General features: G+C 43.9%; 56 protein-coding genes and 1 pseudogene (2 of these 57 cut by a window edge). 28 read left to right on the top strand and 29 right to left on the bottom strand.

Annotated elements, in window-relative coordinates:
* The 4 genes from AB2J24_RS06090 to sppA all read right to left on the bottom strand — a co-directional run.
* A protein-coding gene (locus AB2J24_RS06090) for a class I SAM-dependent methyltransferase (RefSeq protein WP_367384812.1) crosses the window boundary here: on the bottom strand, window positions 1–447 show its beginning. Its footprint begins 681 nt before the window's first position; 447 of the gene's 1,128 nt are visible here — the first part of the coding sequence; it begins with the start codon at window positions 445–447; its stop codon lies off the left edge, out of view.
* Between the two features lie 42 nt (window positions 448–489).
* A complete protein-coding gene (locus AB2J24_RS06085; protein WP_162654512.1) occupies window positions 490–825 on the bottom strand; it encodes a LapA family protein in 336 nt (111 codons plus the stop codon).
* Between the two features lie 155 nt (window positions 826–980).
* The gene (locus AB2J24_RS06080) at window positions 981–1,259 is read right to left on the bottom strand and encodes an integration host factor subunit beta (RefSeq protein ID WP_162654511.1); all 279 of its coding nucleotides are present in this window, start codon (window positions 1,257–1,259) and stop codon (window positions 981–983) included.
* Between the two features lie 48 nt (window positions 1,260–1,307).
* Window positions 1,308–2,249, bottom strand: coding sequence for a signal peptide peptidase SppA (gene sppA / locus AB2J24_RS06075; RefSeq protein ID WP_367384811.1), 942 nt, complete (start codon window positions 2,247–2,249; stop codon window positions 1,308–1,310).
* Between the two features lie 152 nt (window positions 2,250–2,401).
* On the opposite strand from sppA, the gene AB2J24_RS06070 reads away from it, so the two are divergent.
* The 6 genes from AB2J24_RS06070 to ptsN all read left to right on the top strand — a co-directional run bounded on the left by AB2J24_RS06070 (window position 2,402) and on the right by ptsN (window position 7,478).
* Window positions 2,402–3,037, top strand: coding sequence for a hypothetical protein (locus AB2J24_RS06070; protein WP_367384809.1), 636 nt, complete (start codon window positions 2,402–2,404; stop codon window positions 3,035–3,037).
* An 8-nt stretch (window positions 3,038–3,045) separates the two neighbouring features.
* Window positions 3,046–3,594 (top strand): LptA/OstA family protein, encoded by a 549-nt coding sequence (locus AB2J24_RS06065; protein WP_367384808.1) that lies wholly within the window; start codon window positions 3,046–3,048, stop codon window positions 3,592–3,594.
* 48 nt (window positions 3,595–3,642) lie between these two features.
* Window positions 3,643–4,443, top strand: coding sequence for an LPS export ABC transporter ATP-binding protein (gene lptB, locus AB2J24_RS06060; protein WP_367384807.1), 801 nt, complete (start codon window positions 3,643–3,645; stop codon window positions 4,441–4,443).
* Window positions 4,444–4,604: 161 nt separating this feature from the next.
* The gene (gene rpoN, locus AB2J24_RS06055; RefSeq protein ID WP_367384806.1) at window positions 4,605–6,146 is read left to right on the top strand and encodes an RNA polymerase factor sigma-54; all 1,542 of its coding nucleotides are present in this window, start codon (window positions 4,605–4,607) and stop codon (window positions 6,144–6,146) included.
* Between the two features lie 254 nt (window positions 6,147–6,400).
* A complete protein-coding gene (gene hpf / locus AB2J24_RS06050) occupies window positions 6,401–6,976 on the top strand; it encodes a ribosome hibernation-promoting factor, HPF/YfiA family (RefSeq protein WP_162654505.1) in 576 nt (191 codons plus the stop codon).
* A 37-nt stretch (window positions 6,977–7,013) separates the two neighbouring features.
* Window positions 7,014–7,478: a PTS IIA-like nitrogen regulatory protein PtsN gene (ptsN, locus tag AB2J24_RS06045; RefSeq protein WP_162654504.1), complete on the top strand. Its 465-nt coding sequence runs from the start codon at window positions 7,014–7,016 to the stop codon at window positions 7,476–7,478.
* A gap of 57 nt (window positions 7,479–7,535) precedes the next feature.
* Here the strand turns inward: ptsN and AB2J24_RS06040 are convergent, their stop codons facing one another.
* The 4 genes from AB2J24_RS06040 to AB2J24_RS06025 form a co-directional block, all read right to left on the bottom strand.
* A complete protein-coding gene (locus tag AB2J24_RS06040) occupies window positions 7,536–7,793 on the bottom strand; it encodes a DUF1150 family protein (protein ID WP_162654503.1) in 258 nt (85 codons plus the stop codon).
* Between the two features lie 96 nt (window positions 7,794–7,889).
* Window positions 7,890–8,318, bottom strand: coding sequence for an Hsp20 family protein (locus AB2J24_RS06035; RefSeq protein WP_162654502.1), 429 nt, complete (start codon window positions 8,316–8,318; stop codon window positions 7,890–7,892).
* Window positions 8,319–8,443: 125 nt separating this feature from the next.
* Window positions 8,444–9,340 (bottom strand): ribokinase, encoded by an 897-nt coding sequence (locus AB2J24_RS06030; protein WP_367384805.1) that lies wholly within the window; start codon window positions 9,338–9,340, stop codon window positions 8,444–8,446.
* A 24-nt stretch (window positions 9,341–9,364) separates the two neighbouring features.
* Window positions 9,365–10,600 (bottom strand): DNA recombination protein RmuC, encoded by a 1,236-nt coding sequence (locus AB2J24_RS06025; protein ID WP_367384804.1) that lies wholly within the window; start codon window positions 10,598–10,600, stop codon window positions 9,365–9,367.
* Between the two features lie 113 nt (window positions 10,601–10,713).
* Here AB2J24_RS06025 and def point away from each other — a divergent pair, with 113 nt between their 5' ends.
* The 3 genes from def to truA are packed head-to-tail and all read left to right on the top strand — an operon-like array spanning window position 10,714 to window position 12,965.
* Window positions 10,714–11,235, top strand: coding sequence for a peptide deformylase (gene def, locus AB2J24_RS06020; protein ID WP_367384803.1), 522 nt, complete (start codon window positions 10,714–10,716; stop codon window positions 11,233–11,235).
* A 29-nt stretch (window positions 11,236–11,264) separates the two neighbouring features.
* Complete coding sequence (gene fmt, locus AB2J24_RS06015; protein ID WP_367384802.1) at window positions 11,265–12,200, top strand: methionyl-tRNA formyltransferase; 936 nt, start codon at window positions 11,265–11,267, stop codon at window positions 12,198–12,200.
* A 12-nt stretch (window positions 12,201–12,212) separates the two neighbouring features.
* Window positions 12,213–12,965, top strand: coding sequence for a tRNA pseudouridine(38-40) synthase TruA (gene truA / locus AB2J24_RS06010; RefSeq protein ID WP_367384801.1), 753 nt, complete (start codon window positions 12,213–12,215; stop codon window positions 12,963–12,965).
* Here the strand turns inward: truA and AB2J24_RS06005 are convergent.
* Window positions 12,962–16,345, bottom strand: coding sequence for an acyl-[ACP]--phospholipid O-acyltransferase (locus AB2J24_RS06005; protein WP_367384800.1), 3,384 nt, complete (start codon window positions 16,343–16,345; stop codon window positions 12,962–12,964). The two genes, truA and AB2J24_RS06005, sit on opposite strands and share 4 nt — an antisense overlap.
* 173 nt (window positions 16,346–16,518) lie before the next feature.
* On the opposite strand from AB2J24_RS06005, the gene AB2J24_RS06000 reads away from it, so the two are divergent.
* Window positions 16,519–17,118, top strand: a complete 600-nt coding sequence (locus AB2J24_RS06000; protein WP_367384799.1) for a TetR/AcrR family transcriptional regulator — start codon at window positions 16,519–16,521, stop codon at window positions 17,116–17,118.
* 266 nt (window positions 17,119–17,384) lie between these two features.
* Window positions 17,385–17,852: a chemotaxis protein CheW gene (locus AB2J24_RS05995; RefSeq protein WP_162654495.1), complete on the top strand. Its 468-nt coding sequence runs from the start codon at window positions 17,385–17,387 to the stop codon at window positions 17,850–17,852.
* Window positions 17,853–17,910: 58 nt separating this feature from the next.
* On the opposite strand, the gene AB2J24_RS05990 is transcribed toward AB2J24_RS05995, so the two are convergent.
* Genes AB2J24_RS05990 through dapD form a run of 3 tightly spaced genes read right to left on the bottom strand, consistent with a single transcriptional unit; the run spans window position 17,911 to window position 20,571 of the window.
* Window positions 17,911–18,504, bottom strand: coding sequence for a hypothetical protein (locus tag AB2J24_RS05990; protein ID WP_367384797.1), 594 nt, complete (start codon window positions 18,502–18,504; stop codon window positions 17,911–17,913).
* Complete coding sequence (gene dapE, locus AB2J24_RS05985; RefSeq protein WP_367384796.1) at window positions 18,505–19,686, bottom strand: succinyl-diaminopimelate desuccinylase; 1,182 nt, start codon at window positions 19,684–19,686, stop codon at window positions 18,505–18,507.
* Between the two features lie 30 nt (window positions 19,687–19,716).
* Window positions 19,717–20,571, bottom strand: coding sequence for a 2,3,4,5-tetrahydropyridine-2,6-dicarboxylate N-succinyltransferase (gene dapD / locus AB2J24_RS05980; RefSeq protein ID WP_162654492.1), 855 nt, complete (start codon window positions 20,569–20,571; stop codon window positions 19,717–19,719).
* A gap of 176 nt (window positions 20,572–20,747) precedes the next feature.
* Here dapD and AB2J24_RS05975 point away from each other — a divergent pair, with 176 nt between their 5' ends.
* Window positions 20,748–21,590, top strand: a complete 843-nt coding sequence (locus AB2J24_RS05975; protein ID WP_162654491.1) for an LOG family protein — start codon at window positions 20,748–20,750, stop codon at window positions 21,588–21,590.
* 81 nt (window positions 21,591–21,671) lie between these two features.
* On the opposite strand, the gene AB2J24_RS05970 is transcribed toward AB2J24_RS05975, so the two are convergent.
* From AB2J24_RS05970 to AB2J24_RS05955, 4 genes are all read right to left on the bottom strand, one after another.
* The gene (locus tag AB2J24_RS05970; RefSeq protein ID WP_367384795.1) at window positions 21,672–22,196 is read right to left on the bottom strand and encodes an EF-hand domain-containing protein; all 525 of its coding nucleotides are present in this window, start codon (window positions 22,194–22,196) and stop codon (window positions 21,672–21,674) included.
* A gap of 153 nt (window positions 22,197–22,349) precedes the next feature.
* The gene (gene upp, locus AB2J24_RS05965; RefSeq protein ID WP_162654490.1) at window positions 22,350–22,979 is read right to left on the bottom strand and encodes a uracil phosphoribosyltransferase; all 630 of its coding nucleotides are present in this window, start codon (window positions 22,977–22,979) and stop codon (window positions 22,350–22,352) included.
* A gap of 34 nt (window positions 22,980–23,013) precedes the next feature.
* On the bottom strand, window positions 23,014–23,991 hold the full coding sequence (locus tag AB2J24_RS05960; protein ID WP_420883624.1) for an adenosine deaminase: 978 nt from the start codon (window positions 23,989–23,991) through the stop codon (window positions 23,014–23,016).
* A complete protein-coding gene (locus AB2J24_RS05955; protein WP_367384794.1) occupies window positions 23,991–25,172 on the bottom strand; it encodes a phosphopentomutase in 1,182 nt (393 codons plus the stop codon). The genes AB2J24_RS05960 and AB2J24_RS05955 overlap by 1 nt, the downstream gene beginning before the upstream one ends.
* A 125-nt stretch (window positions 25,173–25,297) precedes the next feature.
* On the opposite strand from AB2J24_RS05955, the gene AB2J24_RS05950 reads away from it, so the two are divergent.
* Window positions 25,298–26,263: a phosphate/phosphite/phosphonate ABC transporter substrate-binding protein gene (locus tag AB2J24_RS05950; protein ID WP_367384793.1), complete on the top strand. Its 966-nt coding sequence runs from the start codon at window positions 25,298–25,300 to the stop codon at window positions 26,261–26,263.
* A 3-nt stretch (window positions 26,264–26,266) separates the two neighbouring features.
* Here the strand turns inward: AB2J24_RS05950 and AB2J24_RS05945 are convergent, their stop codons facing one another.
* From AB2J24_RS05945 to AB2J24_RS05935, 3 genes are all read right to left on the bottom strand, one after another.
* Complete coding sequence (locus AB2J24_RS05945) at window positions 26,267–26,893, bottom strand: TadE/TadG family type IV pilus assembly protein (RefSeq protein WP_367384792.1); 627 nt, start codon at window positions 26,891–26,893, stop codon at window positions 26,267–26,269.
* Entirely contained in the window at window positions 26,893–27,498 is a 606-nt protein-coding gene (locus AB2J24_RS05940; protein WP_367384791.1) for a TadE/TadG family type IV pilus assembly protein, read from the bottom strand. The genes AB2J24_RS05945 and AB2J24_RS05940 overlap by 1 nt, the downstream gene beginning before the upstream one ends.
* Window positions 27,499–27,635: 137 nt before the next feature.
* Window positions 27,636–27,968 (bottom strand): pilus assembly protein N-terminal domain-containing protein, encoded by a 333-nt coding sequence (locus tag AB2J24_RS05935; protein WP_420883630.1) that lies wholly within the window; start codon window positions 27,966–27,968, stop codon window positions 27,636–27,638.
* A gap of 361 nt (window positions 27,969–28,329) precedes the next feature.
* Between AB2J24_RS05935 and AB2J24_RS05930 the strand changes: the two genes are divergently transcribed.
* The 11 genes from AB2J24_RS05930 to AB2J24_RS05880 all read left to right on the top strand — a co-directional run bounded on the left by AB2J24_RS05930 (window position 28,330) and on the right by AB2J24_RS05880 (window position 39,287).
* Window positions 28,330–28,512 (top strand): Flp family type IVb pilin, encoded by a 183-nt coding sequence (locus tag AB2J24_RS05930; RefSeq protein WP_367384790.1) that lies wholly within the window; start codon window positions 28,330–28,332, stop codon window positions 28,510–28,512.
* Between the two features lie 161 nt (window positions 28,513–28,673).
* Window positions 28,674–29,183 (top strand): A24 family peptidase, encoded by a 510-nt coding sequence (locus AB2J24_RS05925; protein ID WP_367384789.1) that lies wholly within the window; start codon window positions 28,674–28,676, stop codon window positions 29,181–29,183.
* A gap of 175 nt (window positions 29,184–29,358) precedes the next feature.
* A complete protein-coding gene (cpaB, locus tag AB2J24_RS05920; RefSeq protein ID WP_162654482.1) occupies window positions 29,359–30,171 on the top strand; it encodes a Flp pilus assembly protein CpaB in 813 nt (270 codons plus the stop codon).
* A 34-nt stretch (window positions 30,172–30,205) separates the two neighbouring features.
* Window positions 30,206–31,762, top strand: coding sequence for a type II and III secretion system protein family protein (locus AB2J24_RS05915; RefSeq protein WP_367384788.1), 1,557 nt, complete (start codon window positions 30,206–30,208; stop codon window positions 31,760–31,762).
* Between the two features lie 72 nt (window positions 31,763–31,834).
* Complete coding sequence (locus AB2J24_RS05910; RefSeq protein WP_367384787.1) at window positions 31,835–32,470, top strand: CpaD family pilus assembly protein; 636 nt, start codon at window positions 31,835–31,837, stop codon at window positions 32,468–32,470.
* Window positions 32,471–32,503: 33 nt separating this feature from the next.
* Window positions 32,504–33,793, top strand: coding sequence for an AAA family ATPase (locus AB2J24_RS05905; protein ID WP_420883629.1), 1,290 nt, complete (start codon window positions 32,504–32,506; stop codon window positions 33,791–33,793).
* Between the two features lie 33 nt (window positions 33,794–33,826).
* A complete protein-coding gene (locus AB2J24_RS05900; protein WP_162654478.1) occupies window positions 33,827–35,284 on the top strand; it encodes a CpaF family protein in 1,458 nt (485 codons plus the stop codon).
* A gap of 46 nt (window positions 35,285–35,330) precedes the next feature.
* Window positions 35,331–36,344, top strand: a complete 1,014-nt coding sequence (locus AB2J24_RS05895) for a type II secretion system F family protein (protein WP_367384785.1) — start codon at window positions 35,331–35,333, stop codon at window positions 36,342–36,344.
* A gap of 17 nt (window positions 36,345–36,361) precedes the next feature.
* The gene (locus AB2J24_RS05890; RefSeq protein ID WP_367384784.1) at window positions 36,362–37,342 is read left to right on the top strand and encodes a type II secretion system F family protein; all 981 of its coding nucleotides are present in this window, start codon (window positions 36,362–36,364) and stop codon (window positions 37,340–37,342) included.
* Between the two features lie 90 nt (window positions 37,343–37,432).
* A complete protein-coding gene (gene guaA / locus AB2J24_RS05885) occupies window positions 37,433–39,001 on the top strand; it encodes a glutamine-hydrolyzing GMP synthase (RefSeq protein ID WP_367384783.1) in 1,569 nt (522 codons plus the stop codon).
* A gap of 76 nt (window positions 39,002–39,077) precedes the next feature.
* Window positions 39,078–39,287, top strand: a complete 210-nt coding sequence (locus AB2J24_RS05880; RefSeq protein WP_367384782.1) for a PhnA domain-containing protein — start codon at window positions 39,078–39,080, stop codon at window positions 39,285–39,287.
* A 14-nt stretch (window positions 39,288–39,301) separates the two neighbouring features.
* Here the strand turns inward: AB2J24_RS05880 and xseA are convergent, their stop codons facing one another.
* Together xseA and gyrB are read right to left on the bottom strand one after the other, a co-directional pair.
* On the bottom strand, window positions 39,302–40,885 hold the full coding sequence (xseA, locus tag AB2J24_RS05875) for an exodeoxyribonuclease VII large subunit (protein WP_367384781.1): 1,584 nt from the start codon (window positions 40,883–40,885) through the stop codon (window positions 39,302–39,304).
* 43 nt (window positions 40,886–40,928) lie between these two features.
* Window positions 40,929–43,361 carry a DNA topoisomerase (ATP-hydrolyzing) subunit B gene (gene gyrB / locus AB2J24_RS05870; protein ID WP_367384780.1) on the bottom strand — a complete coding sequence of 811 codons (2,433 nt, stop codon included), beginning with the start codon at window positions 43,359–43,361 and terminating at the stop codon, window positions 40,929–40,931.
* 206 nt (window positions 43,362–43,567) lie between these two features.
* Here gyrB and AB2J24_RS05865 point away from each other — a divergent pair, with 206 nt between their 5' ends.
* Window positions 43,568–44,953, top strand: coding sequence for a cytochrome P450 (locus AB2J24_RS05865; protein ID WP_420883628.1), 1,386 nt, complete (start codon window positions 43,568–43,570; stop codon window positions 44,951–44,953).
* A gap of 111 nt (window positions 44,954–45,064) precedes the next feature.
* Window positions 45,065–47,221: a malate synthase G gene (locus AB2J24_RS05860; protein ID WP_367384778.1), complete on the top strand. Its 2,157-nt coding sequence runs from the start codon at window positions 45,065–45,067 to the stop codon at window positions 47,219–47,221.
* A gap of 88 nt (window positions 47,222–47,309) precedes the next feature.
* Here the strand turns inward: AB2J24_RS05860 and AB2J24_RS05855 are convergent, their stop codons facing one another.
* The 7 genes and pseudogenes from AB2J24_RS05855 to AB2J24_RS05830 all read right to left on the bottom strand — a co-directional run bounded on the left by AB2J24_RS05855 (window position 47,310) and on the right by AB2J24_RS05830 (window position 54,785).
* Window positions 47,310–47,966, bottom strand: a complete 657-nt coding sequence (locus AB2J24_RS05855; RefSeq protein WP_162654406.1) for a L,D-transpeptidase — start codon at window positions 47,964–47,966, stop codon at window positions 47,310–47,312.
* Between the two features lie 180 nt (window positions 47,967–48,146).
* On the bottom strand, window positions 48,147–48,497 hold the full coding sequence (locus AB2J24_RS05850; protein WP_244627975.1) for a PilZ domain-containing protein: 351 nt from the start codon (window positions 48,495–48,497) through the stop codon (window positions 48,147–48,149).
* Window positions 48,498–48,712: 215 nt separating this feature from the next.
* Entirely contained in the window at window positions 48,713–50,845 is a 2,133-nt protein-coding gene (gene scpA, locus AB2J24_RS05845) for a methylmalonyl-CoA mutase (protein ID WP_367384777.1), read from the bottom strand.
* Window positions 50,845–51,450 (bottom strand): biotin/lipoyl-containing protein, encoded by a 606-nt coding sequence (locus AB2J24_RS19885; RefSeq protein ID WP_420883627.1) that lies wholly within the window; start codon window positions 51,448–51,450, stop codon window positions 50,845–50,847. The genes scpA and AB2J24_RS19885 overlap by 1 nt, the downstream gene beginning before the upstream one ends.
* A gap of 38 nt (window positions 51,451–51,488) precedes the next feature.
* Window positions 51,489–52,872: pseudogene (locus AB2J24_RS05840) on the bottom strand (acetyl-CoA carboxylase biotin carboxylase subunit); the annotation flags it as partial.
* A complete protein-coding gene (locus tag AB2J24_RS05835) occupies window positions 52,869–53,243 on the bottom strand; it encodes a hypothetical protein (RefSeq protein ID WP_367384775.1) in 375 nt (124 codons plus the stop codon). The pseudogene AB2J24_RS05840 and the gene AB2J24_RS05835, both read right to left, overlap by 4 nt.
* Window positions 53,244–53,252: 9 nt before the next feature.
* Window positions 53,253–54,785, bottom strand: a complete 1,533-nt coding sequence (locus tag AB2J24_RS05830) for an acyl-CoA carboxylase subunit beta (protein WP_367384774.1) — start codon at window positions 54,783–54,785, stop codon at window positions 53,253–53,255.
* Between the two features lie 116 nt (window positions 54,786–54,901).
* On the opposite strand from AB2J24_RS05830, the gene AB2J24_RS05825 reads away from it, so the two are divergent.
* Window positions 54,902–56,317 carry a helix-turn-helix domain-containing protein gene (locus AB2J24_RS05825; protein ID WP_367384773.1) on the top strand — a complete coding sequence of 472 codons (1,416 nt, stop codon included), beginning with the start codon at window positions 54,902–54,904 and terminating at the stop codon, window positions 56,315–56,317.
* Here AB2J24_RS05825 and AB2J24_RS05820 read toward each other — a convergent pair.
* Complete coding sequence (locus AB2J24_RS05820) at window positions 56,314–57,111, bottom strand: tetratricopeptide repeat protein (protein WP_367384772.1); 798 nt, start codon at window positions 57,109–57,111, stop codon at window positions 56,314–56,316. The genes AB2J24_RS05825 and AB2J24_RS05820 overlap by 4 nt on opposite strands.
* A 168-nt stretch (window positions 57,112–57,279) precedes the next feature.
* Between AB2J24_RS05820 and AB2J24_RS05815 the strand changes: the two genes are divergently transcribed.
* Window positions 57,280–57,671: the beginning of a leucyl aminopeptidase family protein gene (locus AB2J24_RS05815; protein ID WP_367384771.1), read on the top strand. The gene runs 994 nt beyond the window's last position; the window shows 392 of its 1,386 coding nt (coding positions 1–392); it begins with the start codon at window positions 57,280–57,282; its stop codon lies beyond the right edge, outside the window.

The following is a 57,671-nucleotide window of genomic DNA, read 5'->3' as shown; positions in this document are numbered from 1 at the left end:
TTTTGGAAAATGCCAGCGTCCCATGCCATCTTCTTCGGTATCGCCGGTAAAAATTGCATCAACATTTTGCCATTGGTGTTCGGGTAATTGTGGGCGCCATAGCGCTTGAGCTTCCGGTCGCGTAATTTTGTAGGGTCCATATTGCTCAAGCTTTTGACCGTTGCCGCTGTCAATCAGACGATAATGTTCATCGCCTTTGGTGCCCAGAATAACGGGAATGCGCTCGTCAGGACGTTTGCCGGTTCTGGCAGGGCGTTTGATAATTGCAGCCGGTTCACTTTTCTTGGTGTTCGGACGAGTTCCCGTGGATTGATTTTCGAACGAAGTATCGCGATGTTTAGAGCTTTTGCTAAAACTCTTACCGGCACGGGATCTCGGTTGCTGATTGGCGCGTTGATTTGCGGGCCGCTTACGCTTCTTGGCGTTCTCATTAAATTTTTCGGGCAAATGCGGTTCCCATCGCCTTGTTCGCTTGATTGTCTTTAAATATCAAACAGGTGAAATGAGCTGTTGTGCAAGATTATCTGCTTTTTCTTTCTGACGGTCAGCTTCAGTATGCCATTTTTCAGACTCCGCAGAAATTTGCCTTGCGCGACTTCGATGTTTGCCTTGTTTAAACCAAGTCATAACTGAGCCCAAAATCATACCAGCCATTAGGGCGATGAGTATGAACATAAAAAATGGCGCACTTACGGATAACAAGGTGTCTGCCGGTTCGAATGGGTTTAGCGCCAGAGTTACCATCTGCCGATTTGCAATGGATAGCAAAATGAGAACAATTGCTACAGGGATGAAAAAAACAACCCAGATAATTTTTTTGAGCATAGTAAAATTCCAAAGACCAACGTTAACGCTATTATTAGGAAATAAACGTCTTTTGAAGTTTTGCAAACACAATCAGGTGCAAAATCGTCAAAATTTTGTCGAACATCGATGAAATTGGCTTAATCGGGCACCAATTGAAAACAGGTCGCGCAGTTTTAAGGGTTCAACCGTTCGCGTAATTCTTTACCTGTTTTGAAAAATGGCACCCATTTTTCTTCCACAGCAACAGTTTCCCCAGTCCGAGGGTTACGCCCGGATCTAGCAGGACGGTGCTTTACAGAGAAAGCGCCAAATCCGCGGAGCTCTACTCGGTTACCTTCAGCAAGTGCTTTGCTGATTTCATCTAATACAGCATTGACGATATTCTCAACATCTCGGTGGTAGAGATGCGGATTTCGTGTAGCTAGAGTTTGAACTAATTCAGACTTAATCATCGATTTTCCCATAGAATGACGTGTTACCAAGCATTCTGAGTGCTTTTATTAATCGCTAATTTGCCAAAACGAAAGCAAACCGTCAAGAAACAACTTCTTTTCACTGAGCAGCTCGCCGAGCGAGTATTGTTCAACTCCAAGATATCGTTGAACAATATTTGGCAGTGCTAATGATAAAAAATTTGGTGACGAGATGTCCGGTGCAGGCCAATCTACAATTTTAAGCTCTTTTTTGATGTTTTTCTCGCTTAAATAGGTGCGAATCTCTGCCGTTCCGCCCAACGAATCAACCAAACCGTTTTTGGCAGCTTGTCGGCCTGTGAAAATACTGCCGTCGGATAATTTCAAAGTGTCTTGACGTGATAGTTTGCGATTTTCGGCGACGATATCGATAAACCAGTCATAACTATCGACGACCATATTATTGATCATCGCAACAGCTTCTTCACTTGCTGGATGAAATGGGGATGGCTCCGCTTTTAGTGGCGCAGATTTAATCTCCTCCATGGAGACACCGATTTTATCGAGTAATTTGGATACTTGAGGATATTGAAAGATAACACCAATCGAACCAACTATAGACGCTTCCCCTGCAACAATATGATGGCTTGCGGCAGCGATCATATAGCCTGCTGAGGCTGCCATGGTTCTAACATCAGCGACGACAGGTTTTTTGTCTGAGACGCGTTTGATTGCCTTATAAATCCGCTCTCCGCCATATGTTGTGCCCCCTGGTGATGAAATTGTCACAATTAGGGCCTTAGCGTTAGAATCATCTCCAATAGCATCCAGGCGAGCGATCAATTCATCATCATCCTGTATGACACCAATAATTTCGACCCGAGCGATATGGTCACCGGTAATTAAACTATTATCGTTGGAGATCGTGAGAGATACGATACCAATAATAACAGCTAGGATCGTTAGCAGTCGCCACCATCGTAGTTTGCGACGTAAGCGATGGCGCTCAAAAACATCTTGCTGGTCCATGAGGTGATTTCCGGAAAATGAAACAAAATATATAACTTATATAGGCCGCAATTTAGGATTAACTTTGACCAATTGCAATGATATCAGTGATATAAGTTTTCATAAAATCTGCTGTAAGTGTGGAGTAGGGAAATATATGGGCCGAAAAGTACATGAATAGTCAAGCGTTCAAAGTTGATGCTGAATATGCCAAAGCTGTTTCGCATTCCAGATTGGTTGCATTTCTACGCAAATTTTTACCTATTGGTAGCGGTGTGATTATCGTTTTCTTTATTGGGCTTTCGATAATTCGTACATCACTGCCGGATGGTTTGGTTATTGAAAGTGCTGGATTGGAAGATGGAAAACTTGTTATGCGATCTCCAGTACTTGTGGGTCAAACAAGCACTGATTTGCCTTATAAAATGTCGGCAAAACGGGCTATACAGGCGATTGGTCAAACATCACTTATCACGCTTGAAGATATTGCGGCTCAAGTTCCTCTAAATAGTGAAAATGATTCTTTTATTGAGGCGGCTCAAGGTGTGTTTGATCAGGAAAAAGAATTCTTAACATTTACACAGCCCTTTATTGTTACAACAACATCTGGTTTAGAAGCTAAATTTATTAATGGCGAGTATAATGTAGCCACCGGCGCATTCGAAAGTAAAAACCCAATTAATGTAAAGTTCGATGGTGGTTGGTTGACATCCAACACGATGCAAATCACTGAAGGTGGAGAAACCTTAAAATTTGATGGTGATGTTCGTATGAAAATAGAACCTCGGATGTTAAAGAAAGAAGAGTAAGGGAAAATATGAAATTTCATTCTCCATCCAATAGCCGATTGAAAGTAGTTGTTACTTGTCTAGTTAGTTTTCTATTCATCGGGTGGGCACAAGCACAAAATGTGAATAGCAATATCGGAGGTTTGGCACTTTCAAACGATCAGCCAATTCAGATTGAAAGCAATCAACTTGATGTCAACGACAGCAAGGCCGAGGCGACATTCACAGGCAATGTGAAGGTCGTGCAGGGTGAAACATTGTTACGTGCCAGCCGCATGGTGGTTCATTATACGCAAGGCTCTTCGGTCACCTCCGGCGCTGCGGATTTTGAGAAAATTAATGTCTTTGGGAAGGTCTTACTAAAATCAGGAACACAGACAGCTACCGCTGACAAGGGTACGATTGATATGCTTGCTGATACGCTGGTTCTATCCGGTAAAGAGGTGGTGTTAACAGAGGGCGATAATGTCTTTGTTGGTTGTAAACTTACTGTGCAAATGGCTTCTGGTAACGCACGGCTCGACAGCTGCGGTAAGCGTGTGATACTTCAGCTTGATCCAAAATCGCAGAAAAAGTGATGTTAGAACAATGTTGTTCGACATAGGGCCCGGGTGTTAAATACTTTAATGTTCTCATTTCGAAAAAAAACTGGTGTTGACCCTAAGGGGCAGTCAGAACAGGGCCAAACAGAGCAGGGAAAGTATCAAGGTACATTGATTGCTCGCGGCTTGAGCAAGTCTTATAAATCTCGCCGTGTCGTGGATAGTGTTTCGCTTGGTGTACGTCGCGGCGAAGCCGTAGGTCTTTTAGGGCCAAATGGTGCTGGTAAAACAACTTGTTTTTATATGATTACAGGGCTTGTGCCCGTTGATAGTGGCGCGATTGAAATTGATGGTCATGATGTGACAACACTTCCCATGTATCAACGTTCAAGGCTTGGTGTTGGGTATTTGCCGCAAGAGGCTTCCATTTTTCGCGGCCTGTCCGTCGAGCAGAATATTCGTGCTGTCTTAGAAATTATCGAGCCTAATCGGGAGATTCGCGAAGAGAAACTTGATTCCCTACTGGATGAGTTCTCTATTTCTCATTTGAGATCATCACCATCTATAGCCCTATCCGGTGGTGAACGCCGACGACTTGAAATCGCTCGTGCATTGGCATCGGATCCGACATTTATGCTGTTAGATGAGCCGTTTGCCGGAGTTGATCCAATCGCAGTAGCCGATATTCAGGATCTTGTTCGTCACTTAACACGCCGAGGAATTGGTGTTCTAATTACCGATCACAATGTGCGCGAGACGCTCAGTCTCATTGATCGAGCCTATATAATTCACGCTGGGCAAGTGTTGACCCATGGGCAACCCGACGAAATTGTGAACAACCCCGATGTTCGACGCTTATATCTGGGTGATAACTTTTCGTTCTAGATGAACTTTACATAACCCGTTTTACACAGAATATGGGGCGTGATGAGTTCCCGAGGGTTTTGACTCTAAGCAAAATTTATGCCAATCCTACGGAAGAGTGTAAATAATCGGTTTTATCGACTTAACCCATTATTTTTGAACTGTGTTTTTGGAGTTTGTGTATGTCATTGTCAGCACGTATGAACTTAAAACAAAGTCAATCGTTGACGATGACGCCGCAATTGATGCAGTCAATTCGCCTTTTGCAATATACTCCCTTGGAATTGTCTCAATTTATTGACGAGCAAATACAATCAAATCCCTTGTTGGTATTGGCGAATAAAGATGAAGACCCTCCCGTTCAAATGGATGATCAGGTTCAGTCTTTAGATGATAATTTAGTGGACCTAAATGAAGTTTCATTGATGGCGGATGGCGATATATCACAAGTTAAGAACATGGAGAATGTACTTGATGTGAATATGCGCAATGTATTTCCTGATGATGAAATAGCATCAAAATCCAATTCTGAACTACGTAATCGGGACGATTACAGCGTTGGCCCATCGGGTGAATTGCATGTATCTGGCGCGAGTATTGATCTTGACAGCTTTTCTGCCAGTGCACCTGGCATGAGAGAGGCTATGAGCGAGCAGATAGCACTCGAGTTTAAGAGCGAACGCGAACGACTTATTGCCGTTGAACTCATAGATTATCTTGATGATGCCGGTTATTTCGATGGGCATTTAAGTGAAATTGCAAGTCGGTTTGCTGTTGAGTTAACTCAGGTTGAGCATATCTTGGCTAGAGTTCAACAGTTCGATCCACCGGGCATTTTTGCGCGAAATCTAGGCGAATGTTTAAGCGTGCAACTGCGACGGCAGAAAAAATTTCATCCGGCAATGGAATCGCTCATTGAGAATCTTGAACTTCTGGCGCGCAAAGATTTTGTTTCCCTGTGTAAGATTTGTGATGTCGATGAGCAAAAAATTTTGGAGATGGTGGCTGATATCCAGTCGCTCGACCCTAAGCCGGGAACAAGTTTTGTAACTCAAGGTGTACAAACAGTGATTCCAGAAATTTTGTTGAAGATACTAGATGATGGTGCTTGGCAAGTTGAAATTAATTCACAGACACTACCTCACATCCTTGTTGATCAATCTTATTTTTCAACGATTACAAAAGGTGTCGATAAGACAAGCGCTGATTATAAGTTCATGAATGAATGTTTGCAGTCTGCGAATTGGCTTTCAAGAAGCCTTGATCAGCGTGCGCAAACAATCATTAAGGTCGCCACAGAGATTGTCAAACATCAGCAAGAATTTTTTGATAAGGGTGTGCAGCACCTTAAGCCATTGAATTTAAAAACAATTGCCGAAGCTGTAGGTATGCACGAGTCTACGATTTCACGCGTAACGTCCAACAAATATATAATGACACCACGTGGACTATTCGAATTAAAATACTTTTTTACAGTTTCAATTTGTGGTGTCGATGGACTGAATAATCATTCAGCCGAATCAATTCGTCAAAGAATTAAAGTTCTGATTGATGGAGAGGATGTGAAGAATGTTTTATCAGATGATAATATCGTCTTGCTTCTTAAGCGTGAAAATATTGAGATAGCACGACGTACGGTCGCAAAATATAGAGAATCTCTAAATATTGCATCTTCTGTGCAGAGGCGGCGTGAGAAAAAAATACTTATGCGAGTTGGAACATAGTTAGATTTAAATCAGTGAGTTACATGATGTATTATTTCAATTAACGGAAGTATTAAGCGCAAATTGTTCGATTGATTTTTAGTTAAAATTTGACAAATGGATCAATTAGTCATATGAGCTGCGCCGCGTTTGTTTTTTACAACAAGATCAAGAAATTATTATATCCACAGCCTGAATAAAAGTAACCAATTTGCTTGGAAGCCAAGCTTTATTGGCCTAAACTGTTTTGGCAAATAACATTGAAAGGATGCTGGATGACTATACGCGTTTCTGGAAAAAATATGGATATCGGTGAAGCTTTTCGTACTCGTATTGAGGACCATATAGCCGATGCTGTAACGAAATATTTTGCTGGTGGTTATTCTACTCAGGTCACTGTTGAGAAATCTGGTTCAGGATTTACGACAGACTGCAAAATTCATCTAGATACGGGAGTTATTCTGCAAGCAACGGGCGAAGCTGCGGATCCGCAGCTCTCTTTTGAAGCCGCGGCCGAGAAAGTTGAAAAACGCCTCAGACGTTATAAAAGAAAATTAAAAAGCCATCAGATTAATACGAATCCGAGTGCTTTTGCCGAAGTTGCCTATAGTGTAATGGGTACAAATGATGTTGTTGAAGAAGAAGTTGCAGAAGATTATGCGCCAGCAATTGTGGCGGAAAGTACAAAACAACTTGCAATAATGTCGGTTGCGGATGCTGTAATGTCATTAGATATGACTGATGATCCGGTTATGATTTTTAAAAATGCTGGTAGTGATGCCATTAATGTGGTTTATCGCCGAAATGACGGCAATATCGGTTGGGTTGATACCGGTGATGTTAAAAACTGATAAGCATTAGCTTATTTCAGTCAAGGGGTAGATAGTTATGTCGCTCGCAGATTTAATTGCGCAGAGTTCGATACTTCATGCGCTTAAAGCAAGTTCTAAAAAGCAAGTTCTTCAAGAGCTTGCTGCTTGTGCCGCGGAGGAAGTCGGACTTTCTGAACGTGAAATTTTTGATGTAATTTTGCAGCGTGAACGCTTGGGTTCTACTGGTGTTGGCAATGGTATTGCTATTCCACATGGAAAATTGCCAAAGTTAGATCGTATTTTATGCTTTTGTGCAAAACTTGAAACTGCTGTAGATTTTGAAGCATTGGATGATCAGCCAGTCGACCTGATTTTTCTACTTCTTGCACCAGAAGATGCCGGCGCAGATCATCTTAAAGCATTGTCACGTATTGCCCGTGTTCTCAGAGATAGTGATAAAGTCGAGAAAATTAGAGGTGCGCAATCAGATTCGGCCATTTATGCACTTTTGACACAAACATCAGCGTCAAACGCAGCCTAGTATTCGGCATCCAATTTTTCTTAGTGCCAAAGTTCATTTGAACGCTTAATCTTTCCCCTAATGCAATGTCACAGGGGAAAGTTCATCTTCTGCCGCTCGAAAGAACGTACGAGTGCGGTCATCACTAAGATAAATTGGTGTTCCATCGGCGGCAAACAAGGCCCATAGCTCTTGACCCGGCTCAAGTTCTTCTTCCATTGGGAAGCGTTCATTAACTTCTTCAGATGATATTTTACGAATATAGGCAACTTCACCAGCACCCATGAGTGCGAATTCATCAGCCGTTTCGATGTCATTTTCATAGATTGAAAGCATTTGTCTCTCCATGTTTGGGAGCTGTGATGCTTCATGATCACAACACGCGATTCCTCAAGCAAGTGTTAGAATCACCTTGCTTATTGAATGATAGGCTTAGTTTGATACAGAAATGTTAATTTTCTTTATCATTCGTTCCGGTTCTGGTCTGATAAGATCAACTGAGAGCATGCCGTTTTTTAATTCAGCGCCACCGATTTGCATACCATCGGCGAGAATAAAGACCCGCTGAAACTGCCGTGCAGCAATGCCGCGATAGAGAAAATCGCGCTCTTGATTATCAATTTGTTTACCACGAATATAGAGCTGGTTTTCCTCAGTTGTTACATCAAGCTCATCTTCAGAAAATCCGGCAACAGCGAGAGTAATGCGCAACTTTTCAGCCCGATCTGATGTGTCTGAGTGAATGCGCTCTATATTATAGGGTGGATAGCCTTCTGCGCCCTTCGCAACGCGTTCCAGCGTTTTTTCCATCGCTTCAAATCCAAGTAGCAATGGGCTAGAGAATGGTGCCATACGTGTCATTTTGTCCTCAATTCAAGCAACAAGTTCAAGGCCCGAATTCGGCACCTTGCCCTATATATGGAGGTCAAGAGAGATCTTTTCAAGGCGTTAAAAGTCAAACCAGAATCTGCAGATCTAACTGATCTCTAGAGAGCATCCAAATCATCTGCCATCGGTATAGCCGGTTGAGCACCAGCTTTAAGGCAGGCGAGAGACCCGGCGATTGCCGCACGTTCAAGGGCTGAGCCAAAATCAAGACCAGCATCTAATGCTTGAGTAAAATAACCACAAAATGTATCACCCGCGCCCACAGTATCAATTGGTTTGATGGTCAATCCGCGTGCAGAATATTCTTGTCCCTGGTCAATAGCGATAACGCCATCACCGCCGAGTGTAATAACTAGGCTGCGATTTGTTTTTTGATGGTAATTTCGCATTGCAATGATACGATCTTCGGCTGAAAGAGTACCTTTTCCGATCAGAAGATCAAATTCAGTTTCATTCGCCACGATAATGTCGGCAAGAGGGGCAATATCAATAACATCATCGCTCATGGGTGCAATATTGAAGACTGAGCGAATGCCTCGCGTTTTCGCACCTTCTAGTGCTGCCTTTACGGCATCGACACTGATCTCCATTTGCAAGAGGATACTATCATCTTTATTCATACTATTGAGCAGAGGCTCCACATCCGCGACACTTACTTTACCATTTGCGCCTGCGATCACAGCAATCATGTTCTCGGCATCGTTGCCGACCAAAATAAGGGCCGTTCCGGTTGGCCCTTCAACACTTTTCACAAATTTAAGATCTGTACCTGCTGATTTTAGTAATTCTAATGCCGGTTCTGCAAAATTATCTTGCCCAACCGCGCCTGCCATCTTCACGCTCGCACCTGCTCTTGTTGCGGCAAGTGCCTGGTTCGCGCCTTTGCCTCCCGGCGCGGTAGAAAAGCTGTCGCCATGCACCGTTTCGCCCGGCAGCGGTAATCGCTCGGCCGTTGCTATAAGATCCATATTTATTGATCCAAATACGCTAATCATGTAAACTCCTCGGGTTACGCCATGCTACGGTCTTAAGTTTAGCCGTCCTTTTTCTTGAGCGGGCTTTACGACTGACATTGGTTTTTGTTCGGGTTTTTCAATATTAACTGAATCAGTATCTTGAAAATCCATATCTTCAATTTTGGCACTACGTTTTGCAATTTTATCAGTTGATGTCAAAATCTGATCTATATCGCGCTGGCTTTGGCCAAAATGTGTTTGTAATTTACGCACGCGATCATCTAGGCGGCCTATGTCGTCCATTAGGCGGATCACCTCTCCTTGAATGAGATGGGCCTGCTCTCGCATCCGTGCGTCTTTCAGGACCGCTTGTATGACCTGTATCGACAGCATAAGAAGCGAAGGTGACACGATGACAACGCGGGAACGGTGTGCCTTTTGAATAACACCTTCAAAATTCTCATGAATTTCAGCAAAAATAGACTCAGATGGTACAAACATGAATGCGGTATCTTGGGTCTCGCCTGCAATGAGATATTTTTCAGAAATATCTTTGATGTGCTTCTCGATATCAGCACGAAATTGTCTGGAGGCCTCTGTCGTTGCGCGATCATCCGCAGCCTTCTTAATGGCATTCCATGCTTCTAATGGAAATTTCGCATCGATAACCAAATGCGGAGAATCATTTGGCATTTTTACGGTGCAGTCGGGGCGAGAACTGTTGGATAGCGTTGTCTGGAATTGGTAAGCCCCGATGGGAAGGCCATCTTTAATAATGGTTTCCATCCGCGATTGGCCAAATGCACCGCGCGTTTGCTTGTCTGATAAAATGGCTTGTAACCCAACCACATTTTGCGCAAGTGTCTGAATATTGTTTTGTGCTGTGTCGATAACGGCCAAACGTTCTTGCAACTTAGATAGGTTTTCATGGGTGGCTTTGGTTTGTTCAACAAGTGAATTGCCAAGTTTTTGGCTCATCCCATCGAGTCGATTGTTGATATTTTGATTAAGCTCGGACTGTCGGGAGCCAAATAGCTCGGCCATGGTCGTCATGCGACCCTGCATCTCTGCCTGCACTTTCAAAAGATCATTCATCTGAGATTGCGCGGCCATTGAGTTTTGCATTTCAAGATCGCGCGCTTTATGCCGATTGTTTGATGCTCGCCACAGCAGTATAAAAATTGCAACAAGCATTATGACAACAAGCGCAATAACACTCGCAAGAACTTGCCCAAAACTTATGTTAAGCCCGCCCAAGGTTACAATTGTCGTCGACAGGAAATCAGATAAATTGTTCATTCGAACTAGATTATATGATTCTTTCTTGCTTGTCAGATCAAAAGGTGAACGGGAGGCGCCGATCTCAAAATATATTATTGACCTTAGACCTTGAACCCCCTATTTCAACGCACATGAGTATTAAGCCAATTGTCCTACTTCCAGATTCAGTCTTGCGCGAGAAATCTGCACCTATTGAACGTTTCGATGATGATTTGAAGCGTTTAGCTGCGGATATGACGGAAACAATGTATGATGCGCCAGGTATCGGCCTGGCAGCAATACAGATCGGTATTCCACGCCAGATGCTAGTCGTTGATGTGTCTAAAGATGAAGATAACAAAACACCGCAAGTTTTCATCAATCCCGAGATCGTCAAAAACAGTGATGAAATGAGCGTTTATGAAGAAGGCTGCCTGTCAATTCCTGAATATTATGCCGAAGTAGAGCGCCCTGCCGCCATTACCGTCAACTATCTTGATCTTTCAGGTAAGGCACAAACAATAGAAGCCGATGGGCTTATGGCAACATGTCTGCAACATGAGATTGACCATCTTAATGGTGTGCTGTTCATTGACTATCTCTCCAAGCTTAAGCGTCAGATGGTGATCAAGAAGTTTACAAAGCTTGCCAAACAAAACGCGGCAGTGCTCTGACCATTTAATTCAAAACTTAGGAGGTTCAATTGCGTATAGTCTTTATGGGCACGCCTGAATTTTCAACTGCCACACTCAAAGCATTGATTGATGCTGGGCATGACATTGTTTGTGTTTACACCCAGCCACCTCGCCCGGCAGGCCGTCGTGGTCTCGAGCTAAAACCGTCGCCTGTTCATGCACTTGCGGATAAGCATAGTATAGAAGTCCGCACACCTATCAGTTTGAAATCAGAAGAAGAACAATCTCGATTTGATGCCTTGGATGCAGATGTCGCAATTGTTGTTGCTTATGGTCTTTTATTGCCAAAACCCATTTTAGATAGCCCGAAACATGGTTGTTTTAACGGTCATGCATCTTTGTTGCCGCGTTGGCGCGGCGCTGCACCCATTCAACGAGCTATTATGGCCGGTGATGATGTAACTGGCATGATGATTATGAAAATGGACGTTGGGCTTGATACCGGACCATACGCATTGTCTGAGAAAGTAGATATTACCGATGATACGACAGCAGGCAGCTTGCATGATCAATTGATGGATATCAGTGGGCCGCTTGCGGTCAAAGCCATGGAACTTTTGGAAACTAACGAAATAGAATTGATTGAGCAGAAAGAAGAGGGCATTACCTACGCTGCGAAAATTGATAAAGCTGAATGTCGCATTAATTTTGAGAAAAGTGCGAAAGACGTGCATCGTCATATTATGGGTCTTTCACCATTTCTAGGCGCTTGGTTTGAGCTTGGTGAAGGTAAGAAGGCAGTTCGTGTAAAGGTTCTGAGATCTAAAATAGTTGATTCTATTGATTCAAGTTTAGTCGGGCAAGTTATTGATGACAAACTGACGATTGCCTGCGCGGACGGTGCAATTCAACTGATAGAATTGCAAAAAGCAGGTGGCAAGAAGATGGACGCACAAAGCTTTTTACGCGGCGTTACAATAGATGCCGGCACCAAATTAACATGATATGTGACACTTATGCCTCGATATAAAATAACGATTGAATATGACGGGACTGACTACTTTGGTTGGCAACGGCAACCAAATTATCCATCTATTCAAGGGGCGATTGAGAAAGCAATTCTAGGTTTTCTGGGTGAGGATGCAGTGGTCTATGGTGCGGGGCGCACGGATGCCCGTGTTCATGCACGTGGTCAAGTTGCACATTTTGATCTTACCAAAGACAGAACACCATTGGCAGTGCAGGGTGCTATCAACGCCTTTCTAAGAGAGCATGGAGATCATAGTATCGCAATTATCGATGCTGAGGAGGTCGATAGTAAATTTCATGCGAGATTTTCTGCTAAGCGTCGACATTATCTATATCGATATCTATGCCGTCATGGACATCCAGGTTTGGAGAGAAATCGCGCATTTCATGTTTCAAAACAATTAGATGTGGCAAAAATGCATGAGGCAGCCCAGCGATTGGTTGGTGTTCATGATTTTACAACATTTCGGGCAACAAGCTGTCAGGCAAAAAGCCCTGTTCGGTTGCTTGAAAAATTGGATGTAGTCGCTGTTGAGGGTACAGAGTTCATTGAGCTTCATGCAACTGCACCTGCTTTCTTGCATAATCAAATCAGATCTTTTGCCGGCACATTAAAAAAGGTCGGCGAGGGCAAATGGACTGCCGATGATGTCACAAAAGCATTGGAAGCGAAAAAGCGGGTCGCCTGTGGTCCAGTAGCCCCGCCTTTTGCCTTGTATTTCATGTCGGTCGATTACTAAGCCGGTTCATTTAATCCAAGTTTTTGAGCCGCAACAAAATCAATTTTTCCACTACCAAGTAAAGGTACGCTATCAATTTTGATCTCCGCCGGGATCATTAAATCCATTGCATTTTGTGATCGCGCATACTCCATAAATGCTTTGCGATCAGCGCCCTCAAATTCAGTAATGAGTATGATGCGCTCACCCTTCTTAGCATCGGGTACTGAAACAACAACATTTAAGTGCTCAGGCCATACTTCTCCCGCAAGTTTTTCAATGGCGGCAAGAGAAACCATTTCACCGGCAATTTTAGCAAATCGTTTTGCACGGCCTTTGATTGTGACGAAACCAATGTCATCCATGGTTACAATGTCTCCAGTATCGTGCCATCCATCAGGTAGAGGCTGAAGTTGACCAGGTTTATCGTGTAGCAAATAACCTGCCATAACGTTGCCGCCTTTGATAAATAGCCGCCCGCCTTGATCGATGCCGGGTACTTTTTCGAGCCTATATTCTATGCCCGGCAACAAGCGTCCCACGCTACCCTGGCTGTTATGCATCGGTGTATTGAGCGCGATCACGGGAGCGGTTTCGGTAACACCATAACCTTCCAAAATTCGGACGCCAAATTTTTCCATGTAGGTTTTTTGTGTGCTTGCGCGAACAGGTTCCGCGCCAGAAAAACAATATCTCAGTGAGCGGAAATCATAGGAATTTGCGGTGCGCGCATAGCCAGATAGAAATGTATCTGTACCAAACATGATTGTGGCGTTTGAGCTGTAAACAAGTTCGGGAACAATGCGGTAGTGCAATGGTGAGGGGTACATGTAAACCGGAACACCTGAAACAAGAGGTAGGACAGTACCAGCGGTCAGCCCAAATGAATGGAAAACTGGCAGCACATTAAACAGTTTATCAGATGGATTAAAATCTATGCGTGCGGCAGCTTGCGCAACATTAGTCAGCATATTGCGATGGGTTAATACGACACCTTTGGGCACACCTTCTGACCCTGACGTAAAGAGGATCGCAGCCGGGTCATTTACCTCGCTTTTTGTTATGATTTTCGTGCGTGTGAGAAATCCGACAAGTTTTTCAAAAATTGAAATCTCTTTTCGTACTTCGTCCAGCCAGATAATATCTACATAAGGTTCAATTTCGGCGACTAAATCTTCCAATTTTGCATGTTTGATAAAGAGGCGTGAGCTAACAATGGTTTTCACTTCCGCCGCATTGCAGGCGGACAAAATATTACGTGCACCCGCAGTAAAGTTAATCATCGCTGGGATTTTTGCAGCGGACATCAGGCCAAATATTGTAACAGCTGCTCCATTTGCATTTGGTAACATAACACCGATATGTTTTTCGCCCGGCAGCATTTTGGATAAGCGCCGGCCTATAACAGATGTACCAGTTAAAAGTGTTCCATAACTCATATTGCCGGAAGTTGGGTCTTGCAGGGCTAGCCTTCGCAATCCTACTTTCTTTGCAGCAAGGATGAGTTTTTCAGGAACCGTTTGCTCTATAGGCGTGGTTTGAAAAACAAGATCAGACATGAGTTGATAAAGTGCTGCGCCTGCAGCCGTACGGCGTTCCTTGCCTTTTAAGCGTTCTGGTATTTCAAGTCTTGTTGGTTCAAGTATTGTCACCTTGACCTTTGGAAACAAGGCTTTCCTAATCTCGCGGACGCTAAGTTTGGAAAATAAGCTACGCTCAAGACCCTCAATACGAACGGGTAAGATCATTGAGTTGGTTTTATCCGCGACCATCGCAGCGCCATCATAAACTTTCATCAAACCGCCCGTAACGGTGATGCGCCCCTCAGGGAATATCACAAGAGGATTTCCATCTTCAACAGCGTTGATAAGTGTTCGCGTTGCCATCGGTTTTGAGGGATCAAGCGGCATAAAATTACAAAGTTTTAAAAATGGTTTTGCCCACCATTTCTGAGAGACTTTATGATCAACAGCAAATACAGGTTCTTGTTCCGTGAGTGATAGTGCTAACCCGCCATCGAGGTAACTCACATGATTAAGCGCAATAATTGGTGCGGGACCTGCTTTTTCCACATTCGCAAGGCCTATTATTTCCATACGATGAAATGACCGAAGAATGATTGAAATAAGATCACGCAGTGGATTGGTTGGTTGGTATTTAAGCATCAGGCCAGCGACAATGATATTGATGATAGCCAGGCCTAAAAGAAGTTCGGGAATTGTGGCACCAAATGCCTGCAGGGCAGCCACGATTCCAATACCAACCACAATGAACAAAGCATTGAGCACATTAACCGCAGCAACCACACGAGCGCGATTTTTTTCGGGTGCCCACATTTGGACAGCAGCAAATGTTGGAACGACGATCAAAGCGCCAGCAATCGCCAATCCTCCTAAAATGAACCCGATTTCGACAGTTGGTCCCGATGCAAAGAAATCTGACACGGAATTTACAGAAGGTAGCGGTGCAAGGTTCCATAAAATAATAGAAAGAGCGCCTAGAAGCATTGCGATCAACGCAGTACCAATTGGCGCAGGCAATAGAACGATGCGGCCAGCAGATAACCACGCCGAAAATGCCGATCCTAAGCCAATTGAAACTGCAAATATTGCCAGATAAGCTGTGACAGCAAGCTCATGGCCGCCCAGTAATTGTTTCACCATTGTGGGCATGAGCGACATGACGATTGCACCTATAAGCCAGAACCAGGATACCATCCAGCTTACGTGCAGTATTTTATTTTGTGCCCACAGTTCACTCAATAATCGACCTGTAGAACGGAATATATTAGTGTCGATACGAAGCTCGGGTTCCGCTGCACCTGTTTGTGGAATATATCGGCTAAAAATCCAACATATGATGGAAAAACCCATCATCATTGGGCCAAATATCCAGATGCTGGCATCTTCGCGGAAGGTGAAGCCTGCAACAATTGTACCTAGAAGAATCGCAAGAAATGTCCCAGCCTCGACCCATGCATTTGCCTTTGGGAGCTCGCTGGCCTCTATATGATCCGGTAGTATTCCATATTTGACGGGTCCAAATAGAGCAGAGACAAAGCCAAATAGAAATAAGGCAACCATCAAGAGCCAAATTGAAGAAAAGCCAATTCCGATAACTGCAACAATGGCAGCACCAATTTCGATTAACTTAAGGCGTTCTGCAACTTTACCCTTATCAAATTTATCTGCGATTTCACCACCTATGGAAGAAAATAACAAGAATGGCAGAATGAGAACTGCGCTGGCAATCGTGACCATGGAGGCTGCTTCTTCAGCTGCCAATTTAAAAAGAATAAGAAAAATAAGCGTGTTTTTGACAAGGTTGTCATTGAAGGCGGACAGAAATTGCGTCCAAAATAGCGGTGCAAAGCGCTTGGATGTCATCAGATTATTCGTCATAATGCAGACTTTCTTTTTATTTTATCTGATGCAAGCAAAATACGTACTTCATACTTGATTTTGCATTGCAAAACGGTTCATATTTAATATATGAACAATGTTCAAATTGGATATAGACGAAAAATGAACAATGTTCAACATAAAAATGAACAATGTTCAAAAAAGAGCTTATTATGAATCGCAACGAGAAACGAAATCTTCTGAAACAACGTATATTTGATGCAGCGTTTCGGAGAATTGAAAAAAATGGCCTTATTGGTCTGCGTGCACGTGATATTGCAATTGAGGCAGATTGTTCGCTTGGCAGTTTGTATAATGCCTATACAGACCTTGATGATCTTATTTTAAATGTAAATAGCCACATCCTGATGATGTTATCGGAAAGTATTGGGCAACAACCCGCGGAAAACTTAGATCCAGAAGAAAATTTGAGGCTCCTTGCTCAGCGTTATATGAACTTTGCGTATGATAATTATAATCTCTGGACATCGCTTTTTACACATACGATGCATGACAATACGCCTATTCCGGATTGGTATCTTGATCGAACAAATGAAACTTTCTCAAAAGTCATTGCACCTTTGTTAAGGCTTCGGCCCGATCTTGAACAGGAAGAAGTCTCGCAAATGGTAAGAACCTTGTTTTCAGCGGTTCACGGGATCATAGCAATTAATCTTCAAGAACGCTTTATGTCGATTTCCCGGGGTGCTTTGGAAGAGCAACTTCAAAATTTCGTCTCAATCTATGCAAAAGGCTTGACTGTTGAGGCGTGATTTTCATTCAGTTTCGCACCAGTATTAAAAATTATATCTGGCTATTAACAAATTAGAAACCGAGAGAAGGCATGATCGGAGTATCTGGGAAGCCCAAATTTGACGGCTCGAGCATGACGCCCATCCTAGAAGCTGTAAAACAGCATGCCTGTATTCCATATTCAGTTAGATAACAGCTTTGTGCGTATCCAAAGGTTAATGGTGGCAATTTAGAGTAAATGCATGAGCGACTTGGGGCTCGATTAGAGGATTTTGGAGATTTCACTATGAACGAACAAACAGATGTTAAAGAATCTGGCCAGATTGAAATTATATCGTTTCATCTAGGGGATCAGGTATTCTGCGTAAATATTATGGCGGTTCGCGAAATTCGCGGCTGGGCACCATCAACAATGTTGCCACATTCACCAAGTCACGTTCTTGGTGTTATCAACCTTCGTGGGTCAGTTATTCCTGTCATCGATATGGCTATTCGTCTTGGTTTATCGCCAATTAAACCAACAGAGCGTAGTGCGATTATTGTGACAAACATCGCTGATAAGCTTGTTGGTCTTTTGGTCGAAAATGTGTCTGATATGATCACTGTTAAAGAAGAAGATCTGCAGCCTGCACCAGATGTGTTGCCGGAAGCTGAGCGTTCGCTCACACGTGCGATCATTCCGGTTGATGATCAGATGATCTGTTACCTAGAGCTTGATTCACTCTTCCCAGATGTTGAAGAATTAGCTGCATAAGCAAAGAAAAATTAATATCACAGAAGCCCGCTGGATTTGAATTCGGTGGGCTTTTTTGTCATACAGTCGAATAAATGAAGCTTGAAATAAAAATGCTGCTGGCTACATTTACCAGTGTGAGTGCAAATGCGAACAATTTGTGATTTCCGAGCATGTGCCTAACGACGCGGAAATATAGTCCTACAATTGTTATATATATTACAAACTCAATGATCATCGCAGTATCATCACCCAGTGGTAGGATGTAATTCATCGTTGCTGGAATGAAAAAGACATATGTTGCAAACAAATTAAACCAGTTTGTAGCGATGATCATGGGTGCTGCAAGTTTTTCTGCCGATGCAAGAACCATAATTAAGTAGATTGAAATGGCGAATATACCCCATGCAACTGCATCAAAAACGCTCACGGTGATCAAAAAATCGACGTGAGTGGCGTCTTCCGCAATTTCACTTCGCCGCCAAACCAATGACCACATAAATAATTGTGCTGGCAAACACCAAAAATACGCCATGAATGAACGTGTAACATTCATGCCTGATTGCAAGATTATTCTGACACCTTCTTGATTATTCTGAATGATCAGCAAAATAGCATAAAGATAACGCGATGCTTCTGATATTGCTCGATTTTTAGAACCTATTTCGGACATTCAAGAAAACCAGGATTTTAAAAATTCATGATAGATTTCGGTGAGTTTTTCCACGTCCGCGACACGCGCGCGCTCATCAACCATATGCATGGTTTGCCCAACAAGACCAAATTCCACCACCGGGCAATAGTCTTTGATGAAACGCGCATCCGATGTGCCGCCCGTTGTTGATGATTGAGGTTTTGCGCCTAGCACTGCTGCAATGGCATTGCTGAGTGCCTTTGTGAGGCGATCATCTTTTGTGAGGAACACAGGGCTTACGCGATTTAGAAATTCTATCCTGTAATTAGTTGCGGCTTTATCTTTTCGTAGAGATAAATCATGTGCGGCGGCATCAAGTCGTTTGGCAACTTCCTTGCGAAGGCTGTCTTCAGTCCAAAGGTTGTTAAAACGGATGTTAAATTGAAAGGCAGCCTGCTGGGCGATAACATTATTTGCCTTGTTGCCAACATCAACAGTCGTCACTTCCAGATTGGTTGGCGGAAATTCATTGGTGCCTTCATCAAATGGGGTGCCCATTAATGCTGTCAACATCATGGTTGCGCCGCGAATTGGATTGTCAGCCAGATGGGGATAGGCTACATGACCTTGAATACCATCAACGGTAACGCGGGCAGATAATGACCCACGTCGGCCGATTTTGATCATATCGCCCAGTTGCTCAGGATTTGTTGGCTCGCCAACAATACAAGCATCCCAAACCTCACCCTTGTCGTGTGCATATTTGAGTAATTTGTCTGTGCCATTGATCGCAACGCCCTCTTCGTCACCTGTTATGAGAAGTGAGACAGAACCATCAAAGTCAGGATTTTCGTTCAGATAAATTGAAAAGGCAGCAATAAAGCAAGCAATACCGCCTTTCATATCTACAGCACCACGGCCATAAATTTCACCGTCGATAATGTCACCAGAAAACGGTGGTTTTGTCCAACTTGCTTTATCTCCCACGGGGACGACGTCTGTGTGTCCGGCAAACATAAAATGAGGAGAACTATTGCCATAGCGGGCGTAGAGGTTTTCAACATCATCCAAACCATCTTCGCTGAAAGTAATACGTTCAACTGTAAAACCTAAATCAGATAAGACCGTTTCCAACAACTCAAGTGCACCGCCTTCTGCCGGTGTGACAGAAGGGCAGCGGATTAAATCTTGCAGTAATGAAACAGCATCATATTTTGGCATGTTTTACCCAGACAGTATTTGAAGAGCGAATTAGTCTCTAAGGAGTTCGTTGATACCAGTTTTTGATCGTGTTTGTGCGTCGACTTGTTTTACGATCACCGCGCAATAAAGATTTGGTGCTGCTTGTCCGTTGCCCATAACTTTATCCGACGCCAGTGAACCCGCAACAACAACGGAATAAGGTGGAACTTCACCATAAGAAATCTCGCCCGTTGTGCGATTTACAATTTTTGTGGATTTACCAATAAAGACACCCATCCCCAGAACAGAACCTTCGCGGATGATGCATCCTTCAACAACCTCAGAGCGGGCACCAATGAAGCAATTATCTTCAATGATTGTTGGACCGGCCTGCATTGGTTCTAAAACACCACCAATGCCAACGCCGCCGGATAGGTGAACGTTCTTGCCAATTTGTGCACATGAGCCAACTGTTGCCCAAGCATCAACCATTGTACCCTCGTCAACATGCGCTCCAAGATTTACAAATGACGGCATCAATACTACGTTTGGCGCAATATAGGCAGATTTTCGTACAACTGCATTTGGAACAGCGCGAATACCAGCTGCTTGCCAGCGATTTTCGCCCCAATCTTTAAATTTGTTATCTACTTTGTCATACCAAGTTGTGCCTTGTGGTCCACCTTCTTGCGGCTCCATATCTTTAATACGGAAGCCCAAAAGGACAGCCTTCTTAAGCCATTGATTAACACGCCAGTCACCATTTTCTTGGCGTTCGGCTACTCGTGCTGCACCATTGTCCAAAAGTTCAAGCGCTTGTTCAATTGCCTCGCGTACGTCGCCTTTTGTTGAAGGTGAAATTGTATCTCGAGCGTCAAAAGCAGTTTCAATGGTTTTTTCAAGTTGGGTCAGGTCTTGTGTCATTTTATTCCTCAAACATGGCGTGTCACATCTTCACCTATCTTGCCCTTGCATGAAAGGTGTTTAATTTTCGTTGATGCAGTCCTATTGCAGCTTCAAGCCATGGTCAATGTCTGACAAACTATGATAAGTCCAAACAACAGAGAAGTTGATAATAAAATCAAATCGAAGGACATCACATGTGGGCTAAACGCATTAGAGAAATTTGGGATCCATTGCCAAGCAGTGGCGTTGATAAAAAACGCGCAAGCGAGGTGCCAGATACACCCCAGACTAGAGCGCCTGCATATCGACTTGCTTACGCGGATGAAGATTTCATGTGCCGTGAGGAAACGCGCCCCGTTCGATTGCAGTTGGAATTATTAAAGCCTGAAATCACATTGAGTGAGCATGGGATTTGCTCAACTGTCGTAATGTTTGGTGGAGCACGAATTCCTGAGCCGGGTAAGGATCCTTGGGCGGCGAAAAATGACATACAGAAGGAGAACCTCACCAAATCCTCGAAATATTATGATGAGGCGCGTAAGTTTGCCCGCGTTTGCTCGGAGGCTTCCAAAAAAACGGAATATACAGAGTATGTTGTCGTAACCGGTGGTGGTCCAGGTGTCATGGAAGCTGGTAATCGCGGAGCACATGAAGTTGACGCGCCTTCGATTGGTCTCAACATAGTTCTACCCCACGAACAAGCGCCGAATGAGTTTGTGACGCCTGACCTTTCGTTGAATTTTCACTATTTCGCGATTCGCAAAATGCATTTTCTATTGCGAGCAAAAGCCATCACTGTATTCCCAGGTGGCTTTGGCACGATGGACGAATTGTTTGAATCTCTTACACTTATTCAAACTGGCCGTATGGAGCGCATTCCAGTTATTCTATTCGGCAAAGAGTTTTGGAATACAATGTTTAATTTTCAAGCATTGGCCGATTTTGGAACCATCTCGCCGGATGATACCGACTTGTTTAAAATTGTCGAAACGGCAGATGAGGCTTGGAACATCATCGAAGAGCATTATAAAGATTAGAGACGCGTCTCTTCATTAAACAAAAAGGCCGGACCAACTACTTGTTTGGACCGGCCTTTTTTTCTTTAGAAAGTTGGAATATTAACCGTTCTTACGTTTCATATCGTCTGAATTAATCACACCATCTGAATTGCGGTCCATGCGTTTAAACATCTTGTCAGCATGACCAGTGAATTCTGTCAGTGTTATGCCACCAGAGTTATCAGCATCAAGGCGGTCAAAACTTGGACCTCTTTTACCTCCACGCTTACCTTTTCCTCCACGTTTGCCATCATTATCGTTGCTTTGTGCAGTTTCGGTGCGCTGTTGTTTGTTGGCTTCACGTTCGGCTTTGCGCATTTCTGCAATCATCTCAAACTCTTCTTGAGTGAGTGAATTATCATCGTCGGCATCGACTGATGCGAAGATATTTTCCTGATGTGTTTTAATTTCAGCTAATGAAATGTCGCCATCATTGTTAGCGTCTAATTTTTCCAACATGCGCTCAATATTTGGGCCATGACGACCGCCGCCACGTTTGTCACCATCTTTTGCAGCATATGCAAATGTTGATGCAGAAGCCAAGGCGATTGTTGCGGCGAGTGCTGTAATAAGTGTCTTTTTCATTTTAGTAATTCCTCTGTTTTGTTTTCCTGTTGCCCCCTTAATCTGGAAGCAACAGGACAGAAAAACCACTTACAATGCGTTCATGTGCATTAAAGTTTGGCAATGAAAATCAAGTCAAAAATTACAAAACTGCAATGTAGGGCCATTGGGTAGTTACTTTGTGCCGTATATACGGTCGCCTGCATCACCTAGACCTGGGATAATGTAACCCAGTTCATTGAGATGACTATCGATTGAAGCTGTGTAAACCGGTACATCAGGATGAGCTTTGTTGAAATTTTCAATACCTTCAGGTGCTGCGAGCAAGCAAAGGAAGCGAATATTTGTAGCGCCCCGCTCCTTGAGTTTATCAATCGCTGCGATAGATGAATTGCCTGTTGCAAGCATTGGATCAACAACAATACAAAGCCGTTCGTCCAGCAGATCAGGAGATTTGTAGAAATATTCGATGGCCTCAAGCGTGTCATGATCACGATAAACACCGATATGGGCAACACGAGCTGATGGCACCAAGTCGAGCATGCCTTCAAGCAAGCCATTTCCCGCTCGCAAGATTGAAGCAAAGACTAACTTTTTGCCTGCCAAAGTCGGTGCTTCCATTTCAGTCATTGGAGTTTCAATGGTTGCCGTAGTGAGTTTAAGATCTCGTGTTACTTCATAACAAAGAAGAGTAGAAATCTCACGCAATAGACGGCGAAAGCTGCCAGTTGATGTATCCTTCTTCCGCATAAGTGTAAGTTTATGTTGAACCAGTGGGTGGTCAATTACGATCGCGTTACTCATCTTTGAACCTCTATCAATTTGCTGTTTTTCTCTACTAAGTGTTGAAGCCAAGTTGAGCAAGTAATTTGTCTTTGATCTTATCCTCTACAAACGCCGCGTGAATGGCGTTTTTCGTAAATCCGACCATCTCATTGTCGCCAAAGCCAAATGTAGAGGCTATATTCTCATAATCTTTAGAAAGCGATGTTTTAAAATATGGCGGATCATCAGAACTAATTGTGACGATCGCGCCGGCGTCTTTTAGCTTCTTGAACGGGTGAGCAGCCAGACTTGGAAATACTGAGAGCGAGATGTTTGAGCCAGGGCAGGTTTCTAGCACAATCTGTTTGTCTGCTATTTCCTTCACCAGATCCATATCTTCGATTGCACGTACACCGTGCCCAATTCGAGTTGGTTTGATATGCGTTACTGCATCTCGTACACTATGCGCACCATCAAGCTCTCCAGCGTGGATGGTTATGCCAAGATCAGCATCGCGCGCGATATCAAAAGCGCGAGCAAAATCCTTGACCTTGCCAAAGCGCTCATCACCTGCCATGCCAAACCCTGTGATCAGTTCATGTGGTCTAGATGCTGCAAGGATTGCAGCTTTTTCAACATTTTCTGCCCCTAGGTGCCTCACGCCAACAATGATCATCCGGCAGATAATTCCAGTGTTTGCTTCAGCACGCCTAATACCTTCAGCCAACCCACTTATATAGGCTTTTGGTGGCAGGCCTGCTGCCATTGCGTGGTCTGGCGAGATGAAAATTTCACTATAGATCGCACCTGTTTGTGCAATGCTGTTCAGATATGTCTCGGCAAGTTGTGCATAATCTTCTTCTGATCGAAAAAGGTTGGCAACTGTGTCATATGCTTTGAGAAAACTCGTAAAATCGTGCCATTTATAATGATCACCATCTAATATATCGGAAATATCGGTTTGATATTTTATGGCTTGTTGAATAGCCAACTCTGGAACTACAGCACCTTCTATGTGGCAATGAAGCTCGGCTTTTGGTATGTGTTTCATTATAAAAAACTCACTCCATATACCGTCGGTTCAAGTGATAAATGTTCAGCCGCACTTGCGCCAATATCTGCAAAACTAGTCCGAATACCAATGTTTTTAGACTTTATGTTGGGACCAAATCCTAATACAGGGACACGTTCCCGTGTGTGATCGGTGCCTTGCCACGTTGGATCACAACCATGATCGGCAGTAATGATAACAAGATCGTCAGCGCGCAATTGTTTTTGGATTTCAGGAAGTCTTTTATCAAATGCTTCAAGCGCTTTGCCGTAACCTTCAACATCACGACGATGCCCAAAAACCATATCGAAATCCACGAAGTTGGTCATGGTTAGGCTGCCTTCTTCAGCCTTTGCCACAATCTCAAGTGTTTTATCAAACAAAGCCATGTTGCCGTCAGCTTTATGAGTTTGCGTGACACCTTGGTGTGCGTAGATATCTGAAATTTTACCTATGCTGATCACACTTCTGCCGGCATTCTTAGCAATATCTAGCAGAGTAGGAGATGGTGGCAACACGGAAAAATCGCGGCGATTGCCTGTTCGCTCAAAATTCTGTGGTGAATCTCCGGTAAATGGACGTGCGATAACACGCCCAATATTTAAAGGGTCAAGCTCAATCCGCACAAACTCACAAAGGCCATAGAGCTTTTCGAGACCAAATATGTCTTCATGCGCAGCAATCTGAAATACGGAATCTGATGATGTATAACAGATCGGCTGACCGGTTTTAATATGCTCAACACCGCAACGTTGAATAATGTCAGTGCCGGATGCATGGCAATTCGCAAGGATATCAGGGACGGATAGAAATTCGCATATAGCTTGCGTCAAGTTGTCTGGAAAACATGGAACTTCTTTTGGGAAGTAACCCCAGTCAAAATCAACGGGCTGTCCTGCTATTTCCCAATGGCCAGATGGCGTATCTTTTCCATTTGAAACCTCAGATGCAGCGCCATAAATCCCGCTGGGACTGCTGGCAGATTTCATGCCTATTGGTATCTTCCCGGTTGCTAGTTGAGCAGCATTTGCTAGTCCAAGTTTTTCCAAATTTGGTAGAGAGATCTGATAGTTGTTGGCGATATGTCCAAGAGTATTTGCGCCCAAGTCGCCAAATTTTTTGGCATCAGGCGCTCCGCCTATACCAAAAGAATCCAAAATTAAAATAAAAACACGCGACAATGATCAATCCAACATATTTGAATGCATTCCCCAGATTTAATTGATGATTTTGGGGAGGAGGAAGTCATGTTTACCATATATTAAGCATTTTTCCACGCCCAGAGTTATAAATGTTAAAAAGGTGTATGTTAAAGTTATTGCGTACTCACATATTACCAATCTACATTCTAGTTGTGCTCACTTTAGCAACTGGAATATCAACAACCAACAACGCTTATGCTGCCCGGAAAGATGAGTTAAAGGTTTTACGAGTTGGTGTTCTATATAACCATCCAATTGCAGAAAATGAAAAATCAATTGCGGAATTTTCAAACTTCTATGCCACTCAGTTAGGTCTTAAAGTAGAAGTTATACGATTCAAATCTTTGGGTTCGCTTATGGACGCCCACGGAAGTGCACGTGTGCAATATGCTATTCATTCTGCACGTTCCTATGCAACTATGAATGAAATCTGCAGTTGTCTTCATGCAATTGCACGTCCGATTTCCGCACAAGGTTCAAATGGTTTCAGGTCCGTTCTTATAATACGAGATGATAAAAAAGCCGATTATGCGAATGGAGAGAAGCTTCGTATTGGTTTTTCGCGTAAAAATTCTATGTCTGGCTGGCTCGTTCCTAATAAAGCTATTGAAAATGGAGATATTCCTGCGAATGACTTTCTGGAACTAGGTAGTGTTGAGGATGTCGTTAGTGCTTATGAGCGTGGAAATGTTGATGGATATTTTGGATGGGTCCCGACATCAAAACTCGACGAGGTTGTGTCTTCCGAAAAAGTATTTGGAACGATTTATAATTCTCGCCTACAAGCAGAAAAAAAGTCAACAATTGTGTGGCGGTCAAAGATTATTCATCATGGCCCGCATGTTGCCCATCGCTCGCTTCCCAAGGAGTTGGTAGAAGATCTGACGAATTTGTTGTTGAACATGAGTAGCAGATCACCTGAGGTTTTGGATATTATAGAGCCGTATTTTTCAGGAGGCTTTGAACAAGCGAATGTAGGTGATTATAATGCTATATCGGCAGTATTGAATCTAAGTTCAATCAGTGTGCCTGCGATTATCGACGGAAGATTACGTTCAACGTTACAATAGCTCTTAGCAGTCGCTACATGTAATTATTTCTGCTTCTCGCTGGTGGAGATAATACTCTTTTGATAATGTGATTGCTTTACTATCCCAATTAACTCCGGCTTTTTTTGGCGCAAGTAGCAACAGATTGTAATCAAGGTCCACAGTTGTCTTTAGCAAAAAAGTATCCGGTATTTCATAGGCTTTAGGAATAACGATTTCTTCTCCAACCGGAAACGGGGCTGCATTTGTGCCATTCCACGACCATGAAATGGTTGGTTTCCCTGTTGAATCAATATTTATTCCAATAACTTGCATTCCCAATGTGGAAGCATCATACGGAGCCACAATGCTCTGAGCAACGCCTACCATCTCTTTTAATCCAGCTTTATCTGTTGTTTTGCCTTGGGAAAGTATATCCGTTGTAATCGCAGAAGCTTTTGATACTTTCTTATCTATCGTCATGGCAACCGATAGTTCAACCGCGCCCACATAAAGTAGAAGCAGAACAGGCACCAGAAGTGCAAACTCTACAGCACCAATAGCATCTTCATTTCTGATTAACCGTTTTACAAGTTTCTGGATTTTGTTCTTCCAGTTTGAGGTTTTTTGTTCTTCAAAAAGATCTTTGTGGTCTGAAGGGAGAGCTTTCATTATGGATACTCCTCATTCTTGAAGGCGGTTGTCGCGACCATTAAGAAGTACGATGTGGAACCATCTTCAGGTCGGACATTTGTTATATGTGGTCGAATGAGATCCAGCATGATCTCCCATTTGTAGTAAACACGAAGAACGTTGATCGAGCCTGCACCGCCAGGATTATAGCTAAAACCTGTTGTATCCAACTGAGAAAACTTTGCGTTGCTAACAGTCGGTATGTCAGTATCAATTGATGCATAACCAGTAACTGTTTTCAGGTCGATTAAAAGTTTTTCATCGCCTGATGGCAATTGATCACAGGATAGCATGATACTGATTTCATTACAGAATAACTCTCTGAACTGGATTTCAGTCTTATCTGTCGCAGGTTTACCTGCATTAAACGTAATCTCACCAGTTCGCAGTTTGCGAGACACAGTATCAACTGCATTTTGCAACAATTGATTTCCTGCGAACGCAAGCAATGTTTCAACTGTTGCAAATATGATCATGAAGAATGGAATAGCAAGTATACCAAATTCGATAGCGGTGCTTCCGCTTTCAGATTTGCGAATTTTTCGGAGACTTAAAATTCTCTTTGAGAACATTTTCAACGCCACACTTGTTACTCCAATAACACATACTATCCACACTCTAAATAGAATGTGTTGATCAAAGGTAACCTGAAATATTTAAATTTTTATTGTTAGCTGTTTGGTTGAATTCGGACTGAGTATTCAACTTTATTGAAGCAGACCTATTTACTCGCATCGCCCTGTTTTTCACAAATAGGTGAGCAAGTTAAAACAGAACGTTCAACCTGTCTGAACACACGTACACTGTTTTCTTCATCAACAGAAACAACAATACGTTTATCAATGATGGCATCTCCGTCCTTGTCCAGAATCACGAGATTCGTCGTACCATAAGATTTTGCGGTCAATATAACTGTGGTTGGATCACTCACGGTAACATCAGCTACTTCCGAGTTTCCTACAATAACACTTGATACAGGCGCATCGAATTTCAGTATTCGGGCATGATTCATGAAGACACTAATTATATCGTTGGCTTGCACATTTATAGTCATTGAGGTGAGAACAAGTGCGCTCAATACAATTTTGGCTGCTGAAAAAGATCTCATCTAAATATGTCCGCGAATGAATGCAATTTTTTAAACAAGATCGCTTTTAATGGTGAATGAAGAGTTAAATATAAGGAATTTCATAAAGAAAACTACAGTTTTCCGTCTTTTAGTATCCATTCCTAGTTTTGTAGCTGCTAAATTTTTGGGGGTAATTCTTGTAAAATATGCCATCTTTTTCCATTTAGTTATTCTTAACCATATTTTTTAATCGGATGGAAAACCCTACTTGTTAGTTTGGCGCTAACCGACTGGTGGAAAACTAGCGGGTGCTGAAAAAACCATATATGGAACTTAGGAGTTTTAAATGACTAATCTAATCAAACGTTTTACAAATGACGAATCCGGTGCGACAGCTATTGAGTACGGTCTAATCGCTGGCTTGATTGCCGTTGCAATTATCGCAGGCGCCGGCACCCTTGGTAACGCTCTGGATAACCAATTTGATGACTTGGCGACTGAAATTGAAAACGCTTCACCTTCTACGTAGTAGTCTTAGAAATAATGATATAATTGCTTAATTGCAATATACTTAGGGAAGCCGCCGAAAGGCGGCTTTTCTTTATTTAACAGTTAGAAATTATGTTCGAGTTGATTTTCGATTTTTTAAACTTTGACCAATAGTATCGCAGATATTATTTGGAGAACGTTATGTTGGAAGCAGCAATTTTGGTTATATTTCCTCTTTGTATGGCGATGGCCGCAATGACGGACATTTTATCTATGACGATACCCAATCGTGTGAGTCTGTTGTTGGGTGCGAGTTACTTCCTACTGGCACCGATAGTTGGTTTAGATCTAATAACAATTGGTTGGAGTGTTGTTGCTGCGCTATGTGTTTTTGCTGTTTGCTTCACTTTATTTGCTCTGAATATCATGGGTGGCGGGGATGCTAAGCTTCTAACCGCAAGTGCACTCTGGTTTGGGTTTGGGCTAGATCTTGTCGGATATCTCACGCTCGTGGCATATTTGGGTGCATTCTTGACGATTGGCATCCTTATTCTCAGAACACAAATAATGTCTTATGTTACAAATGCTCTACCCATTCCGGCGCATTTAATGGATCCGAAGGCTGGGGTGCCTTATGGTGTCGCTATTGGTATAGCTGCACTTATGAATTATCCCGAAACGCAGATATTTATGCTTGCCATAAACAGTTAATCCCATATCCCGTTCACGATAGTTTTACATCGCCTTTAACTCAAAGCTGGGTGAATATTTGGCAAAATTGTCAATTAGCTAGTTATTAACCATATGCAAGAAGCATTTGTTAACCATAAATATACCTTTCCAGTGCAATTGTTCTTAAGGGCGAAAATGCTTTTAAGGATTCGTGATGAAAAAAACGAGGGTTATGATAATAGCAGTTGCGGCATTAGCTGCAGGTGTTGCCGCATGGTTAGCCATGGGATTATCTGGAAATCCCCAAACCGTTGTAACTGAAATTCAAAACACGGTTATTGAGCGTATTCCTACCACTCGTGTTATGGTCGCGAAGGAAAGTATTGCAGTTGGTGCACGACTAAATCCAGAGCTTATTGAATGGAAAAATTGGCCCGAAGATTCTCTCGTTGAAGGTTATATCACTGAAGATGCTCGTCCTGAAGCGGTACAGGAGATGGCTGGCGTTATCGTAAGATTGCCTATCTTTAAAGGTGAGCCAATTCGACCTGAAAAAATTGTTGATTCATCTTCTCGCATTATGTCTTCGCTACTTCCCGCAGGTAAGCGTGCTGTAGCAACATCAATCAGCGTAGCGACAGGAGCCGGTGGTTTTATCCTCCCGAATGATCGTGTGGATGTCATTATGGTTCGAAGAGCAACTCAAGGTGACGGATTTCATACGGAAAATATCTTGGAGAATGTTCGTGTTCTGGCCATTGATCAGCGCATTGAGGAAGATGCAGAAGGGAACCGAACCGCTGTTGGAACAACTGCAACACTGGAGCTAACTCCGGAACAAGGGCAGATCATGGCTGTTGGCCAGCAAATCGCAGACCGCATCACACTTGCGCTTCGCTCTGTTGCAGACGTTGCGGAGAAAGATACGGTCGGCGCGTCACATCTAGTTACAACGGGTTCTGGTGCTGATGATGTAAAAATTATTCGAAGCGGCAAAGTTAGCCAAGCTGATTTAGTCAAAGAATAAGTGGAGATAACTATTGTTAAATTCTAGGAACAAAATGACTAAGGTTTGGGGACAAGTATCTCTCATTTCAAAACTTGCTTTGGCAGGTTCATTTTTGCTTATCTCAAGTGTTTTTCATGTTCAGTCAACTTATGCGGCCAATAATGCTATCGTTAAGATTCGCAATATCGGACCCGGTATATCCAAGGCAATTAAGCTTGGCCTGAATAAAGCTGTTGTCATAGATCTTCCCAAGAATGCACATGACATTCTTGTTGCTGATCCAGAACTTGCAGATGCAGTTACACGCTCGTCACGACGTATATATTTGTTCGGTAAAACAGTTGGCCAAACAAACATCTTCATTTTTGGCAAAAATGGAGAAGAGATTATTAATCTGAATGTTAACATCGAGCGTGATGTTAGCGGATTAAGTTCACACTTGAAGAGATTTATTCCAGGCTCTGAAATTATTGTCGAGATTATTTCGGATAATATTGTTCTTACCGGGAATGTTAGAACACCTCAGGACGCTCAACGCGCTGTTCGGCTGGCTGAAATCTTTGTAAAAGGTGGGGAAGCGACAACGCGCTTGACAACTGCTACTGCTGAAGGCGGTGATGTTGATATTTCTGCTGAAGCACGTCAATCTTCCCAGATTGTTAACTTGTTGAATATTGACGGTGAAGATCAGGTAACGCTTAAAGTTACAATCGCGGAAGTAAGTAGAACTGTTCTCAAACAACTTGGTGTAAATGCAGTCGGTAGCGTAAGTGGCGCCAATTCTGCCGGGAGTTTCGGAGTAACAAACTTAGCTAATCTAGGAAAAGAACTTGCAACCGGGAATTTTGTCAGGGCAGGTGGAAGAGTTGGTAGCGGAGCAATTTCTGGATATCTCAGCGCCATGGAACAGGCTGGTGTTATGCGTACGTTGGCAGAGCCGAGTTTAACTGCAATTTCTGGTGAGCCGGCTTCCTTTTTTGTCGGTGGTGACTTTAACTTGGTAAGCGGATATTCCTCTGGTGAAACACTGATCGATCGAAATGGGAATGCCTATCAGCAGTCCGGTACCTACTCAAGCGAGAAAGTTGAATACGGTATTCGACTAAACTTCACGCCTGTTGTGCTCGCACCCGGACGCATAAGCCTCAAAGTTCGTACTGAAGTATCCGAACCGACGTTTGAAGGCTCAACTTCTCTTAGCCAAGGGACTAACGGTTTAGGACCAACCTTCCTGTCAATACGAAAAAGGGAAGCGGAAACATCTGTTGAGTTGCCGTCTGGTGGTTCACTTGTGATCGCTGGTTTGGTTAAGGACAATATTCGTCAGGCAATGTCTGGCTTTCCTGGCGTATCCAAGATCCCAGTGCTTGGTTCATTATTTCGTTCAAAGGATTTTGTGCGAAACGAGAATGAGCTTGTTATTATAGCAACACCTTATCTAGTCAAACCTGTTGCTCGACAAAATCTTGCACGCCCAGATGATAATTTTAACGCTGCCGGTGACTATGCGAGTTTTTTCCTCGGACGAGTTAATAAGATCTACGGTAAATCGAAATCCAAGCGTCCAGCTGGCCAGTATCATGGCGCTGTTGGCTTCATTTACAAATAAGGCGCATTTATGATGATAAAGATAGGTCAAAAGCAAGGGCATTCATCAAATTTCAAGTTGAGTTCGCTAACTATGAAATTAATGGCGGTTGTAACCGTTGCGGCACTTGCCGGTTGTGCAAATCAAGACAAAGGTTTGACGGTTGGTTCGGTGTCCGATGATTATCGTGCCCGCCATCCAATCATGATAACTGACAAGGATATGATTCTTGATTTGCCTGTAGGAAATTTCCCAACGCGCATGACACATCAGGCAAAAGACACAATATCTGGGTTTGCGCGCGATTATATGAAATCAAGTGCAGGTCAAATTTTAGTATTGCAGCCAATGGGTGCTTCGAACAGTCATAAAGCGGGACAATATGCTAATTTGGTTGCAAACGCTTTGGCAAGTTCTGGCGTGCCGCGCCATCAGATCGCAGTGTCATCTTATGAAACTGAGACCGAAGGTGGAGCTGCGCCTGTCAAGGTGGTTTATACAGCTTTAGCCGCTTCGACTGGACCATGTGGTGTTTGGAATGAAGATATGTTGGCAAACACACACACAAATACCAATTATGAAAACTTTGGTTGTGCCACGCAAAACAATCTAGCTGCACAGATAGCCAATCCTTTAGATCTGGTTGCACCGCGCAGTATGTCACAGATTGACGCCACGCGCCGAGCCAATGCAATTAAATCTTATCAAGACAATGGCGCAGGACTTTAAGTGTTGCATTTGTATGGCCGAATTTGAGGACCAATTATGAGTATAGATTACGCACAGCCCGAGCGGGATGAAATTGAGCCAGAAGCAGATGCTGTTGTAAGTGGTCACGAAGATGTATCGTCACTTCGTCCTCTACCGCGCATATCTGTTCATGCATTTTGCGAAACGCCAAGCCTGCTTGAGCTTATGGAAAATTGTGCAGAAGATCGGCGTTTACTAAACGTGAATATGAGAATTAATCAGGGGAGTATATTAGCAGCTGCAAGTATGTTCGAGACCTCGCCGACACCAAACTTATTGGTCATCGAAAGCAGTTTAGATAGATCTGGCCTGATGGATGAGTTGCAAAAACTGGCATCCGTGTGTGATCGCGATACGCATGTCGTTGTTATTGGGAATAATAATGATATCGGACTGTACCGTGAATTGATGCGCAATGGTATTGCCGAATATATGGTTAAGCCTGTATCGATGGCAGATGTAATTGATACAATGGCATCAATTTTTGTCGATCCTGAAGCTGAGCCAGTTGGCAAAACCGTCGCATTTTTTGGTGCAAAAGGGGGCGTAGGCGCTTCCACATTAGCTCATAATTGTGGCTGGGGAATTTCAAACCTGTTCTCAAGTGGAGTAATTTTAGCTGACCTTGATTTGGCATATGGAACCGCAAATCTGAATTTCGACTGTGATCCGTTGCAAGGTATGGCCGAAGCTCTGTTCTCTCAAACTCGTATTGATGATGTTTACATGGATAGGTTGCTCGAAAAATGTTCAGAGCATATGTCATTATTGGCAGCTCCTTCTATGATGGATAAGACATTTGACATTGACGAAGATGCATTTTTGCCAGTTATTGAGATATTGCAAAGATCTGCTCCAATCACAATTTTTGATGTCCCACATGTGTGGAATGCATGGACACATAAACTGCTTGCGGCTGTTGACACAGTTGTGGTTTGCGCAACGCCCGATTTAGCAAACTTGCGCAATGCCAAGAATATTTTTGATGTTCTTGGCAAAGCACGTCCGAATGACCCGATACCACATTTGATTCTCAATCAGGTGGGTATGCCTAAGCGACCAGAAATTAGTGTTTCTGATTTTTGTGATCCATTTGATGTTGATCCTCTCGCTGTTGTTCCGTTTGATGCAGCTCTGTTTGGGAACGCCGCAAATAGTGGCAGGATGATTTCTGAAATGGAACCTAAATCTCCAACTGCAGAGACAATTTCTCAGATTTCACACATACTGACAGGTCGAACAGAAGTGAAGAAGCAAAAAACTAGTCCATTAGCAGGCTTGTTATCGAAATTGGGTAAGTAGATAGAGTTCAAGGAAGCAGTTTGAGGCCGAAATATGTTTGGTAAACGCAGTACAAGCGGAAATGGCGGAAAGTTCGGAGGTAACTCTACCGATGTACTGGAACGTGCGTCTAGCGCTCCGGTGTCAAAGGTAACTGAGCCAGTACCAGTTCAGGTTGAGACTCCAATAAAAGCACCGCCAGCACAGGCTCCCAGCATTGCGCCCGAGCGTGATGAAAATTACTATGATACCAAGGCACAAGTCTTTTCAGCCCTCATTGATACGATTGATTTATCTCAACTTTCGAAGCTGGATACCGAAAGTGCGCGTGAAGAAATTCGCGACATCGTCAATGATATCATTGCAATCAAAAATTTTGCATTGTCGATCGCTGAGCAAGAGGAATTGCTTGATGATATCTGTAATGATGTTTTAGGTTATGGACCACTGGAGCCATTGCTTGCTCGTGATGATATTGCCGATATTATGGTTAATGGAGCAGGTCGGACATATATCGAGGTAAATGGCAAGGTTGAGGAATCTTCTATTCGTTTCCGTGATAATGGACAACTATTATCTATTTGTCAGAGAATTGTGAGCCAAGTTGGTCGCCGGGTTGATGAATCAAGCCCAATTTGTGATGCGCGATTACCTGACGGTTCTCGTGTAAACGTAATTGCACCTCCATTAGCTATCGATGGCGCAGCGCTGACAATTCGGAAATTTAAAAAAGACAAACTCACACTCGAACAACTCGTTAATTTTGGAGCTATTACGCCAGAAGGTGCAACATTGTTGCAAATTATAGGGCGAGTACGATGTAACGTTGTTATTTCAGGTGGAACAGGTTCTGGTAAAACAACTCTCTTGAACTGTTTGACGGCCTATATTGATAGAGATGAGCGTATTATCACATGTGAAGATACCGCCGAGCTACAGTTGCAACAACCACATACAGTGAGGTTGGAAACAAGACCTCCAAATATCGAGGGCGAGGGCGAGATCACCATGCGTGATTTGATCAAAAACTGTCTTCGCATGCGCCCTGAACGGATTATTGTTGGTGAGGTTCGCGGACCAGAAGTTTTTGATCTGTTTCAGGCCATGAATACCGGTCACGATGGCTCGATGGGTACAATTCACTCCAACTCGCCGCGAGAATGTTTGAGCCGCATGGAATCCATGATCGCAATGGGTGGATACACATTACCAGCCAAAACCGTTCGAGAAATTATTGCAGGTTCCGTTGATATTATCATTCAGGCGGCACGTCTTCGTGATGGATCGCGCCGAATTACGCACATTACCGAGGTGGTCGGCATGGAAGGTGATGTTATCGTTACTCAAGATCTTATGAAATATGAGATCGACGGGGAAGACGCTAATGGGCGTCTGATCGGTGTGCATCGGTCAACCGGAATCGGTAAGCCACAATTCTGGGATCGGGCCCGCATGTATAGCGAAGAGCAACGTTTAGCTGCAGCGCTTGATGGGATGGAGGCCATGAGGTGATGAACTCCATTCTGATCGGCCACAAGTTTCAAGGGGTTGTAGAATAATGTTTGGACTTGATATTAAACTTGTCATGTTGGTAGCATTAGTTGCCGTTGCGGTTGGCGCAGCTATTTATGCGTTTTTCTTCAATACCATAGATGCTCAACGTCATGCCGACACGCGTATTTCTCGAATGTCTTCGGGCTCAAACTCAAATAATTATGCTCAGAAAAAAGCTGCAAATGATCGTATTGCTGAAATGAGCAAGCGTAAGAAATCGGTGCAGGAATCATTAAAGGAATTAGAAGATAAGCAGAATTCCAAGAAGAAAAAAACTGCATCTCTAAAGGATAAGTTAGCACAAGCTGGCCTTACAGTAAGCATTGAGAAGTTTTATGTACTTAGTTTAGTTCTTGGCCTTTTTTGTGGCGTAGTTACATACTTTCTAAGTCAAAACCCACTCGTATCAATGGGGGTTTTATTCGTATCTGCAGCCGGAGTTCCGCTTTGGATCGTTTCTTTTTTGCGAAAGCGAAGATTTAAAGCATTTTTGGAAGAACTACCGAATTCGCTAGATGTAATGGTCCGGTCCATCAAGTCCGGTCTTCCTCTCAATGACGCAATCAGATTGATTTCCTATGAGGCCGCTGAGCCTGTGAAATCTGAGTTTTTAAAGATTGTTGAAGCGCAACAGGTTGGGATGAGTGTTCCAGAAGCCTGCAGTAGAATGTATGAACGCATTCCGGTGCCAGAGGTGAACTTTTTTGCTGTTGTTATTAATATTCAAGCACAGGCCGGTGGTAACCTATCTGAGGCTCTTGACAATTTATCGAGCGTTCTGCGTGCACGAAAAACGATGAAAGCTAAAGTAAAAGCGATGTCGATGGAGGCAAAAGCATCCGCGGTTATTATCGGTGCTCTGCCATTTATTGTTGGTTTTCTGGTTTTTCTTTCTTCACGTGATTACATTATGATTTTGTTTACTGACCAACGCGGACACCTAATTATGGGTGTGTCGTTGGTTTGGATGACAATCGGCGTGTTGGTTATGCGCAAGATGATTGATTTTGAAGTTTAGGTTTTGAAAGTAACAAAATGATCGCAACTCTTACAGATCCTCAATTCCTGATTCCGCTGCTTGTCGCGGTCGCAGTTTTCGCGACCTGTGTGACTTTGGCAATGCCGTTTCTTGAAAAAAGCGATACCGCCGCACGTATGAAATCTGTCGCATTGGAGCGAGATGAGATCCGTGCGCGCGAGCGTGCACGCATGCAATCAGAAAATGCTGCAAAGAATCAGAAGGTGGCGTTACGGAAAGAAAATAATAAGTCGGCTGGACGTCTTGTTGATCAATTAAATTTGCGTAAAGCTCTCGCAGATGAAAATACCACCAGAAAATTGCATTCAGCGGGATACAGAACCCAAAATGCCCTAAATCTTTTTCTTGCAGCTCGTGTTATTTTTCCGATTGTGTTCTTAATTCTAAGCTTAACCTACGTGTTTGTGCTTGATGGAATCCCGGAACAGACTACCGGAATAAAAATCTTTGTCGTCATAGTCTGTGCTTATCTAGGCTTTTACCTGCCAGTGATATTTATAAGCAATCAAATTGGTAAGCGTAAAACGTCCATTCAAAAAGCGTGGCCGGATTCGCTCGATCTGATGTTGATTTGCGTAGAATCTGGTGTCTCTATTGAGCATGCGATGAAGCGGGCAGCACAGGAAATTGCGGAACAATCGCCAGAGCTGGCTGAAGAATTTGTTTTAACAACAGCAGAACTCTCGTATCTTCAGGATCGGCGTGTAGCGTTTGAAAATCTTGGAAGACGAACTGATCTAGATATTGTTCAAGCGGTTTGCCAATCACTTATACAGTCTGAGAAATATGGTACACCAGTTGCACAGGCTTTGCGTGTCTTGGCACAGGAAAGTAGAGATATGAGAATGGCGCGTGCTGAGGAAAAAGCTGCCGCCCTTCCACCAAAACTTACCGTGCCGATGATCTTATTCTTTTTGCCTGTACTTTTCGGTGTTGTTTTGGGCCCTGCTGCTATTCAGGTTATGGATCGCTTTTAGGCACATCAAATTGCATAAATCACGTTGAAGATACCATATATGGTGTGAAGGGTACTTGCGCTTAACTCGCTATTCTCGTATCTCCGTTTTATGAGCGATAATTCTTCTTCTTCAAACAGTGTTTTAATCATTGATTTCGGTTCGCAGGTAACTCAGTTGATCGCACGTCGTGTGCGAGAAACAGGTGTTTACTGCGAAATAGTTCCTTTCCAGTCAGCAGATGAAGGCTTTAAACGAATAAAGCCAGGCGCGATTATATTCTCCGGCGGACCAGCGTCTGTTCCAGAGGAAAATTCGCCGCGTGCACCGCAGGCGGTTTTTGATTCAGGTCTTCCAATTCTTGCGATCTGCTATGGACAGCAGACTTTATGTGCACAACTAGGCGGCAAGGTTGAAGGTGGTCACCATCGAGAATTTGGACGGGCTGATATTGAGATTTTGAAACCTAGTCCATTATTTGAAGGTATCTGGAATGTTGGCGAGCAATATCCCGTCTGGATGAGCCACGGCGATCGGGTAACGAAAATGCCAGAAGGCTTCGAGGTTGTTGCAACATCGCCAAATGCGCCTTGTGCAATTGCAGTTAATGAAGAGCGTAAATATTATACGACAATGTTTCACCCAGAGGTCGTGCACACACCAGATGGTGGGAAACTTCTGGCTAATTTTGTTTTAAATATCGCGGGTCTTCAAGGCGATTGGAATATGTCTGCATATCGAGATCGCGCAGTTGCTGCAATTCGTGAGCAAGTTGGCGACAAGAAAGTAATTTGTGCGTTATCTGGAGGTGTGGATTCCTCTGTTGCGGCATTGCTCATCCATGAGGCAGTTGGTTCGCAGCTTACATGTATTTTGGTTGATCATGGTTTAATGCGTAAAAATGAAGCCAGAGATGTCGTTGATATGTTTAGCCAGCATTATCCGGATTTAAAGCTTCTCCACTGCGATGCATCAGAAACCTTTATTTCTGAACTAGAGGGTGAGGCTGATCCTGAAACCAAACGCAAGATAATTGGGCGATTATTTATTGAGCTATTTGAGGCTGAAGCTAAAAAGTTGGGCGGAGCAGACTTCCTTGCTCAAGGTACACTTTACCCGGACGTGATTGAGAGCGTATCATTCAGCGGTGGGCCTTCTGTCACAATTAAATCTCATCACAATGTGGGTGGTCTGCCAGATCGTATGAATATGCAATTGGTCGAACCTTTACGTGAATTATTCAAAGACGAGGTGCGTGCACTTGGTCTTGAGCTTGGTCTGCCGCAATCATTCATTGGCCGCCATCCGTTCCCTGGCCCTGGACTTGCAATCAGATGTCCCGGTGGTGTTACGCGTGAGAAGCTTGAAATTTTGCGAGAAGCGGATGCCATTTATCTGGATGAGATTCGTAAGGCCGGTCTTTATGACAAGATTTGGCAGGCGTTTGCGGTTCTTTTACCGGTTCAAACAGTGGGTGTCATGGGAGATGGCCGAACTTATGAATCCGTTTGCGCACTTCGCGCTGTCACATCTGTTGATGGTATGACAGCTGATTTCTATCACTATGATATGGAATTTTTAGGTCGTGCAGCGACACGCATCATAAATGAAATCCGCGGCATAAACCGTGTTGTCTATGATGTGACATCCAAGCCTCCAGGCACCATTGAGTGGGAATAAATATTGCCCGTGATGGGCTTGTGAAACATCGTAGAATTTGTACGCATTAACGAAAAGTTGGAAAGACAGTAACTCCGTGACCACTAAAGATACAAATGGCAAAGAACTTGATGACGGAAATACAGTTCAAGTCATTAAAGACCTGAAAGTTAAAGGGACGTCAACGACGCTTAAACGCGGTACGACATTTAAAAATATCAGATTGACGTCAAATGAAGGTCAAGTTGAATGTCGACAAGGCAAGTCCACAATAGTGCTCAAAACCGAGTTTTTGAAGAAAACGTAATTGCAGACGGGAACTTAAAAAAGTGAGCCTTGATCTTTAGCTGCATCTTTTGGTTTGGTTGGCTTTTTATGTTTTACTGGCGCTTTGATCTCTGGTTCAGGTGCGTTACCGGTTTCTACTACATTAATCATACTATCTGAAAATTCGATTGATAGATGTTGTTGTGCTGTAACAGCCTCAGCAAGAGTTACAGGCTTCTTGTTCATGTCACGTATAATGGCAAATCCACGGTTCAGAACGTTTTTATAGGCAAGAGATTGTAAGACGCGGTTTTGAGCAGAAAGTTGTTGACGGCCATTTACGATCTGTCGGTTTATAGCGCCATCTGCGCGCAACCGTGATTGCTCTATTTGACTACGAGATTGTGAGATACGCTGAATTATTTGCTGTGGCACAGGTGAAAGTGCCTGATTCATACGTGCAATTTGAGTTATTTTTTGTTCTTTTATGCGGTCCCAATTTACCTTAAGCGCTCGCGTATTTTGCATCAATCTTGCTGTTCGATCTTGTAGAGAAGCCTGCAGAGAAATGGGTGTAAGGCGAGCAGATGGTGTTTCCAATGCTCTTCGCTTATTCATTACATTCAAATTTACTGCTTTACCCAAAAGATTACTAGCTTCGTCAATCCGGCGGCGAGGCAGAGCAAGTAGATTATCAAGAGATGGAATGCCGCGCGACAGTGCTTGAAAATTCTGTCTGCGTTGATCAATGACTCGCGTACTTGCCGATGATAGGCGCGCATTAAGATTGGCTATCGTGGCGTCGAGTTCTGCCTTTACTGGCACAGCCATTTCAGCTGCCCCAGTTGGTGTTGGCGCTCTTTTATCCGCAACTAAATCGAGTAATGTCCAGTCTGTTTCATGACCTACTGCGGAGATAAGCGGGATATCGGAGTTTGCTGCGGCACGCACTACGGCTTCGTCATTAAACCCCCAAAGGTCCTCTAAACTTCCACCACCTCGTGCGACAATGATAAGCTCAGGCTTGTTAATCTGCGAGTTGGCATCCAGTGCATTAAACCCGTCGATAGCTCGCGCAACTTCATCTCCACTCGTATCTCCTTGTACACGAACAGGCCAGATGATGACCTGTACTGGAAAGCGATCAGAAATTCGATGTAATATGTCTCTGATAACTGCCCCGGTGGGGGATGTCACAACGCCAATAACTTTTGGCATATAGGGAAGTAGTTGCTTTCTTGCTTCTTCAAATAAACCCTCTGTAGCAAGTTTCTTTTTACGTTCTTCTAGTAATGCCATGAGCGCACCAGCTCCGGCAGGTTCAAGCTGTTCTATAACGATCTGGTATTTTGATGAGCCTGGGTAAGTTGTCACTTTACCAGTGGCGATCATTTCCATGCCTTCTTCGGGCTTGAATTTTAGGCGATTATAAACACCCTTCCACACAACGGCATCCATGCGCGCGCGTTCATCTTTAATCGAAAAATAGGCGTGCCCTGATGAATGAGGCCCTCGAAATCCTGAAATTTCTCCGCGCACCCTTACATGCGAAAACGCACCTTCAACAGTCCGCTTGATGGAACCAGATAATTCCGTGACGGTATATTCTGAAAGATTTGACGTCGGTTCTCTGCTCATTACCTATCCTATTTTATAAGAGACGAGCCTGCAATGAGAACAACTAGAAATCTAAGTTGGCAACACTGAGTGCATTGTCCTGAATAAACTCACGACGTGGTTCAACTTCATCACCCATAAGACGAGAGAAGAGATCATCAGCATTTACAGCGTCACTGATTTTGACCTGTAGTAGCGAACGCACATTCGGATCCAAAGTTGTTTCCCAAAGTTGATCTGCATTCATTTCACCAAGGCCTTTATAGCGCTGGATATCAGTTAATCCCTTACGGCCAACCGCAAAGACGGCGTCAAGCAGAGCGCGAGGCCCACCCACTGTTTCAGTCACAGACTTGCGGTTTAGCACAGCCTGTCCTTTGTAGACATCACTCAGTTTAGTTTGCAATTGGTGTATAGCTTGTGCATCTTGGCTCGCAATGAGTGCTGAATCTAGAAGAGAGACTTCGGCCACGCCACGCACCATACGTTCAAGCAGTAATCCACCATTTTCAGTCACTTTACCTGTCCATGAACGTTCGGTTTCCTCAGAAACCATATTCATTCGCTCAGCCACATTTGCAGCAAGTTCATTGGCCCGTGCAGGGTCGGCATAGGCTTCCACAGACATTGCACCAGCAATGGCTGCTTGTTCAACAGATGATCTGTCGTAACGAGAATGAAGTCCATCAAGCAATGCGCGCAATCGTAATGCATCATCGACAACTGAACGCAAATCAAGCCCTGCACGCACCTCACCGTTTGATAGTTCTAACGTGGCTTCTTCCAAGCCGGATGTAATGAGGTAGTCTTCCAGTGCCGCCTGATCTTTTAAGTAACGCGAGGATTTACCACGAGAAACTTTATATAGAGGCGGTTGAGCAATATAGAGGTGCCCGCGCTCAATTAATTCCGGCATTTGCCGGAAGAAGAATGTCAGTAGCAACGTTCTAATGTGCGCACCATCCACATCCGCATCCGTCATAATGATAATTTTGTGATAACGTAACTTATCAGCATTAAATTCGTCTTTGCCGATACCTGTGCCTAGTGCTGTAATTAGCGTGCCAATTTCTTGTGAGCTTAGCATTTTATCAAAGCGGGCACGTTCCACATTCAGAATTTTACCGCGAAGAGGTAAGATTGCCTGGTTATCACGAGAACGACCTTGTTTTGCAGACCCGCCAGCAGAATCACCCTCCACCAAGAAAACTTCAGATTTTTCAGGATCTCGTTCCGAGCAATCAGCTAATTTGCCGGGTAAGGATGCGATATCCAAAACACCTTTGCGTCGTGTTAGTTCTCGTGCTCTGCGTGCGGCTTCACGTGCAGCAGCTGCTTCGCATACTTTGCCAACTAATATTTTTGCTTCGTGTGGGTGCTCTTCCAGCCATTGGCCCAGTGCCTGGTTTACTAAACCTTCAACAGCAGGACGAACTTCAGAAGATACAAGCTTGTCTTTCGTTTGTGATGAAAATTTTGGATCAGGCACTTTCACAGATAAAACGGCGGTTAGTCCTTCTCGGCAATCATCACCGGTTAAAGAAACTTTTTGCTTTTTAGTTAAACCGGATTTATCGGCGTAACTTGTTACCTGACGTGTTAATGCTCCACGGAAGCCGGCCATATGTGTTCCGCCATCCCGTTGTGGAATATTGTTTGTGAAACAAAGCACATTTTCATGATAGCTTTCATTCCACCACATAGCGACTTCAACTGTAATGCCATCTTTTTCGTTTGAGATGACGATTGGATCATCGACTAATGGTTTTTTAGTTCTATCAAGATAGCGAACAAATGCTTCCAGTCCACCTTCGTAGAATAATTCATCTGAACGAACGTCTGAGTGCCGGTTATCTGTTAAAAGAATACGAACACCTGAATTCAAAAATGCGAGCTCACGTAAACGATTCTCAAGTGTTTCATATTTGAAATCCGTCATCGTGAAGGTTTCTGTAGATGGTAGAAATGAAACTTCGGTACCTGAACGTCCTTCATATGTCCCTGTTTGACTAAGAGGTGCATCAGGAACCCCGTGAGTGAAGTTCATTTCATGCACTTCATCATCACGGCGAATAGTCAGCTTAAGCCATACGGACAGTGCGTTTACCACTGACACACCCACACCATGAAGCCCACCAGAAACTTTATAAGAATTCTGATCAAATTTACCACCTGCATGTAGCTGTGTCATAATCAGCTCAGCGGCTGAAACACCTTCTTCACCGTGGATACCAGTTGGAATGCCGCGACCATTATCGGACACAGTTACTGAACCATCGTTGTTAAGGGTAACGGTAACAATATCTGCATGCCCGGCGAGCGCTTCATCAATTGCATTATCAACAACTTCGTAAACCATATGATGCAGACCTGAGCCATCATCAGTATCACCGATATACATTCCCGGGCGTTTTCGAACTGCATCGAGGCCTTTTAAAACTTTGATGGAATCGGCGCTATAATCACCATTATTATTTTCAGTATTTTCGTCGCTCATATAATTATAATCTGCTCGAGTAAAATCTTTAGGTCCACACACGAATCATGCGCGTATTAAGCATATATTATATAGTGTTTGATGGTTCAAAAACCAAATTTTGAACACGGTTTCGACAGGTTTTTTTGATATTATTGTGTATAGTTCTGATGTAAATAATGACAGTTCCGGCGATGTTATAAATTTGAGGACAAAAGATCATGAAAATTGACGAGAATTTAAGTGATTTCGAACCCCCAGCACCCATCCCAAGAACAACAATTCCGTCTATTTTTGAGGTTATTAAATCAACACTTACTAACCCCTTGGAGGTTTGGGGTCAGCCTTCATACACATTGCCTTGGATTAAAACGAAGTTTCTAAATGAACGAATGCTCATTATTAACGATCCTGACTTCATCCATTATGTGCTGGTGGAGAATGCAAAAAACTATCGTATGGCAACTGTTAGGCAATTGATTTTGCGCCCGATTCTGCGAGATGGTCTTTTAACAGCGGAAGGCGATGTCTGGAAACGCTCGCGGAAGTCTGTAGCACCTGTTTTTGCGCCGCGCCATGCTAAAGGCTTTGCTGATCTTATGCATAAGCGCGCAAAAGAATATGTGAAAAAATATGAACAGATTGAAGAAACAGATTTCGCCGTCGATATGACCGAACTCACCTATGAGATATTGGCCGAAACATTATTTTCAAATGATATTGCGTCCGATAAAGCTGACTTGGCTCAGGATGTCGAAAAACTCCTGCATACAATGGGACGAGTTGATCCGCTTGATCTTATTAAAGCGCCCAAATGGGTGCCTCGCTTCCGCCGCCTTCTGGGGTTTCCGATCATGCAAAAGTTTAGAAAAATTGTTTCAGACACCGCCGGAAAACGGCTTGCTTTGATGGAGGATGGAACCGCTGATATCCCCGATGATTTTCTGACATTGTTATTACGTCAGCTCGGACCGGAAGGTCTGAAACGTAAGGAAATAGAGGATAATATCATAACATTCATAGGGGCAGGGCATGAAACCACAGCTAGAGCGCTCGCTTGGACGCTATATTGCGTCGCAAACTCATGTAAATACCGAAATTTGATGGAAGCTGAGGCCGACAAGGTTCACAATGAGAATATAGATCCTGTTGACTGGCCGGAGCACATGCCTTGGACCCGTGCGGCTTTTGAAGAAGCAATGCGTTTATATCCACCTGCGCCCTCAATAAACCGAGCGGCGCTCGCCGATGATAAATGGGTTTCCCACGACGGAAAAAATGTGACGATTGAGAAAGATACGACGGTGCTAATCATGCCATGGACGCTTCATCGTCACGAGAAATTATGGGAAAAGCCAAGGGTTTTTCGTCCTGAGCGGTTTTTGCCAGAAAACAAGGCTAAACTTCATCGTTTTCAATATCTCCCATTCGGCGCAGGACCGCGCGTTTGTATCGGTGCAACGTTTGCGCTGCAAGAAGCAATTATTGCTCTGGGAGTTTTGATGAAGAGCTATCGGTTCCATTGTCCGGATACAACAAAACCATGGCCGGTCCAAAAACTTACAGTACAACCTGCTGGAGGTCTAAGGATGAGTGTTTCAAAGCGAGAATAAGATTGTTTCTAAAAAGGAAATAATCTTATTCTTTATATGTTAATTGACAATAAATTGATGTTCTTTATTGATGCATGAAAAGTCCTATGTAATTTGACGGGGTCATAGATAATGCAAGAAATTAACGGGTTACAAATTGATCAGGAGCTCTTTAAGTTTCTCACAGAAGAAGCTTTGCCGGGTTCTGCTATTGAAGCTGATCATTTTTTTGAACAATTTTCAAAGCTTGTGCATGATTTGGCGCCTAAAAATCGTGAACTTTTAGCTAAGCGTGATGTATTGCAAGAAAAAATTGATGCGTGGCACCGCGACAATGGTGCACCTCATGATTTAGATGCTTACAAAGCGTTCCTGACCGAAATCGGGTATTTGCTGCCTGAAGGGGATAAATTCTCGGTCAGCACCGACAGAGTGGATGCGGAAATTTGTGCAACCGCGGGCCCGCAACTTGTTGTGCCTATCATGAATGCTCGGTTTGCCCTGAATGCCGCTAATGCCAGATGGGGATCACTTTATGACGCGCTTTATGGAACAGACGCAATTTCCGATGATGGTGAAGCTCAAAGAACGTCAGGTTACAATCCTTCTCGGGGGGAAAAAGTCATTGCATGGGCACGCGATTTCCTAAATGAAAGTGTTCCAATTAAAGGTGATTGGCATAATATCGCCAATGTTTCTGTTGATGGTGGACAGCTTGTCGTCAAGCTTAGCGATGGGCAAGATGTACCCCTAAAAGATGCTGCACAGTTTGTTGGATATAATGGTGATCCGGAAAATCCATCATCTATTCTTCTTAAGAAGAACGGGATGCATGTAGAGGTAATCTTCGATGCCACCAGCCAAATTGGAAGCGCGGATGCGGCAGGCATTTCGGATGTTGTTTTGGAATCAGCTTTGACATCAATCATGGATTGTGAAGATTCCATTGCCGCTGTTGATGGCGCAGATAAAACAGTCGTTTATCGCAATTGGCTCGGCCTAATGAAAGGCGATCTGGAAGAAAACCTTGAGAAAAATGGCAAGACAATTGTTCGTAAGCTCAATTCTGATCGTAGTTTCATTGCAGCCGATGGTACAGATATGTCGTTGCCGGGTCGTGTATTAATGTTGATCCGAAACGTTGGCCATCTGATGACGAACCCTGCCGTTCTAGATAAGGATGGCAATGAAGCGCCTGAGGGACTTATGGATGCGATGATCACGGGCCTTATTGCTTTGCGTGATATTGGGCCTCAAGGTCGTTTTGTGAACTCGACAGAAGGTTCGATGTACGTTGTTAAACCTAAAATGCACGGTCCGGAAGAAGTGGCTTTTGCGAGTGAAATTTTCGGCCGCGTAGAACAAGCGCTTGGCATGAAGCCAAATACCATGAAAATGGGCATTATGGATGAGGAGCGCCGCACAACGGTAAATCTTAAAGAATGTATCAGAGCAGCAAAAGAGCGTGTTGTATTTATTAATACCGGCTTCCTTGATCGTACGGGTGATGAGATGCACACATCCATGCATGCTGGTCCCATGATCCGTAAAGGTGACATGAAACAAGCGGCATGGATTAGCGCCTATGAGAACTGGAATGTAGATATTGGTCTTGAATGCGGATTATCTGGCCATGCGCAGATCGGGAAAGGTATGTGGGCCATGCCGGATCTTATGGCCGAAATGCTTGCTCAAAAAATTGGCCATCCCAAGTCTGGCGCAAACACTGCATGGGTTCCATCACCAACGGCAGCAACATTGCATGCAACACACTACCACAAAGTCAACGTATCAGACGTTCAAAGCGAACTTAAATCACGTGCTCGCGCTAATATTGATGATATTTTGTCAATTCCGGTTGCAAAAAATCCAAACTGGACCGCAGAAGATATTCAAGCTGAACTGGACAATAATGCACAAGGCATCTTGGGTTATGTCGTTCGTTGGGTCGATCAAGGTATTGGATGTTCAAAAGTGCCTGATATTAATAATATTGGCTTGATGGAAGATCGAGCCACATTGCGCATTTCGGCCCAACACATGGCAAACTGGCTTCATCATGGAGTTGCATCTCGGGAGCAAATTGTTGAGACGATGAAAAAAATGGCGAAAGTCGTTGATGATCAAAATGCGAATGATCTACTTTATAAACCGATGGCGACTGACTTTGATGGTTCCGTTGCTTTCCAAGCCGCATTGGAGCTGGTTTTAGAAGGTCTTTCTCAACCAAGTGGTTATACCGAGCCTATCTTACACCGCCGACGCCTCGAGTTAAAAGCCGACGCATAAAATCATTTCATAATGTAGAAAATAGCCCCCGTGATTGTTACACGGGGGGCGGGCTATTGTTATTAGGAACGTTCAATAAAGTTTGAGTTTATTGAATGACAATGACTTTAGCTAGGCGGCCTGGTTTTACACGATCGAACAGATCGATAATATCTTGATTGATTAAGCGTATGCAGCCGGATGAAGCTGCGGTGCCAATGGAGCTCCATTGTGGTGTGCCATGAAGGCGAAACAAGGTGTCCTCACGTGTTTTACTGTCATGCAGATACAGCGCACGCGCACCCAGTGGATTTTTAAGCCCAGGGTTCATACCCTTTTTAACATATTTTCGAAGATGTGGTTGGCGGTCAGCCATTTCCTCAGGTGGGAACCATTTCGGCCATTCGCGTTTTACCGCGATGTAAGCTTCACCTTCCCAAGCAAAACCTTCCCGACCAACACTAATACCATAACGAACGGCTTTCCCACCACCAAGTACATAGTAGAGATAACGTTGTGGTGTATTAACAACTATTGTACCGCGTGGGTATGACGAATAGAATTTCACAATTTGACGATGGTATTTTTTGTTGATCCGTTTGACTGGAATTGCAGGCAATTTGTAATCACCGTCTTTAACGGACCCATATGAATCTGAAAAAATTTCATATGTTTTTGGGGTGGTAGGTTCAGTGTTGGATGCACACCCTGCGAGTGCTCCGAGAAATATCAAAATCAGAATTTGGAATGATTGCCTAAACTGCATAAGTCTCTAAGTCCCAATGAAAATTCAACAGGTGAATCGATCGATGTGCTTCTCGTTGGCTTTATTTTGTATTCTGACGGATGAGGCAAGCAAAAAGTTCGCGTTTTTTCAAATCACTCGCTTTTTTGTTGTCAGTGAACATAATTGCAACAGTTCAATGTTGATCATACTAAGATCAGTTTAGTTTTCGACTTTACGGCTCTTCCAATTTAATATTGCATTATAAGGCGCACCCGCAGCAATAGGCTCTACAACCTTCTCTGGTAGCTCTTTTGCAAATTTTAAGTGGTGAACATTCTTTGTGATATCAACAATGGCAGCGGAAATTTTAACAGGGTAGTTATCCAAAATCAGATAAAGATGCACGTCTCGGCGTAACATAAATCGTGGATGGATAAGCGCACCGCCCGCGGATATATTCATCAGCCGAGCTTCCATGTTTCCGCGCTGCCTGATGCCATCTTTAAAGTAGTGAATTTTACAGGGTAAGTTCGTGACAAACCTTTTGTGTTTGCGTTGCTCAACAAACATCAATTTTGACAAAAAATTGCCTTCGTTATTTTTTGCTTTAGTGCTTGCGACTTTGCCCAAAGTAAACCAACTCCCATTAGAAGCGTGATAAGAAATCAACGCCTTAGCGCGTGCATTGCAACAGTAGAATGTGTAAAAATCGTTTATTTTGTCGTAAATCGCACTAACGGAATGTTGTAGTTTAATTCTTGGCTAACTTAGCGTGTCGGAAATCATTAAAAGTTTCTCAATTGACCCGTAATTTGTCCCAAAACACCGTTTGCAGCATCAATAACGTTAGACCCAGGGCCAAAAATCTCGGCAACACCTGCATCTTTGAGCATTTGGTAATCCTGTTCTGGAATGACGCCCCCACAAACAACGATAATGTCAGGGTTGCCTTTATCCCTAAGCAATTGGATAAGTTCAGGAATAAGTGTTTTATGCCCTGCGGCCAGAGAGGAAACACCAACTACATCGACATTTGCCTCGATAGCCCGATCGGCAACTTCGTTGGGTGTTTCGAACATATCTGATAGGTCGACGTCAAAACCCATATCTGCAAAAGCGGTGGCAATAATCTTTGCACCTCGATCGTGTCCATCCTGACCCATTTTCGCAACAAGAATGTGCGGTGTCTTTCCGCGTTCAATCTTTGCTTCAGCAATTTTCGACTTAATTGCTTCATACTCGGTATCACCTTCGTAATCGGATTGATAGATACCGGAAATCACTCGGGTTGTTGATTTGTGACGGTTAAATGCGATCTCCATAGCATCGGAAATTTCACCAAGGGATGCACGTGCACGTGCTGCTTCGATTGCCGCTTCTAATAAGTTTCCAACTCCTGACGATGCAATAATTTTTAAGTCCTCTATTGCTTTCGCATGGGCATCTTTATTGCGCGTGGATTTAATTCTACTGAGACGTTTGATTTGACTTGTTCGAACTTTGGCATTGTCGATATCAAGAATATCAATAGGGGCTTCATCGTCCAGTCGGTACTTATTCACACCAACAATGACATCTTCACCCTTATCTATTCGCGCTTGCCGTTTTGCGGCAGATTCTTCGATCCGCATCTTAGGTAACCCGGCTTCAACAGCTTTGGTCATGCCGCCCATGGCTTCCACTTCTTTAATCAAGCGCCACGCTTCCTCAACCAGATCGCTTGTCAGCGCTTCGACATAGTAGGAGCCACCAAGAGGATCGACAACATTCGTAATGCCTGTTTCATGTTGGAGGATCAGCTGTGTATTACGAGCAATTCGGGCTGAAAATTCTGTTGGTAGTGCGATAGCCTCATCAAAGGAATTTGTATGCAGTGATTGCGTGCCGCCAAGTGTTGCCGCCATAGCTTCTACAGTTGTGCGAACGATATTATTGTAGGGGTCCTGCTCGGTTAGTGAGACACCAGATGTCTGGCAATGTGTGCGCAACATTTTTGAACGCTCATTTTTGGCGCCAAAGTCCGTCATGATTTTCGCCCATAATTGGCGGGCAGCGCGTAATTTTGATGCCTCCATAAAGATGTTCATACCAATACAGAAGAAGAATGAGAGCCTGCCAGCAAAAGCATCGACATCAAGACCCTTTGCCATGGCGGCGCGTACATATTCCATACCATCGGCAAGTGTGTAAGCGAGCTCTTGCGATAACGTCGCGCCAGCTTCTTGTATGTGATAGCCGGAAATAGAAATAGAGTTGTATTTTGGCATATTTTGCGCTGTGTAATCAATAATATCCGCAATGATGCGCATTGAAGGTTCTGGCGGATAGATATAGGTATTTCGAACCATGAATTCTTTAAGAATATCATTTTGAATGGTGCCGGAGAGTTGCTCCTTCAAAACGCCTTGTTCTTCTCCTGCCACAATAAACATCGCAAGAATAGGAATAACTGCGCCGTTCATTGTCATGGAAACAGACATTTGATCTAAGGGAATACCATCAAAGAGGATTTTCATATCCTCAACACTATCAATAGCAACGCCGGCTTTACCCACATCACCAACGACACGTTCATGGTCAGAATCATATCCTCGATGGGTCGCCAGATCGAAGGCAACCGAAAGCCCTTTTTGGCCTGCGGCTAAGTTTTTGCGATAAAATGCGTTGCTCTCTTCTGCCGTAGAAAAACCTGCATATTGGCGAATTGTCCATGGTCGACCGGCATACATTGTAGCTTTTATGCCGCGGGTAAAGGGCGCATGACCTGGCATTTCCGCTTTAGCGGAGGCAGGAACATCTTCATCTGTATAAAGCGGTTTAACCGTAATATTTTCAGGCGTTTGCCAATTAAGGCTTTCAGGGTCTTTGCCTTTAAGCTCTTTCTTGGTGAGTTCAAGCCAATCGCGTTTGGAAGCCATTATTCAAACTCCATGATTACCGTATCAACCGCAAGGCTATCACCTTCACTAACTGGAATTGATTTAATCACTCCAGATTTTTCAGCCTTGAGGACGTTTTCCATTTTCATAGCTTCAATAATGGCAAGCGCTTGACCTGCTTCGACCTTATCGCCAACAGAAACATTAAGAGCATTGACCAGACCTGGCATTGGGCAAAGAAGTAATTTTGATGTATCAGCTTCTTGTTTTTCTGGCATGAGATCCAACAACTCAGCCGTGCGAGGCGTGAGAACTTTTACCTCCAGATCGGCCCCGCGTGTGCGAATGCGAAATCCATCTGCCCGTTTGTTTGCCTTGAGAGTATAATTTTCATCTTCGCCAACATTAATATTGCCAGCCACGAGCGTATCACCTGTTTCAAAACTGGAATAGAGTTCAGTGGCTTGTTCGTCTCCTTCGAACAACACCTGAAAGTTACCTTCAATTTCGTCATCTGCCTGACCGATCAAGAGCGGGAATTTATGATCAGCTATTCTGACAACGTAATTTGCCGCCTGAGAGTGTGCGACACCAAGCTCAATCGAGCGCAGCGCTTGTTTTCGGATATCCTCAATCAGCTGCATAGAAGCTGTTATTCCGGCAACTGCGCGATATTCATCTGCAGATAGGTCGACACCATGGAAGCCATCTGGATATTCATCAGCAATAAATGCAGTTGTGATATTGCCGCTTTGGAAACGGGGGTGTGTCATCACAGCAGATAGAAATGGCAAATTATGGCCAATGCCTTCCAGTTCAAACATATCAAGCGCTTCGCCCATCGTCTGGATGGCTTCATCGCGCGTTTCACCCCATGTGCATAATTTTGCGATCATAGGATCATAATACATTGATATCTCACCACCCTCAAAAACACCTGTATCATTGCGCACAATGTTCCCGTCACCAATGTCACCTTCTGCGGGCGGACGATAGCGTGTTAGGCGGCCAATCGATGGAAGGAAATTACGATAGGGATCTTCTGCATAAAGGCGGCTTTCCATCGCCCAGCCATTAATGGAGATATCGTCCTGTGTGAGAGAAAGCCTCTCCCCATCCGCAACGCGGATCATTTGCTCAACCAAATCAACACCTGTGATTAACTCTGTCACCGGATGCTCGACTTGTAGTCGCGTATTCATCTCAAGGAAATAAAAGTTCCGGTTTTTATCGACTATAAATTCAACCGTTCCGGCACTTACATAGTCAACCGCTTTTGATAATGCGCAAGATTGTTCACCCATCGCTTTGCGTGTTGCTTCGTCCAGAAAGGGAGAAGGTGCCTCTTCAATAACTTTCTGATTGCGTCGCTGTATCGAGCATTCGCGCTCGCCCAAATAAATGCAATTTCCGTGGCTGTCCGCGAGAACTTGAATTTCAATATGACGTGGTTCTTCGACAAATTTTTCGATGAAAATGCGATCATCGCCAAATGAGCTTGCCGCTTCAGATTTTGAGCGATCAAAGCCCTCACGGGCATCATCATCATTCCATGCAATACGCATACCTTTGCCGCCGCCGCCAGCAGAAGCTTTGATCATCACAGGATAACCAACTTTATTGGCGATTTTGATTGCGTGTTCTGCGTCATCTATCAGGTCCATATGTCCCGGTACTGTCGATACACCAGCTTCATCGGCGATTTTTTTTGAGGTGATTTTATCGCCCATCGCTTCAATGGCACCCTTTGGTGGGCCAATAAAAATGATACCTTCTTGCTTTAAACGTTCTGAAAATTCTGCTCGCTCGGATAAAAAACCATAGCCCGGGTGTACCGCATCGGCGCCAGTTTCTTTACAAGCTGCAACAATTTTATCGATGATGAGGTAGCTTTCAGAAGCTGCCGCAGGTCCAATGTGTACAGCTTCATCAGCCATGGATACGTGTAATGCATTCTTGTCAGCATCAGAATATACAGCAACCGTGGCAATGCCCATACGTTTTGCTGTTTTAAAGACACGGCACGCAATCTCGCCTCTATTGGCAACGAGGATTTTTTTAATCATTTGTAATTGTCCTCTTCAAGGCTTTCCGGAAAACTAGCTCGTGCTACATGCTCATCAATGTACAGCATGGCTTCATAATCTTGGGGATCAAAATCAGTATCAACGGGTTTAACTTCGCGCATAAATAGTGTGCCCAATCGCCCGGCATCAAGATTACCGCGTTCAAATGGCTCACTACCAAAAGCTTTCCAAAGGCAGGCCAGAAAATTTTTATCAGCTTCGTTCAGGATTTTCTTGCGATCTGGATGCCGCTCCCGTTTTTCAATTTTTGTCGCAACAGGCGCTGCACGGCGAATGGTAAACTGAAAATCTGTCCCCGGAAGTCGAGACGGAAAGCCGCGATGTTTAAGCATATAAGGTAATGATGGCATATGCTTCTCCTAAAGCGGTATATTGCTGTGTTTACGTGCGGGCTGATCGACTTGCTTGGTTTTCAGCATTTCGAATGCACGTGCAACGCGGCGGCGTGTTGAATGTGGCATGATGACTTCGTCAACAAAGCCGCGTTGAGCCGCGATAAACGGATTGGCAAAGCGATCTTCATATTGTTTGGTGCGCTCAGCAATTTTCTCAGGATCATCAAGTTCGGACCGATAGAGAATTTCTGTTGCCCCTTTTGCACCCATCACAGCAATTTCAGCTGTAGGCCAGGCATAATTGATGTCTGATCGGATATGTTTAGAGGCCATCACGTCATAGGCTCCGCCATAAGCTTTTCGTGTAATAACCGTGATCATAGGAACGTCAGCTTCAGCATAGGCAAACAACAATTTTGCCCCATGTTTGATAATGCCGCCATATTCTTGCGCAGTTCCAGGAAGAAAGCCGGGGACATCAACAAAGGTAAGAAGAGGTATGTTGAATGCATTACAAAAACGAATAAAACGTGCTGCTTTTTTAGAAGCGTCGATATCCAGACAGCCGGCCAGAACCATCGGTTGGTTTGCAATGACCCCGATCGTATCACCATTCATGCGGATAAAGCCGATGAGAATATTGCCCGCGTGATCTTTTTGAATTTCGTAAAACTGCTGTTCGTCTGCAACCTTCTCAATCACTTCGCGCATATCATAGGGCTGGTTTGGATTGGCTGGAATGATTGTATCAAGCGATGTTTCTTCACGTGTAATGGGGTCAGATGTTGGAAGATTTGGTGCGGCTTCACGATTAGATAATGGTAGATAATCGTAAAATTCGCGCATTTGCAGCAGAGCATCGACATCATTCTCAAAAGCGGCATCAGCAACAGATGACTTCTTCGTGTGAGTTGATGCGCCACCTAATTCTTCAGATGTTACAATCTCATTTGTCACGGTTTTAACCACGTCAGGGCCGGTAACAAACATATAGGATGTATCTTTGACCATGAAGATAAAATCTGTGATCGCTGGTGAATAGACCGCGCCACCCGCACAAGGCCCCATGATCATTGAAATTTGTGGCACAACGCCAGATGCGCGCGTGTTTCGCCAAAAGACTTCCGCATAGCCGCCGAGAGACGCCACACCTTCTTGAATACGCGCGCCACCAGAATCATTAAGACCGATAACAGGAACACCATTCTGCGTCGCAAGATCCATGATTTTGCAAATTTTCTCGGCATGCGTTTCTGATAGCGAGCCGCCGAAAACAGTAAAATCTTGGGCGTAAACATAAACAGGTCTGCCGTGAATAGTTCCCCATCCAGTTACAACACCATCGCCAGGAATTTGGTTTTCAGCCATGCCAAAATCTGTGCAGCGATGCGCTTTATATAAGTCGTATTCTTCAAATGAATCTTCATCCAGCAAAATTTCAAGCCGTTCTCGGGCTGTGAGCTTACCCTTTTTATGTTGCGCATCGATCCGCTTTTGGCCGCCACCCATCTTCGCACCATCGCGGCGCAATTCCAGTTCATCGAGAATATCTTGCATTTATTTCCCCTTATCTTAGTGCCCTTATAGCGGATATTTTCATAAAAATAAGGGTTGAAAATGCAACATTATCAGTTTAGCAAATATTGCAACTTAAATTTTGCGAAAGTGCAAACATGCGTGGGCGAAAACTCTTTATCGGGCGAAATATCAGAGCTATCCGTGAGCAACATCAACTTACGCAGGCCAACTTTGCCAACCAACTTGGAATTTCAACGAGTTATCTCAATCAGATTGAAAATAATCAGCGGCATTTATCAGCCAATGTGCTTCTTTCGCTGGCTGAAAAATTCTCGGTTGATATCACGACTTTGTCCGAAGATGATAGCAACCGCTTGCTTGCGGACATGATTGAGGCCTTGGCTGATCCGCTTTTTGGTGGTGAATCTCCAAATGGGCAGGATCTCAAACTTGTAACCCAAAATGCGCCCGCCGTCGCGAAAGCGTTTTTGTCCATGCATCATGCTTTGCGGCGCGCAGGGGAGCAGCTCGCCGAACTCGATGACACGCTTGAGAGAAGCGGCGCACTAACTGAACCAGCCCCTTATGAAGAGGTTCGTGACTACTTTCATTACATTGATAATTATGTTCATGAACTTGATGTTCTTGCCGAGGATCTTGCAGAAGCGGCGTTGCAGCGAGGTCAGAAAAGTGTTCGAGCTTTAGCTGAATATATCGAGCGAAAACATCGCGTACATGTTTCAGTCGCAAATATTTCAGCAGATGAACGGGTTTTGCGAAGCTATCATTCCATATCGCGAACCCTGAAGTTGGATTCACGCGCTTCCGAATCAACCAACGCTTTTCAAATCGCGCATCAGATTGCTCTCATTGAGCATGGTGACTTGATTAGAGACATTGTGAACAGGGCTGATTTTAGATCAGAAGATGCAGGAGCTATATGTCAAATTGGATTGGCCAACTATTTTGCCGGCGCAGCACTTTTGCCTTATGGTCAGTTTCTAGATCTGGCGCGTACACATAGACATGACCTTGAAATTTTATCTGATCATTTTGGTGCGAGTATTGAACAAGTTAGCCACCGTTTAAGCACACTACAGCGCAACGGCAGCAAGGGTATCCCGTTTTTCTTCGCACGTGTTGATCAAGCGGGCAATATTACCAAGCGACATAGTGCCACGAAATTACAGTTTGCTCGATTTGGCTCTGCTTGTCCTTTGTGGAATGTTCACCGTGCTTTTGAAACGCCAGAACAGATATGTCGTCAGTTGGCTGAAACGCCCGACGGCGTTAGATATTTATGCCTGTCAAAAGCCGTGACCAAAAAGAAGGGCGGCTTTCGTGAGCCGGTACAGCGCCATGCACTTGCCTTGGGTTGTGAAATTATACATGCATCGGAACTGGTTTACGCTGATGATTTGGATATCAAAAGCGAACAGGCCTTCGAACCTATTGGTATTTCGTGCCGTATTTGTGACCGATCAAATTGCCATCAAAGGGCAGTGCCACCCCTCAAGCGTAAGCTTGATATTGATGAAAACACCCGAACTGTTATTCCATATAAATTTTAGCTATCTGCTAGTTTTTTCCAGGAATTGCTTTGGGCCAGCATTTCACGCAAATATCTGACGTTAGCTTCGGCTTGATTACCGGAAAGCTCGCCGCGAGCAATCTTTTCTGCCTCATCAAAGCGACCTTGTAGGCCAACGATCAGAGCTAGATTTTGACGTACCCTGCTATCGGCAGCAGGTTGCTTGGAGGCATTGCGCATATATGTTTCTGCAGTTCGTAGATCACCCTCCAATACATATGACATGCCTAAATTGGATAAGACAGACGGCTCATCTGGTACGATATCCAATGCCTCGCGATATTTATACCGAGCTTGAACGGATTGCCCAAGCTGATCAAGGATGGCACCTTCTGCAGATAATAGTTTCCAATTTGGTTGATCTGGAGTTTGTGCTCGGCGAATTGTTTGTAATGCTTGATCAAGATTACCAGCGCCAGCCTGCGCCTTGCCATAAGCTGCCAGCACAGTTCTATCTTCCGGGTTATGAATTGCAGCTTGTTGCATAACTGCAAGCGCTTGCTCATTGCTACCTGTCATAAGCAAAACAGATGCATATTGCATGGCGATTGGGCCACTTTTGGGATTACTTTTATATTTTGCACCTGCAGTTCGGGCTGCATTGTTAAGTTCAGTCGCGTTCATTTGTGCAAGAGGTTTATTAAAGCTAGCAACGGAACCAGTTGTCAGTTTGCTTTTGGATGCACATCCGGCAAGTGTTCCCGCAATCAGACAGACAGCTACCGTGACTGATATTCTAGAAAATTTTGACCGACAATGAGCTGCGTATTCCATTGGAAACCTCGTGTGCCTCAAGCTAAGTAAAAATGCCTGGAGAATAAATCTGCGGACGGCTATTCCTTAATTTATCAATAATCTGTTAACCCTAATGGAAGGTTAACAAATGATTCTTGCGCGAACTTCGCGTTAAGAATTGTTCACGCTATTTAGGATAGGAAAATCATGACTTCATTTCGTTTTCAAAACCGCAAACTGCCTTTTGTTTCCAGTTCTAAAACAGCACGCCCGATTTGGATTTTGACCAAAGATGAAGTTGCAGCAGGTGCTTTGCCGGATGCATCATCAAAATGGATCAGCGATATCGGTTTTAGTGGCGCTAAGGGTGAATTTGCATCTCTGCCATCTCAGGATAGTAGTTTGGCAGGCGCCGTATTTGGACTTGGCGATGGTCAAGATACGCTTTGTTGCGGCAAGCTCTCCAAGCTTTTATCAGAAGGTGATTGGGAAATTAAATCACAGTCGGTAAATGTAGCAGACATAGCTTTTGCTTTTGGGCTGGGGTCATATCGCTTTGAGAATTACCTAAAATCAGAACATAAAGCGGTTCGTATAGT

Source organism: Lentilitoribacter sp. EG35 (assembly GCF_040784015.1).
Taxonomy (GTDB): Bacteria; Pseudomonadota; Alphaproteobacteria; order Rhizobiales; family Rhizobiaceae; genus Lentilitoribacter.
This window is presented reverse-complemented; position numbering and strand designations above follow the sequence as displayed.

Excerpts from the sequence above, each read along its gene's own strand:
- AB2J24_RS06005 (WP_367384800.1), bottom strand. The coding sequence starts at position 16,345 with ATGACGAATAATCTGATGACATCCAAGCGCTTTGCACCGCTATTTTGG.
- gyrB (WP_367384780.1), bottom strand. The coding sequence starts at position 43,361 with ATGAGCGACGAAAATACTGAAAATAATAATGGTGATTATAGCGCCGAT.
- AB2J24_RS05835 (WP_367384775.1), bottom strand. The coding sequence starts at position 53,243 with ATGCCATCATTACCTTATATGCTTAAACATCGCGGCTTTCCGTCTCGA.
- AB2J24_RS05910 (WP_367384787.1), top strand. The coding sequence starts at position 31,835 with ATGAAATTAATGGCGGTTGTAACCGTTGCGGCACTTGCCGGTTGTGCA.
- AB2J24_RS05850 (WP_244627975.1), bottom strand. The coding sequence starts at position 48,497 with ATGTTTGTTGAGCAACGCAAACACAAAAGGTTTGTCACGAACTTACCC.
- AB2J24_RS05915 (WP_367384788.1), top strand. The coding sequence starts at position 30,206 with ATGACTAAGGTTTGGGGACAAGTATCTCTCATTTCAAAACTTGCTTTG.
- lptB (WP_367384807.1), top strand. The coding sequence starts at position 3,643 with ATGTTCTCATTTCGAAAAAAAACTGGTGTTGACCCTAAGGGGCAGTCA.
- ptsN (WP_162654504.1), top strand. The coding sequence starts at position 7,014 with ATGTCGCTCGCAGATTTAATTGCGCAGAGTTCGATACTTCATGCGCTT.
- AB2J24_RS19885 (WP_420883627.1), bottom strand. The coding sequence starts at position 51,450 with ATGCAGCTGATTGAGGATATCCGAAAACAAGCGCTGCGCTCGATTGAG.
- xseA (WP_367384781.1), bottom strand. The coding sequence starts at position 40,885 with ATGAGCAGAGAACCGACGTCAAATCTTTCAGAATATACCGTCACGGAA.
- AB2J24_RS05990 (WP_367384797.1), bottom strand. The coding sequence starts at position 18,504 with ATGTCCGAAATAGGTTCTAAAAATCGAGCAATATCAGAAGCATCGCGT.
- def (WP_367384803.1), top strand. The coding sequence starts at position 10,714 with ATGAGTATTAAGCCAATTGTCCTACTTCCAGATTCAGTCTTGCGCGAG.
- AB2J24_RS05825 (WP_367384773.1), top strand. The coding sequence starts at position 54,902 with ATGCGTGGGCGAAAACTCTTTATCGGGCGAAATATCAGAGCTATCCGT.
- cpaB (WP_162654482.1), top strand. The coding sequence starts at position 29,359 with ATGAAAAAAACGAGGGTTATGATAATAGCAGTTGCGGCATTAGCTGCA.
- AB2J24_RS06035 (WP_162654502.1), bottom strand. The coding sequence starts at position 8,318 with ATGACACGTATGGCACCATTCTCTAGCCCATTGCTACTTGGATTTGAA.
- AB2J24_RS06040 (WP_162654503.1), bottom strand. The coding sequence starts at position 7,793 with ATGCTTTCAATCTATGAAAATGACATCGAAACGGCTGATGAATTCGCA.
- upp (WP_162654490.1), bottom strand. The coding sequence starts at position 22,979 with ATGAGTAACGCGATCGTAATTGACCACCCACTGGTTCAACATAAACTT.
- AB2J24_RS05830 (WP_367384774.1), bottom strand. The coding sequence starts at position 54,785 with ATGCAAGATATTCTCGATGAACTGGAATTGCGCCGCGATGGTGCGAAG.
- AB2J24_RS05860 (WP_367384778.1), top strand. The coding sequence starts at position 45,065 with ATGCAAGAAATTAACGGGTTACAAATTGATCAGGAGCTCTTTAAGTTT.
- AB2J24_RS05930 (WP_367384790.1), top strand. The coding sequence starts at position 28,330 with ATGACTAATCTAATCAAACGTTTTACAAATGACGAATCCGGTGCGACA.
- AB2J24_RS05970 (WP_367384795.1), bottom strand. The coding sequence starts at position 22,196 with ATGAAAAAGACACTTATTACAGCACTCGCCGCAACAATCGCCTTGGCT.
- AB2J24_RS06025 (WP_367384804.1), bottom strand. The coding sequence starts at position 10,600 with ATGAACAATTTATCTGATTTCCTGTCGACGACAATTGTAACCTTGGGC.
- AB2J24_RS06065 (WP_367384808.1), top strand. The coding sequence starts at position 3,046 with ATGAAATTTCATTCTCCATCCAATAGCCGATTGAAAGTAGTTGTTACT.
- AB2J24_RS06085 (WP_162654512.1), bottom strand. The coding sequence starts at position 825 with ATGCTCAAAAAAATTATCTGGGTTGTTTTTTTCATCCCTGTAGCAATT.
- dapD (WP_162654492.1), bottom strand. The coding sequence starts at position 20,571 with ATGACACAAGACCTGACCCAACTTGAAAAAACCATTGAAACTGCTTTT.
- AB2J24_RS05820 (WP_367384772.1), bottom strand. The coding sequence starts at position 57,111 with ATGGAATACGCAGCTCATTGTCGGTCAAAATTTTCTAGAATATCAGTC.
- AB2J24_RS05935 (WP_420883630.1), bottom strand. The coding sequence starts at position 27,968 with ATGACTATAAATGTGCAAGCCAACGATATAATTAGTGTCTTCATGAAT.
- scpA (WP_367384777.1), bottom strand. The coding sequence starts at position 50,845 with ATGGCTTCCAAACGCGATTGGCTTGAACTCACCAAGAAAGAGCTTAAA.
- dapE (WP_367384796.1), bottom strand. The coding sequence starts at position 19,686 with ATGCCAAAATATGATGCTGTTTCATTACTGCAAGATTTAATCCGCTGC.
- AB2J24_RS05925 (WP_367384789.1), top strand. The coding sequence starts at position 28,674 with ATGTTGGAAGCAGCAATTTTGGTTATATTTCCTCTTTGTATGGCGATG.
- sppA (WP_367384811.1), bottom strand. The coding sequence starts at position 2,249 with ATGGACCAGCAAGATGTTTTTGAGCGCCATCGCTTACGTCGCAAACTA.
- truA (WP_367384801.1), top strand. The coding sequence starts at position 12,213 with ATGCCTCGATATAAAATAACGATTGAATATGACGGGACTGACTACTTT.
- AB2J24_RS06070 (WP_367384809.1), top strand. The coding sequence starts at position 2,402 with ATGAATAGTCAAGCGTTCAAAGTTGATGCTGAATATGCCAAAGCTGTT.
- AB2J24_RS05975 (WP_162654491.1), top strand. The coding sequence starts at position 20,748 with ATGTGGGCTAAACGCATTAGAGAAATTTGGGATCCATTGCCAAGCAGT.
- AB2J24_RS05950 (WP_367384793.1), top strand. The coding sequence starts at position 25,298 with ATGTTAAAGTTATTGCGTACTCACATATTACCAATCTACATTCTAGTT.
- AB2J24_RS06030 (WP_367384805.1), bottom strand. The coding sequence starts at position 9,340 with ATGATTAGCGTATTTGGATCAATAAATATGGATCTTATAGCAACGGCC.
- AB2J24_RS05900 (WP_162654478.1), top strand. The coding sequence starts at position 33,827 with ATGTTTGGTAAACGCAGTACAAGCGGAAATGGCGGAAAGTTCGGAGGT.
- guaA (WP_367384783.1), top strand. The coding sequence starts at position 37,433 with ATGAGCGATAATTCTTCTTCTTCAAACAGTGTTTTAATCATTGATTTC.
- hpf (WP_162654505.1), top strand. The coding sequence starts at position 6,401 with ATGACTATACGCGTTTCTGGAAAAAATATGGATATCGGTGAAGCTTTT.
- AB2J24_RS06000 (WP_367384799.1), top strand. The coding sequence starts at position 16,519 with ATGAATCGCAACGAGAAACGAAATCTTCTGAAACAACGTATATTTGAT.
- AB2J24_RS06080 (WP_162654511.1), bottom strand. The coding sequence starts at position 1,259 with ATGATTAAGTCTGAATTAGTTCAAACTCTAGCTACACGAAATCCGCAT.
- AB2J24_RS05855 (WP_162654406.1), bottom strand. The coding sequence starts at position 47,966 with ATGCAGTTTAGGCAATCATTCCAAATTCTGATTTTGATATTTCTCGGA.
- AB2J24_RS05995 (WP_162654495.1), top strand. The coding sequence starts at position 17,385 with ATGAACGAACAAACAGATGTTAAAGAATCTGGCCAGATTGAAATTATA.
- rpoN (WP_367384806.1), top strand. The coding sequence starts at position 4,605 with ATGTCATTGTCAGCACGTATGAACTTAAAACAAAGTCAATCGTTGACG.
- AB2J24_RS05945 (WP_367384792.1), bottom strand. The coding sequence starts at position 26,893 with ATGAAAGCTCTCCCTTCAGACCACAAAGATCTTTTTGAAGAACAAAAA.
- AB2J24_RS05890 (WP_367384784.1), top strand. The coding sequence starts at position 36,362 with ATGATCGCAACTCTTACAGATCCTCAATTCCTGATTCCGCTGCTTGTC.
- AB2J24_RS05895 (WP_367384785.1), top strand. The coding sequence starts at position 35,331 with ATGTTTGGACTTGATATTAAACTTGTCATGTTGGTAGCATTAGTTGCC.
- AB2J24_RS05960 (WP_420883624.1), bottom strand. The coding sequence starts at position 23,991 with ATGAAACACATACCAAAAGCCGAGCTTCATTGCCACATAGAAGGTGCT.